The sequence below is a fragment of the Pseudomonas medicaginis genome (genome assembly GCF_965119365.1).
Taxonomy (GTDB): Bacteria; Pseudomonadota; Gammaproteobacteria; order Pseudomonadales; family Pseudomonadaceae; genus Aquipseudomonas.
This window is the reverse complement of sequence record NZ_OZ221631.1, coordinates 1-55,472: the sequence shown is the minus strand read 5'-3', so window position 1 is coordinate 55,472 and position 55,472 is coordinate 1. Positions and strand designations below refer to the sequence as shown.

Here is a 55,472-nt window from a genome sequence, read left to right as displayed (position 1 = left end):
GGCCGAGGCGGCCTGCGAAGGCGCGAGCCTGTGGTGGGGACAGGGATCGGAGCGCATTGCCCCGGGTTTGATGCGCTGCCAGGGATTGCCGGCAGCCGCTGATTTTGCGCAATTTTTGCTCGGCCAAGAAGGTGTGGTGTAGATGCGTCCAAGTGCCGGAAAAGCAATCAAGTCTGCAAGCAAAAGCCATGTCGGGATGGTCCGCCAGGTCAACGAAGACGCCTGCCTGGACCTGCCGGAAAACGGCCTGTGGGTAGTGGCCGACGGCATGGGCGGGCACGCGGCGGGCGACTATGTCAGCAGCCTGATCGTCGACAGCCTGCGCCGCATTGCCGTGGGGCGCTCGCTGGACGAATACGTCGCGGCGCTGCAAAGCGACCTGCTGCGGGTCAATGCCGCCGTGCGCGAGGAAACCGCCAACCGTGGCGTGACGATGATGGGCAGTACCGTGGTGGTGCTGGCCGCCCGTGACCTGCGCGGCATGTGCCTGTGGGCCGGAGACAGCCGTTTGTATCGCCTGCGCGACGGCGTGCTCGAAGGCATCTCCCGGGACCACAGCTATGTCCAGGACTTGCAGGACAGCGGCCTGCTCAGCGAAGCCGAGGCGCGGGTCCATCCCCGGGCCAACATCGTCACCCGGGCCATTGGCGTCGAGGCGCAGCTGAACCTGGCGTTGACCGAACTGCTGCTGGTGCCTGGCGACAGCTACCTGTTGTGCAGCGACGGGCTGACCAAGACCGTCGACGATGATGAGATCCGTGAAGTATTGAGCCACGACGAGCCCGGCGAAATCGCCAGCAGCCTGGTGTCCCTGGGCCTGATGCGCGGCGCGCCGGACAACATCACCGTGGTGGTCGTGAAGGTGCCGTCATGAGCTTGACCCTGAACATTGTCATCCCCGGCTACGACATCGAAGGGCCGATCGGCGAAGGTGCGATGGCCAGCGTGTACCTGGCGACCCAGCGTTCGCTGGAGCGCAAGGTGGCGTTGAAAGTCATGGCTGCCGCCCTGGCCGCCGACCCGACCTTCTGCGAGCGTTTCCTGCGCGAAGGCAAGACCCTGGCGCGCTTGTCGCACCCGCACACCGTTACCATCCATGACATCGGCAACGTCGGTGAGCTGTATTACATGGCGATGGAGTACCTGCCCAACGGTACGCTCAAGGAACGCATCGCCGCGGGCCTGACGCCGGAGCAGGGTCTGACCTACATCCGCCAGATCGCCTCGGCCCTGGGGTATGCCCACGGGCTGGGTCTGGTCCACCGTGACGTCAAGCCGGCCAACATCCTGTTCCGCGCCGATGGCACGGCGGTGCTCTCTGACTTCGGCATCGCCAAGTCCCTGGACGACCGCACCCAGTTCACCCAGGCCGGCTTTGCCGTCGGCACGCCCAGCTACATGAGCCCGGAACAGGCCCGTGGACAAGAGATCGACGGTCGCGCCGACCTGTACGCCCTGGGCGTGGTGCTCTACGAAATCCTCGTCGGCAAGCTGCCGTACACCGGTAACGACGCACTGTCCACGGCCCTGGCACACCTGACCGAACCGCTGCCGGAGTTGCCGGTGCACCACGGCCGTTACCAGGACGTGTTGCGCAAGCTGCTGGCGAAGGATCCGGCGGAGCGTTTCCCGGATGCGGCGGCGTTGCTGCGGGCGTTGGATAACCTGCCTGAGGAGTCGGAAGCGACGCTGATCCGGCCGTTGTCGTTGCAACTGCCGGAGACGCTGAAACCGGTGGACGACTTGGCGGGTTTGACGCCCATGTCCATCGACATTCCCAGCGGCCCGGCTTACTCACCACCGCCGCCACAATCGCAGCCCAAGCCAGTTCCTCCGCCGATAAAACCGACGGTCCAATCCTCGGTGTCGGAGCAACGCAAGGGGCCGGTGTTCGCCCTGGCCGCTGTGGCGGTCGCCGTGGCGCTGGCGTTGGGTGGCGCGGGTTATTGGTGGTTGTCCGGTGATGACGGCAAAGACGTGAAGACGCCAGTGGCCACGACCCCCTCGGTCAAGCCAGCGGAAGTGAAGCCACCGAAGCCCCCCGAAGTGCCAGCGGTCAAACCGCCCGCTGCCCCTCCTGCCCAGCCCCCTGTGGCGACCGAGGCCGACGGCGGCCAGCGTCCGCTGTTGATGGCTGGCAAGAAAACCCTGTTCCAGCGCGTGCTCAGCAAACCGGGGGCAAAACTCGCCGACGCGCCCGGCGCGGCACCGGGCAAGGCACTGCCGGCGTTTTCCGTGCTGTACGTGTATCAGCGCAAGGACGTCGAGGGCAGTGCGTGGGTGCGGGTCGGTGCGGCCACCGACGGGCGCAGCGACGGCTGGTTGCCCGCCGCCCAGGTCAGCGACTGGAAGCAGAGCCTGGTGCTCAAGTTCACCGAACGTTCCGGCCGTGCGCCAGTGATGTTCCTGCGTCAGCCAGGCGAAGTGGAAAAGCTCCTGGCTAACCCATCGGCCGCCAAGAACGTGTTGCTCAAGGCCCAGCAGAGCCCGCAGGACGACCAGCAAGTGCTGGCCTTGGAGCCGGCGGCCAGCGCCGTACCGCAGAGCCAGTTCTACTTGTTGCCGATCTTCGATTCCCGCGAGAGCCTCGATGAAAACGGCCAGCCGGTGCAGTTGCTGAATGTCGCGTCCATCGACCCTGGCAACACCCCCAAGGCTGTGGGCAACACGCCGATCACCACCGCCAACGCCGACGCGTTCCGCACCGCCGTGGTACTGGTGGTGGACACCACGGTGTCGATGCAGCCCTACATCGATCAGGTGCGCGATGTGGTCCATCAACTGCAAACCCGCATTGCCGAGCGCGGCGAGTTGGACAGCGTCAGCTTCGGCATGGTGGGTTTCCGCAGCAGCATCAAGAAAACCCCGGGCCTGGAATACGTCGCCAAGACCTTGATCACCCTGGAGCAGGGCCGCGACCCGCAACGTTTCATGGAACTGGCGCGGCAGGTCAAGGCATCGACGGTATCGAGCCATTCGTTCAACGAAGACGCTTTCGCCGGGGTCATGGAGGCCGTCGAAGGCATGGACTGGTCCGGCTACGGCGGGCGCTTGATCCTGCTGGTCACCGACGCCGGTGCCCTGCGCAAGAACGACCCGTTTGCCGCCACGCAAATGAACGAGGCCGAAGTCCGCCAGGCCGCGCTGGGCAAGCAGATCAAGATCTACGCCTTGCACCTGCTCAGCGACGCCGGCAAGAAAACCCACGCCGGCGCCCAGAGCCAGTACCGCACCCTGACCGCCGACGCCAACCCGCAGATCGGCGACCTGTACATTCCGGTGCCGGGCGCCGACGTGCGCAAGTTCGGCGAGCGGGTCGACGAGATCGGTTCGGTGTTCGCCGACCTGGTGCATCAGGTGCGCAGCAACAAGGCGCAGAGCGTGCCGCTGCTCAGCGCCGCGCCGAGCCTGGCCGACAAGTCGGCCGCGGTCGGCTACGCGATGCACATGGACTTTCTGGGACGCAAATCCGCCAGCCAGGCGCCGCAACTGGTCAGCGCCTGGACCGCCGACCGCGACCTGACCAACCCGGCGCTGCCGGCGTTCCAGGTCTGCGTGATGCTGACCAAGCTGCAACTCAACGACTTGCAACAATCGCTGAAGCTGATCGTCGACGCGGCCCGCAAGACCCAGAGTTCGCCCAAGGACTTCTTCCAGGAAATCGCCAGCGCCAGTGCCTACATGAGCCGCGACCCGTCGGCCCTGCGCAAGGGCGGCAACCTGGCCGACGGCGGCATTCTGGGCGAGTACCTCGAAGGGCTGCCGTACCGCAGCAAGTCGCTGAACATGACCCAGGACTTGTGGCTGTCCTTGAGCGTGGCCGAGCAGGAAGATTTCATCGACGAGCTGGATTCGAAAATCCGCCTCTACGAAACCTTCCACAACGACCTCGCCAACTGGGTGCGCTTCGGCGACGCCGAGCCGGGTGACGCCTTGTACCGCGTTCCGTTGTCGACGCTGCCGTGATGCTGACCCTGAACGCCGTGCACAAAAGCCGGGGCGCCGGCAGCCAGCGCTACAGCCTGGTGATTCCACGGCTGCATTTGCGCGGCGGTGAACAGCTGGCGGTAGTCGGCCCCAGCGGCTGCGGCAAGAGCACGTTGCTGGACTTGCTGGCGCTGGTGTTGGCGCCGGATCAAGCCGGGCAGTTCGACTTCACGCCCGCCGACACGCCGCTGGACGTCGCCAAACTGTGGCGTGCGTCGCAACAGGGCGCCTTGGCCGAGCTGCGCAGTCGTTACCTGGGTTATGTTCTGCAAACCGGCGGCTTGTTGGGCTTTCTGGATGTGCGCGGCAACATCGCGTTGTCGCGCAAACTGCTGGGCTTGAAGGATGATGCAAGCGTGACGCGCCTGGCTGGGCAGTTGGACATTGCCGATCAATTGGACAAAAAACCGGCGGACTTGTCCGTCGGCCAGCGCCAGCGGGTTAGCTGTGCCCGGGCGTTGGCCCATGGGCCGCGCCTGCTGCTGGCCGATGAACCGACAGCCGCCCTCGACCCGCTGAACGCTGAGCGCGTCATGCAGTTGCTGGTGGCCCAGGCCCGCGAACAGGGTGTGTGCTGTGTGGTCGCCACCCACGACGAGGCGCTGGCCCGCGCCAGCGGTCTGCAGGTGCGGCGCATCAGTTGCCGTCGCGATGTCGACGGCGGTGTCACCGCCACCCTCGGGGAGGCTTGCTGATGCGCGGCGCGCTGGTGGCCTCCCTGGCCTGGCAGGATTACCGCAACGATGCCTGGCTGTCGGCCTGCTCGGTGTTGGCGCTGGTGGCGGTGGTGGCGCCGTTGCTGGTGCTGTTCGGCCTGAAGTTCGGCCTGGTCAGCAGCCTGACCGAGCGCTTGCAGAACGACCCTGCCACCCGGGAAATCATTCCCTTGGGCGGCGGTCGCTTCAGCGCCGAGTTCGTCGAGCAATTGAGCCAGCGCAGCGACGTAGCCTTTGCTTTGCCGCGCACCCGGCAGATCGCCGCCACGGCGGATTTGAGCGGCGATGCTTCGACGGTCACGGTGGAGATGATCCCCACTGCGACCCACGATCCCTTGTTCGAACAATTGCCTGTGCCCCAAGGCCTGGATCAAGTGGTACTCAGCCAGACCGCCGCTGAAAAGCTCGGCGCCAAGGCCGGCGATTGGTTGCAGGCCAGTTTTGGCCGGCAGGTGGCCGGTCGCAGCGAGGCGCAGCGCACGCGGGTGCAGGTGCTGCACGTGCTGCCATTGGAAGCCTTCGCCCGCGACGGCCTGTTTGCCCCGCTGGCCTTGCTGGAGGCGGCAGAGGATTACCGCGACGGCCGTGCCGTGCCCGCGTTCGACTGGCCGGGCGAGGCGGGGAGTGTGGCCGGGCAGCGGGTCTATCCGGCCTTTCGCTTGTATGCCCGCAGCCTCGGCGATGTCGAGCCGCTGCGTCAGTATTTCGCTGGGCAGAACCTGTTGGTATCGACCCAGGCCCAGACCATCGCACAAGTGCAATCGCTGAGCCGCAATCTGTCGATCGTGTTCTGGATCATCGCCGGGTTGGCCTTGGCCGGCGCGTTCGCGGCGATCTTTGCCGGTGCCCTGGCGGCGGTCGAGCGTAAGCGCCGAGAGCTGTCGGTGTTGCGCCTGCTGGGGGTTTCCACCGCGGCGCTGATGCTGTTCGTGGTGTTGCAGGCGCTCTACAGCGCCACGTTTGCCGCGTTGTTGAGTGCAGGGTTGTATGGCCTGGCGCAGTCGGGCCTCAATTATTTATTTGCACAGATGCCCGGCGAATACGCCAGTCATCTGCTGCTGCGTCACTACCTTTTGGCCCTGGTGGCGGTGCTCGGCGTCAGTGCCGTCGCGGCGGTTGCCGGCGGCTGGCGGGTGGCGCGCATCCAGGCATGTGAAGGAATTCGCGATGTATAAGTTATTGGGCGCCGCCGTGGCGCTGAGCCTGGCCGGTTTGGTCTGGGCTGATGAAAGCACGGACAAGCTGGACAACCCCAAGCCGTTGCCCGGCGACGTCAGCCTGCCGTTGCCGTGTGAAGGCCAGATGGTGTTCCGCTACGTCTACATCCTCGCCCAGGGCACCCTGGACGACCGCGAGATCAGCCTCGGTTACCCGTTCAGCGAAGGCGAGGCGGGCTATCAACAGTCGTTCATTTCCGGCTACCGGCGTGACTTCATCAACGGCCAGTTCACCCTCAAGGACCTGCCCAAGGACTGGAACAAGACCATCACGCCGTTGATGCCCAAGACCGACGCCAAGACACCGCTCAAGCCGATGCTGTACTTCATCGGCAAGTACGAGGTCACGGCCCGGCAGTACGCCCAGGTCATGGCCCAGGCGCAATCCCTGGCCAGCGGCGAGCCGGCCCCGGCCTGCGAAGCCTTGCAAGCCGATTTGCCCCAAGGTGTGGCGGGGCGTCTGCCCAAGGTGAAACTGTCGAAGTTCGAGGCCGAACGCTTCTCGGCGATATACAGCGCCTGGTTGATGAAATACCACAAGGACCTGCTGCCGGTGAGCGGTCGCGGCACCTCCGCCGAAGACGGCGGGCTGGGTTTCGTGCGCTTGCCGACGGAAGTCGAGTGGGAGTTCGCCGCCCGTGGCGGGCAAGCCGTCAGCCGCCAGGACCTGGAGGGGCGCCTGTTTCCACGACGCCTGGAAGGCAGTGAAAGCGATGGGCCGCTGGCCGATTGGGCCGTGTTCAACCAGGTGGCCGGTGGCACCGGCCAGGCGGCGCGGTTGATGCCCATTGGCACCAAGCTGCCGAACCCCATCGGCCTGTTCGACGTGGTGGGCAACGCGGCCGAGATGGTCCAGGAATCCTTCCAATTGGTGCACGCCGGTCGCCGCCAGGGCGCCTATGGCGGCTTCGTGGTCAAGGGCGGCAACTACCTGGAAGGCGAAGGTACGCTGTTCACCGGCATGCGCCGCGAATACCCGTTGTTCGCCGCCGATGGCACCGAGCAAAGCAACGAGACCACGGGGTTTCGCGTGGCCGTCGGGGCATTGTTGGCGCCGCGCTCGCGCTACAAGGAATTGTTCGCCCAATGGCAGAAAGAAGGTCGGCTCGCGTCGCTGACCGACGCCATCGACGATGCCGAAGACCCGACCAAGCGCCTGGACAGCATCATCGCCGCCAGTGTCGACCCGCGCCTGCAAGCCGAATTGGGCCTAGTCAACGAAGAGCTCAAGCGCAACGTCTCGCTCATTGCCCAGCAACGCGAGGAAGCGGCGGGCAACCTGATCCAGTCCTCGGCCCTGGTGGCCGAGACCATCAACAACTACAACATTCGCCTGACCAATCTGCAGAACAGTCGGCAAGCCGCCTTGGACGCCAAGGACGAGGCCAGCGCCCAGCTGTTCGCCACGGCCATCGACAATGGCCGCAGCGCGCTGGATGGCGCGGTGGCGATCTACATCGACAACCTGGCGACCGGCACGCGCTACACCGATGCCGTGATCCAGGCGCAGTTCCAGCGCATCAAGGAAGAGTTGGAGCGCAAACCGGTACTGGGCAAGAGCCTGGTGGCGCGTGCAACGTTATTCGTTCGTCATGTCGGGGATTATCGTCAGCAAAAACGAGCCGACCCGGCGGCGATATTGAAGGAATTGCTCGCATCGAACGCTCAGCGGTCTTGAGTGTGCGTTGTCAGCGAGCTTGGAAGGGACTCAGGCGGCGATAGCGCCGTGCTGAGCTGGTCAACACTTAAAAGAGAACACAACTATGCTTTTCTCCCGTAAACCTTTGGCTTCGGTTTCCAAGCGTCACTTGCTGATGGTCGCTGTCGGCTTCAGCACCGTACTGACCGGTTGCGCCACGTCGCCGACGTCCAAGGTCGCGTCGAGCACCAAGGTCGAGTACTACCCGAACTGCTACGAGCCGGTGCAGCACTTGCGCGCCACCGAAGGCAACATGACCAAGTCGGTGATCACCGGTGCGGCCGTTGGCGCGGTCGGCGGTGCGCTGCTGGGCGCCCTGACCGCCGATAAGGAAGACCGTGGTCGTAATGCCGCCATCGGTGCCGCGGGCGGTGCCCTGGCCGGTGGCGCAACCGGTTACTACACCGAGCGCCAGAAGCAGATCGCCGATGACAACCAGCGCATCGCCTCCTACGCCGCTGACGTCAACAAGAGCGCTTCGGACATCGACCGCAGCACCGCGTACGCCAAGGCTTCGCAACAGTGCTACCAGAGCGCGTTCACCAAGCTGGTGGCCGACCGTAAGGCCAAGACCGTCAACGACACCGAAGGCCGCAAGCGCCTGGCGGAAATCGTCTCCGGCTTGAAAGAGTCGAACGACCTGATTGTCGCGGTCAACGGCAAAGCCGCCGAAGACTTGAACAACTACACCCAGGCCTATGAGAAAGACCTGCAGCAAGTGGGTGTGCAGCGTACTGATGTGGTGACCGTAGCGACCGCGGAAACCAAGCCGGTTGTCGCTTCGACCAAGACCAAAAAAGCTGTGAAACCGGCGAAAAAGCCGGTGCTGCCAACCGTGCCGAAAGAAGCGGTGACCACCGAGAAAACCCTGCAGACCGCCAAGGCCAAGCAGGATGAAAGCAAGCAGGTCGCCAGCGCTGGCACCTCCCAGGTCAACAGCATGTGTAAAAATCCGGACCTGGGTGATTGGGCACCGGTGCCTTGCCCGAATGTTTGATTGAGTGAGGGCTGCTGATCATTTGATCACTGCATAAACCCTGTGGGAGCGGGCTTGCCCGCGAAGGCGGCCTTATGGCTGGCCTGGATCTTGTTGACTGGGTACATATCCGTTGCTGCGGTAACGGCCACTTAGGGTTCCGCCCTTACGGCGGGTCACTTTTGGCAAACGCCCCAAAAGTAACCAAAAGGTCTTGCCGGTATGACTCACCCACATGGGTTACAAATCAGTTCACGCACATAGGTAACAGTTTTTAACTGGCATGGTCGATTTCGCGAGGATCTGACCATGTCCTGGAGAGAGCTGAAACCTATGGACCTCAAAGTGATGTTCATCGCTGAGTATCTATCCGAAAAGCACAGCTTTAGCAGGCTGTGCCAGGACTATCAGATCAGCCGAAAGACCGGCTACAAATGGGTCGAGCGCTATGAACTGGAGGGACCCAGTGGGCTTGACGAACGTAGCCGCCGACGGCACAACCAAACCTATGTAGTGCCGCTGGTTGTGAGGCAGGCCATTATTGAGCTTCGCTCTACTGGCGAAACGGTTCCGGGTCCTAAAAAGATCCAGAACGATTTGATGAAACGTTTCCCGGGGCAAGATCCGCCGTCGAAAACGACGATTTACAACATCCTCAAGGCCGTTGATTTGATCACGCCTCGGCCGTCGCGCCAGCGTGTCGCTGTCTATCCCAAGCCTTTGCGTAAGGCAGAAACGCCTAATCAGCTTTTCAGCGCAGATTACAAGGGCCAATTTCTGACTGGGGCGGGCGTTTGGTGTTATCCGCTGACGATCATGGATCATGCCAGTCGCTTCCTGCTTGCCTGCGAGAGCATGGCCAATACCAATCTCAAGGAGACCCAGCAAACTTTCGAGCGCGTTTTTCGTGAGTATGGGATGCCTGAGCGCATCCGCACCGATAACGGCGTGCCGTTTGCCAGTACGGGGCGTGCTGGGCTGTCGCAATTGTCGATCTGGTGGCTACGCCTTGGGATTATTCCTGAGCGAATTGAGCCTGGTCGGCCAGATCAAAATGGACGTCATGAGCGCATGCACCGGACGTTGAAAAGTACCTTTCCCCAACCGCCGGCAATTGCTTGGGAGGCTCAGCAAAAACATTTTAATCGATTTATGCAGCACTACAATTACGAGCGGGGACACGAGGCGCTCGGTCAGAAAACTCCGGCCTCCTGCTACACACCCTCAACTCGGGCTTACCCGGAGAAGTTACCGGAAATGGGGTATGCGAGCCATATTGAGTGTTACCTGGCAGATGGTAGCGGAATCATTAATCGAGCCGGTCTGCGGATATACGTAGGGAATCTGCTTAGGCATCAGAACATTGGAATGGAGATGATCAAGGACGGCGTATGGAATGTGATCTTCGGTCCGGTGATCCTAGGTCACGTCAATGCCAGGGACGCAAAGAACGGCTACGTTTCAATCAAAGTGTCACCTATGTGAATGCACTTTTTTGTAACCCATGTGGTTGTCCCGTACATTGCCCCACCACTCGGTGCCTCGCCTAGGCTCGGCATGCCCGAACGCAGGCATTGCTCCGTGGGCCGCCGCGAAGGGCCATCCATGGCCCAGCGCGGCTATCCCGGCATCCATGCCGGGATGCCCACTGCGCAATACCCGCGTTCGGCCAGCGTGGTCAACGGGGCCCCCAGATCAAAAGCCCGCCGAGGCGGCCTTATAGCCGGCCTGGTTCTCCCGGTCGTACACCTGTCCGATCTGTGGGAGCAAAGCTTGCTCGCGAGGCGGCCTTATAGCCGACCTGGCTCTTTGGCCGTCCCCCGATCCAATTGTGGAAGCAAAGCTTGCTCGCGAGGCGGCCTTATAGCCGACCTGGCTCTTTGGCCGTCCCCCGATCCAATTGTGGAAGCAAAGCTTGCTCGCGAGGCGGCCTTATAGCCGACCTGGCTCTTTGCCGTCCCCCCGATCCAATTGTGGGAGTGGGCTTGCCCGCGAAGGCGACCTGGTAGCCGGCCTATCCCTTGCGGTTGTACCCGATCCAATTGTGGGAGCGAGCTTGCTCGCGATGGCGTCGGCTCAGCCTGCATCAATGTGAGCGTTATCCCTTGGCATCTCGCGCCGCCATCTCCTTGTTTTCCAGATGATCCAGTGCCCGTTCCACCAACAACTGCACCCCATCGGCCATGCGGCTGATCGCCAGGGCGATGCAGCGACGTGAGTCATCCACGTCGTCAGCCAGGTCGGCGGCGATGGTGCTGATGGAGAGCAGGTCTTCGGAGGCGTTGGCGAGCAGGGTTTCGGTGTCGATGTGGGGAGAAACGATGAAGAGTTGGCTTTTGTCGGGTTCAGGCGGGGAGGGCTTGGGGTTGAGGTAGTAGTGGAGGGCGCGGGTGGCGGCGTCATCGAGCTTTTTTTTTTCCTGCGCTTGGACGCGGGATTTGTGGCCGTTTTGCGGCGGATTGGGAGTTACCTTGAACATAGATGTATTCCGATATGTATTTGAAGAAACTGCCACCGTTCGTTGCACCGAATTAAGGTGGCAGCCGTGCGTAGGTGTGCAAGACCGGGCATATCGGACCCCGGCAGACCTTGAGAGTCTCCCACGCACAGCCGCCATAGCAGTTGCGCGCCGATATGTACCGGACTTGCACGTCCGTGTCACCGTTTTTTGCGATGACGAACAAAGGTTAGCGGTGCAAAACCAGGGCGCCTAGTTCACGAACAGCCCGGCGTTTTGAAGGAAATCTCCGAGGCGCGTGAGGAAAATGACAGGCCAGGGAATTGGTCTGTCAGACGTGACTTAGCAGTCATCGTGCAGGAAAATCTATTCATCTCCCGTTAAAGCGATCAGATGATGGCGTTTAGCCGAAGAATCGCTAAACTGCGCCAGCTATTCATCTTTCTTTCGAGGCGCTGTCGATGAAATTTCGTTTCCTGCTGTGGATGCTGGGCTTGCTGATGGGCAAGGCCAGCCGGACCAACCCGGCGTTCCAGCAGCAGTTGGGCGACAAGGAATTGGTGTTTCAGCTGCAAACCCTGGACGGCAAGGTCGCCCGGCATTTCACCGTGAAGAACCAACGCATCACCAGCCAGTCCGGCGTTTACCCCACCCCGGCCTTCGCCATCGCCTTCAAGGACGCCGCCTATGGCTTCGCCACGATGCAGGCCAAGAACAAGCAACTGGCATTCATGACGGGGATCCAGGACAAGTCGATCCAGATCAAGGGCAACCCGGCGCTGGTGATCTGGTTTCAAGGGCTGATGAAGTATTTGAAGCCAAGAAAACCTAAAGCCTAGTGGATTACTGTGGCGAGGGGATTTATCCCCGCTGGGCTGCGAAGCAGCCCTAAAACCTGATTCCCCGGTTATGCAGGCTTACCGCAGTTAGTCTTGTTGGGCCTGCTTCGCAGTCCAGCGGGGATAAATCCCCTCGCCACAAAAGCTCAACTGCCTGTGTCAGCAATCAGTGGCTGAACTGCGAAGCCAGTTCCCGCAGCAGCACTTCTGCTTCAAGCACTTTGCTGACCACGTCATTGACCTTGTCCCGAGACAGCCCTACGCGCTCCAGCAGCGCATCGGGGATTTCTTCATCCGGGCCGGAGCCGATACCGCGTGAGCGCAGCAGGCGTACGGCCAGGCATACCAGGTTCGGGTACTCGGCGTATTCGCCGTCGTAGTGCGGATCGTGCTGGAAACGCAGGGCGGTGGCCAGTTCGTCGGGCATGTCCCAGTAGCGCATCAGCCAGGCGCCGATCTGTTCGCGACTGATGCCCAGCAGGTGCTGTTCCACGTAGCTGTGGCACAGGTGCGGGTTGACCTCCAGGTGCCGGCAGATCAGCGAGAAGTGCGGCGGGAACACATGGGCCAGCAGCAGGTAGCCGAAGTTGTGCAGCAGGCCGGACAGGTAGGTCAGGCCACCTTCGGGACGCTGGGCGCGCGGCATGGCGCGGGTCAGGCCCTCGATGACGGCGGCGGTGTAGATCGACTGGTGCCAGTAGGGCGTGGTGTGTTGCGGGTGGTCCTTGGGCAGGCTCAGGGTCTTGCCCAGGGCCAGGCCCAGCGCCAGGTTGATCACCAGGTCGAAGCCCAGCACCCGCACAATGGCGTCTTCCACTGAGCGAATCTTGCCCGGCGAAGCGTAGTACGGCGACGCGGCCCAGCTCACCACTTGTGCGGCCAGGGCCGGGTCGGTTTCGACGACGCCAGTGATGTCATCGATGGTGGCGTCAGGGTCGACCCGTAGCTTGATGATTTTTTGCGCGGTTTCGGCCAGCGGCGGGATCTCGATGGTTTCTTCCAGTCGTTGCTGGATACGCCGGGCGGTGAACGCCTGTACGGCCTGGGTGATTTCCTTGCGGTCGTCGTGCGGGCGGTCCAGGTTGGGGGTGATGTTGCTCACGGCTTCGCCGAACGTCGCGGCGCTGGCCTTGGTGAGCATGGTCTTGAACGCTTCGCTGGTCACTTCCAGCAGCAGCCCCGGCTCGCCGGAGTTGATCAGCAACTTCGGTTCGCGCAGCAGGCTTTCTTCGTACAGGCACGGTGAGCTGGTCAGCGCCGGCAGGCCGGGCAGCAGGCTCAGATTGTGTTTGCCGAGCATGCGCTCCAGGCGTTCGGTCGGCACCGCCGTGAGCTTGCGGCCCGTCAGTTCGGCCAGGCGGTTGAGGTCCAGCAGCTGGCTTTGCGGAAACAGCACCATGAGCGCGCCAACGGCATCGTGCAGCAACACCGCCTGCACTTTGCGGGCGGGGTTCAGGCCGGGTCGTTCGAGTACTTCGTCATAGCCGATGCCCAACTTCTCGAGCAACAGCCGAATAACAGACGGAGCGTGCGGGGGTTCGGGGGCGAGGGCAGCTTCTGTCATGGTCTGTATCCGTTTTCCTACAAGTTGGTCAGTATAACCAGCTTGTCCGGCACGCGGGTCCTGAAAACTGAGCGCGTGCTCACACTTGGCCGTATTGCTGCCCATGCCGCAGCCAACGATCCAGCAGCGGGCTGACGTGGTCGGGCCAGCGTTCCAGCAGCGCCTGGGCGGCGTCGCGTACGGCGGGGAGCAGATCGGCGTCGCGCATCAGGTCGGCTACCTTGAATTGAAGCAGACCGGTCTGGCGTGTGCCGAGCATTTCACCGGGACCGCGCAATTCCAGGTCTTTTTCGGCGATGACGAAGCCGTCGTTGGTTTCGCGCATGATCCCCAGCCGCTGGCGGCCGATCTGCGACAGTGGTGGGTGATAGAGCAAGACGCAATGGCTGGCGGCGCTGCCCCGGCCTACCCGGCCGCGTAGCTGGTGCAATTGCGCCAGGCCCAGGCGCTCGGGGTTCTCGATGATCATCAGGCTGGCATTGGGCACGTCGACGCCGACTTCGATCACCGTGGTGGCGACCAGCAGTTGCAGGGCGCCGGCCTTGAACTCAGCCATTACCGCGGCTTTTTCGGCAGGTTTCATGCGGCCGTGGATCAGCCCGACTTTCAATTCGCCAAGGGCGGCGGTGAGGTCCTCAAAGGTGGTTTCGGCCGCCTGGCAGGTCAGCTCTTCCGACTCTTCGATCAACGTGCACACCCAATAGGCCTGCCGCCCTTCGGCACAGGCACTGCGCACGCGTTCGATCACTTCCACCCGTCGGGTATCGGTGACCAGCACGGTATTGACCGGCGTGCGGCCGGGGGGCAGTTCGTCGAGGATCGAGGTGTCGAGGTCGGCGTAGGCGCTCATCGCCAGCGTCCGCGGGATCGGTGTGGCCGTCATGATCAGTTGATGAGGGCACATCCGCCCACCCACGCCTTTCTGTCGCAGGGCCAGGCGCTGCTGCACGCCGAAGCGGTGCTGTTCGTCGATGATCACCAGGGCCAGGTTCTTGAACTGCACTTCGTCCTGGAACAGCGCATGGGTGCCGACCACCATCGGCGCGCCTTCGGCGATCTGCGCCAGGGCGGCGGTGCGGTGCTTGCCCTTGAGCTTGCCGGCCAGCCAGGCGACTTCGATGCCCAACGGTTCGAGCCAGCGCTGGAAGGTGATGAAATGCTGTTCCGCCAGGATCTCGGTAGGGGCCATCAACGCCACTTGATAACCGGCCTCCAACGCCTGCAACGCGGCGAGGGCGGCGACCACGGTCTTGCCGGCGCCGACATCGCCCTGGATCAGCCGCAGCATCGGCTCGGGCTGGCTCAGGTCGTAGGCGATTTCGTTGCCGACCCGTTGCTGGGCGCCCGTGGGGGTGAAGCCGAGGTTGGCCAGGTAGCGGGCCGGCAGATCCTTGGCCTTGGGCATGGCCGGGGCGCGCAGGGAGCGCAGGCTTTCGCGCAGCCGTTGCTGGGACAGTTGATGGGTCAGCAGTTCTTCGAACGCCAGGCGATGCTGGGCCCAGTGATGGCCGAGGGCGAGTTCGTCCACGTCGGCGTCGGCGGGCGGATGGTGCAGGTAGCGGATCGCATCGGCCAGCGGCGCCAAGTGGTAATCCCGGGCCAGTTCCGTGGGCAGCCAGTCGGGCAGGCTGCTGGGGCCGAGCAACGTCAGGGTTTGCTGGCAGAGCTGGCGCAGGCGTTGTTGGGTCAGGCCTTCGGTGAGCGGGTAGACCGGGGTCAGGGTTTCATCCACGGGCGGCGGTTCGTCACCGGTAATGCTGCGGTATTCCGGATGGTAGATTTCCAGCCCCGACGCCCCGGGCCGCGCCTCGCCGTAGCAACGCACGCGGGTGCCGCGCTTGAGGCCTTCTTTCTGCGCATTGCTGAAGTGATAGAAGCGCAGGCTGAGCCCGCCGGTGCCGTCCTGCAGGCGCACCACCAGGCTACGCCGACGGCCCATGACCACATCGGCGCCGCTGACGATGCCTTCGATCACTGCATCCTGCCCCGGGCGCAGATGACCGATGGGCACCACGCGGGTGCGGTCCTGATAGCGCAAGGGCAGGTGGAACAGCACGTCCTGGAGGTTTTCCAGGCCGACCTTGGCCAGTTTCTCGGCCATGGCTTCACCGACACCCTTGAGTGTCGTGACCGGCACTTTCGACAGCTCAGTCATGGCTGCGGCTTACTTGCCGGCGGGCGGCTTGGCCACGGAGCACAGGCGGATCGAGTCGGCGAGGATTTCGATGGCCTTGGGCCGCGGGAAGCTGGCCCGCCAGGCGATGGCCACGGTGCGGAACGGCGCGGGCGGCGTCAGCGGGCGGACTTCGATCACACCGGGGGAGTAATGATGGCTGTCCACTGCCGACAGCGGCAGGATCGAAATGCCCAGGCCGGAAGCGACCATGTGGCGAATGGTTTCCAGGGAGCTGGATTCCACGGTGGTGTGCTTGGCCCCTTCGCTGCCCTTGGTCAGGGTCGGGCAGGCTTCGAGCACCTGGTCGCGGAAACAGTGGCCTTCGCCGAGCAGCAGCAGGCTCTTGTCGTTGAGCAGGGCGGCGTCGATGGTTTTTTTCTGGGTCCAGGGGTGCTCCGCCGGCATCAGGACGTAGAACGGTTCGTCGTAGAGCGGCAGGGTGAGGACGTCGGCTTCGTTGAAGGGCAGGGCGATGATGATCGCGTCCAGCTCACCGTTGCGCAGCTTGTCGCGCAGCACGTGGGTGAAGTTTTCTTCTATGTACAACGGCATCTGCGGGGCGACCCGGTGCAGTTGCGGGATCAGGTGCGGGAACAGATACGGCCCGACGGTGTAGATGGCGCCGACTTTCAACGGGGCGGTCAGTTGGTTCTTGCCGGCCTGGGCCAGTTCACGAATGCCCTGGGCCTGCTCCAGGACCTTCTGTGCCTGGGCGACGATGCCTTCGCCCACCGGGGTCAGGCGCACGGCGCTTTTGCTGCGCTCGAAAATCAGCACACCGAGTTCGTCTTCAAGTTTTTTCACGCCCACCGACAGCGTCGGCTGGCTGACGTGGCAACGCTCGGCCGCATGGCCGAAATGCTGCTCTTGGGCGAGGGTCACGATGTAGCGTAATTCTGTGAGGGTCATGGCGAGCGTCCGTGAAGTTGCGAGCCAAGCATACCGGCTGCAATCGATAGACGCACGTTATCAGACTGGGGGCGCGGTGCGACACTGTCCAATGCCTGTGGCGAGGGGATTTATCTGTGGCGAGGGGATTTATCCCCGTTGGGCTGCGCAGCAGCCCCAAAAACACGACTCTCGTCGGGAAGTCAGGAAGATGAGGTCATCTATTTTTAGGGGCGCTGCGCAGCCCAGCGGGGATAAATCCCCTCGCCACAGATAAAGCCCCCACCCGGATAAACCCCCACAAAAATAAAAAGCCCCTGTTACAGGGGCTTTCAAATGTGAGGTCAGCGCCGACGCTTGTCGATGGAATACACAAACGGTGCCGTCAGTTCGATGGTGCCGTTGGTCAGCAGCTCCGCTGGTGGCTTGGGCAGCGGTTGGGCGCGGCGGATCATTTCCAGGGTGGCCCGGTCCAGCATCTCTGTGCCGGAACTGCCCACCAATTCGAATGACAACACGTTGCCTTCGGCATCCACCACGAAACGCAGGCGGTTGGTGCCTTCCTTGTTCATCTGCTGGGCCCTGTGCGGGTACTTCTTGTACTTGCCCAAGTGTGCCAGCAGCGTGCCTTGCCAGTTGGCCTTGGCCGCCGTTTGCGCTGGCGACGGGCCAGGCGCCGGTTGCGCGGACTTCTCGGTCGGTGCCTGGGTCGGCGGGGTGTCGCTCGGTTTCTGCTCCGACGGTTGTTCCTTCGGCGGCTCCGGCTTTTTCTCGACCACGGGCTTGGGTTTGGGCGGTTGAGGCTTGGGCTTGGGCTTGACCGGCTTGGGCACGGCGATGTCCGGCTTCGGCGCTTCGGCAAGCTTGGGCAATGGCAGCTCTTCGACCGGCTCGGGCGGTTGCGGCGGTGTGACGACTTTCGGCGGTGCCGGTGGCGGCGGCGCTGGCACCGGCGCCAGCTCGACCATCATCGCCTGGGGAGGCAATTCGATGGGCGGGCGCGTGGTCCAGTTCAGCGCCAGGGCGATGGCGAGCGCATGCACGCCCAGCACCACCGCCAGGCTACCGCTGTAACGCGTCAGCTTTTGGCGCGTCGTGATCATTGCTTGGGCGCCGTCTCGAGTCCGACCAGGCCGACCTTCAGGTAGCCGGCGCTTCGCAGCGCGTCCATCACGCTCATCAGGTCGCCGTAGTCCACGCCTTTATCGGCCTGGAAGAAGATCGTCGTGTCTTTCTTGCCCTGGGTCCTGGCGTCGAGGGTCGCGCCGAGGGCTTCGGCCTTGACCTCGTCTTCGCCCAGGAACAGGCGTTGGTCGGCCTTGACGCTGAGGAACACCGGTTTTTCCGGCCGTGGCGAGGGCTTGGCCGTCGACGCCGGCAGGTCAACCTTGATGTCCACGGTGGCCAGCGGGGCCGCCACCATGAAGATGATCAACAGCACCAGCATCACGTCGATGAACGGCGTGACGTTGATTTCGTGGTTCTCGGCCAGATCGTCGTCTGCGCCTTCTTTCAAATGCAGGCCCATGGCCGATTACCCCACTTTCACCATGTGCGGTTGCGAGCTGCGCTCGGTCGGCAGGTGATCGAGGTCACGACTGACCAGCAGCAGGACTTCGGCCGAAGCGTCGGAGACCTGGGCCTTGTAGCCGGCAATGGAGCGGGCGAATACGTTATAGATGACCACGGCCGGGATCGCCGCGACCAGGCCCAGGGCCGTGGCCAGCAGGGCTTCGGCGATGCCGGGAGCCACGACGGCGAGGTTGGTGGTCTGGGTCTTGGCGATGCCGATGAAGCTGTTCATGATGCCCCAGACGGTGCCGAACAGGCCGACGAACGGCGCGGTGGAACCGATGGTGGCGAGTACGCCGGTGCCGCTGCTCATGTTACGACCGCAGGCAGCGACCAGGCGCTCCAGGCGGAAACTCACGCGTTCCTTGATGCCTTCCTTCTCGCGGCTGTTGGCCGACAGGCGCATCTCTTCGAGTGCGTCATGCACCAGCAGGTTGGCGAGGGTGCCTTCTTTCGCGGCGGTGGCGCTGGCCTCCTTGAGGGTGGCGGCTTTTTTCAGCGCGGCGATTTCACCGCGCAAGCGACGCTTGGCCCCCAACAGCTCGAAGCCTTTGGCGATCCAGATGGTCCAGGTGATGATCGAGGCGATGGCCAGGCCGATCATCACGGCTTTCACGATGACGTCGGCGTTCTGGTACATGCCCCATGGCGACAGGTCGTGGGCCATGCCCAGGGTATTGTCGGCTTCGAGCACCTCAGGGGCCTGGGCCTCGACGGCTGGGGCCGGATCGGTGGCGACCGGCGATGCAACGGGAGCGGCCGGGTCAACAGGCGCCTGGGCAGCGGCCGGTGCGGTGGCTGGGGTTGTGGCCGGTGTCTGTGCATCGGCGAACGCAGCGGCAGGTGCCAGCAGCAGGCTGAACAGCAAGGCGGCTACCGTGCCCCAGGCACGAGGTCGATTGGTTGGCGAAGCGGGGGATAGAGAGCGTTTCATGCTGGCCGGACCTGAGAAAAAAGAAGGTTGATGTTCTTCCAGGCCTCGTCGGGCCGAGAACAAAAGTGGCGAGCATTATTGCAAGTAATTCTTGTTAACAAAAGTAATACAGTAACTTTTTTTCTCACATGGCTAGCCGCTCGTCCCCCACGAAGGCTAGTCTGCGGCTTTGCCAGAGGAGTTCTTGATGTCCGCGCCTTCTGTTTTGATCGCCGGCTGCGGTGATATCGGCGGCCGCCTGGCCAGCCAGTTATTGGCCGAACATTGGCAAGTCCATGGCTTGCGGCGTACGGTTTCGCGCCTGCCGGCCGGCGTCATCGGGGTGGCGGGGGATTTGTTCAACGAGCAATGCCCCGCTGACTGGCCCACCGGGTCGCTGGATTACCTGGTCTACAGCGCCGCGGCCACCGACCATGACGAGGCGGGCTACCGCACGGCCTACGTCGAAGGGTTGCAGCATGTGTTGAGCTGGCTGAAGCAGCATGGGCAGCGGCCCAAGCGCCTGCTGTTCGTGTCCAGTAGCAGCGTCTATGGGCAGCAGCAGGGCGAATGGGTGGATGAAACTTCACCCACCGTGGCCGGCGGTTATTCCGGTCGGCTGATGCTTGAAGCCGAGCAAGTTGCCCTGGACAGCGGCATCCCGGCCAGCCGCGTGCGCCTGACCGGCATCTATGGGCCGGGTCGGGAGTGGCTGCTGAGCCAGGTGCGCCAGGGCTACAGCGTGGTGGAGGATCCGCCCCTGTATGCCAACCGCATCCACGCCGACGACGCGGCGGGCCTGCTGGCCTTTCTGCTGGAAACCGATCGCCAGGGCAAGCCCCTGGAAGACTGCTATATCGGCGTCGACGACACGCCTGCCGCGCTGGCCGACGTGGTGGGCTGGCTGCGCGACTACATGGGGGTCACCCAATGGGCCGAAAACGCCAGTGTCCGCCGCGCCGGTAGCAAACGTTGCAGCAACGCCCGGGCCAAGGCCCTGGGCTGGTCGCCGCGTTATCCGAGTTTTCGCGAGGGGTATGCGGCGATTCTGGAAGGGCGCTGCTGATTCGTCAGCCCCCAAAACAAACTGTGGGAGCGAGCTTGCTCGCGATGAGGCCCAAACAGTCAATATCAAGGTTGGCTGTTATACCGCTATCGCGAGCAAGCTCGCTCCCACAGGGATCGTGCTACTGCTTTTCGAGCACCCACTGTCGGTTGCCCGGCGTGAACGATGGCATTTCATCCGCCAGTGCTGCGTTCACGGTCTGGAAGATTTCCAGCGTCTTGCCATTGCGGGCAAAGATCCAGGTGTTGCCCTGGCCGTTCTGTTGCAACCAGATATTGTCGTTGCCGCCGCTCATGGAAGCGCAATCGCCTGCCAGGCACAGGGCGTAGCGGTCGGCGCCCGGAAGGCCGCTGACCTGGCCATCGGGCTGGAACTGTACGGTGGCGCCTTGGCCGGGGCCGCTGAGAATGTTCCAGGTGCCACCCAGGTAGGCGGCGTACAGGGTGCGTTCGAAACTGGCACCGAGAGGGGCGCCTTCCGGTACCTGCATGTGCGCGCGGTCGAAGACTTGTTCGGGCTCGTTCTCGGTGGCGGCCTGGTTCAGTTGGTCGCCGTCGCGCTTGAGTTCGCTGGCGGAGCTGCCGTAGAAGTCGACCTTCCAGGCGCCGTCTTCTTCACCCAGCAGCTTGCCTTCGACGTTTTCAAAACCATTGGTGTAGCGCGCCTGGCCGGCCCGGGTGTTGACGTCCCATTCCAGGTTCGGGCCGTAGGCCTGTAGCGCTTCGCGCAGCGGACCGCCCTTGGCGGCAGCGTCGATGGCGGCCTGGTTGATCCAGGTGCCGCTGATGTCACGGTCGGCAGGGTCGCTGGCGCAGCCGGCCAGGAGGAAGGCGAGCAGCGGGAGAGCAAGCGCTTTGCGCATGGTGGAGTCCTTTCAAAACGAAAACGGCGCAGCGGGAGACGCTGCGCCGGCCTTGTTACTCGATGACCAGGATGGCATCCATCTCGACCTGCGCGCCCTTGGGCAGCGCGGCTACGCCGATGGCGGCGCGGGCAGGGTAGGGCTGCTCGAAGTACTTGCCCATGATCTCGTTGACCTTGGCGAAGTGGCTCAGGTCGGTGAGGAAGATGTTGAGCTTGACGATGTCCTTGAACGAACCACCGGCCGCCTCGGCCACGGACTTCAGGTTTTCGAACACTTGCACGGTCTGGGCTTCGAAGCCTTCCACCAGCTCCATGGTTTTCGGGTCCAGTGGGATCTGGCCCGACATGTATACGGTGTTGCCGGCCTTGATCGCCTGGGAATAAGTGCCGATGGCGGCCGGGGCCTTGTCGCTGGTGATAACGGTCTTGGTCATGAGGACTCCTTGCTAAGGGTGGGCTACGCGCGCATCCGGGTGATACGGATAACGCCGGCCAGGGCGCGCAGTTTCTTGATCACGCGGGCCAGGTGCACACGGTCGTGCACGCTGACCACCAATTGGACGACGCTGATGCGGCCATCGCGCTCGTCCATGCTGATTTTTTCGATATTGCCGTCGGCAGCGTTGACGCTGCTGGCCAGCAGCGCGATCAGGCCGCGCTGGTGCTCCAGTTCGACCCGCAGCTCGACGTTGAATTCGCCGGTGACATCCTTGGCCCAGGAGAGCTGGATGCATTTTTCCGGGTTGTGGCGGATTTCGCTGATGTTGCGGCAGTTGTCCAGGTGCACGACCATCCCTTTGCCGGCGGACAAATGGCCGACAATCGGGTCGCCCGGGATCGGCGTGCAACACTTGGCATAACTGAGCACCAGGCCCTCGGTGCCGCGAATCGCCAGCGGGCCTTCGGGGCTTGGCAGTTGTTCGCCTTCGCCGAGCAGGCGACGGGCGACGACATAGGCCATGCGATTGCCCAGGCCGATGTCCTCGAGCAGGTCTTCGATCAATTCGAGACGGTATTCGTGGAGCATCACCTGCACGCGCTCGCCTGGAATCTTGTCCAGTGCGCTGTCGAAACCGTTCAGGACCTTGTTCAGCAGGCGTTCGCCGAGGCTGATGGATTCGGAGCGACGTTGCAGCTTCAGTGCGTGGCGGATGTGCGTCCGGGCCTTGCCGGTGACCACGAAGTTGAGCCACGCCGGGTTGGGCCGTGCGCCGGGGGCGCTGACGATCTCCACCGTGGAGCCGCTTTGCAGCGGCTCGGACAACGGTGCCAGGCGGCGGTTGATACGGCAGGCGATGCAGCTGTTGCCGACGTCGGTGTGTACGGCGTAGGCAAAGTCCACGGCCGTGGAGCCCTTGGGCAGCTCCATGATCCGGCCCTTGGGCGTGAAGACGTAGACCTCGTCCGGAAACAGGTCGATCTTCACGCTCTCGATGAATTCCAGGGAGTTGCCGGCGCGCTGCTGCATTTCCAGCACGCCCTTGACCCACTGTCGGGCGCGGGCGTGGGTGCTCTTGGGTTGTTCGTCACCGCTGGACTTGTAGAGCCAGTGGGCGGCGATGCCGTTGTTGGCCATCTCTTCCATTTCGCGGGTGCGGATCTGGATTTCGATCGGGACGCCGTGCATGCCGAACAAGGTGGTGTGCAACGACTGGTAGCCGTTGGCCTTGGGGATCGCGATGTAATCCTTGAAGCGCCCTGGCAACGGTTTGTACAAATTATGTACAGCGCCCAGCACGCGGTAGCAGGTGTCGACCTTGTCGACGATGATCCGGAACGCGTAGACGTCCATGATCTCGTTGAAGGCCCGACGCTTGCCGCGCATTTTCTTGTAGATGCCGTAGAGGTGTTTCTGTCGCCCGCTGACTTCGCCTTCGATGCCGTCGATGGCCAGGCAGTGGCTCAGGGACTCTTCGATCTTGTTGACGATTTCCTTGCGGTTGCCCCGGGCGCGCTTGACGGCCTGGTTGATCCGCGCCGAACGCATCGGGTGCATGGCCTTGAAGCCCAGGTCTTCGAACTCGATGCGGATCGCATGCATGCCCAGGCGATTGGCAATGGGGGCGTAGATTTCCAGGGTTTCCTTGGCGATGCGCCGGCGTTTTTCGCCGGACAGCACTTCCAGGGTGCGCATGTTGTGCAGGCGGTCGGCGAGCTTGACCAGGATCACGCGGATGTCGCGGGCCATGGCCATGGCCATTTTCTGGAAATTCTCGGCCTGGGCTTCGGCCTTGGTCTCGAAGTTCATCTGGGTCAGCTTGCTGACCCCGTCGACCAGTTCGGCCACGGTTTCGCCGAACTGCGCTTGCAGCGCTTCCTTGGCAATGCCGGTGTCTTCGATCACGTCATGCAGCATCGCGGCCATCAGGCTCTGATGGTCCATGTGCATGTCGGCAAGAATATTCGCCACCGCAAGGGGATGCGTGACGTACGCCTCGCCGCTGCGGCGGCGCTGGCCGTCGTGGGCTTGTTCGGCGTAGAAATAGGCTCGGCGGACCAGGTTGACCTGGTCCGTGCCGAGGTAGGCCGATAAGCGATCGGCGAGGGCGTCTATGCTCGGCATGATGATGACTCCTGCCGTTTGCTGTGACCCTGCGCCGTGCTACGTCGACCAGGCATAGGCTTAGACCGCCTCGTTGGACTCGTCCTCGAACGCTGCGAACAGCGGTTCGTCTTCGACGATTTCAGCGTTGGCGATGAACTCGTAGCTCATCAGGCCTTCGGCGATTTCACGCAGCGCTACCACGGTAGGCTTGTCGTTTTCCCACTGGACCAATGGCTCTTTGCCGCCGGTGGCCAGTTGACGGGCACGCTTGGTAGAGAGCATGACCAGCTCAAAGCGGTTTTCCACGTGTTCTAGGCAGTCTTCAACGGTTACGCGGGCCATGGTATTCCTCGGAGCGAATGCAATATGCGCGCTGCCCGGTTGGGCGAGCGGACTCGACAGTTTAAAAAAACACCAGCGTTTAGGGAAGCGCTGATTTTTTAACCAAACCCCTCGGCGCGCTGCGAGTACCAATGTAAAGCCGTCGCAGCGGTTTTGGGAAGGGCTGTTCAGCCCAACAGTTCGGCCAATAATTTACCGAAACGTTGTTGCTGGCGTTTCTGTTGCAGCTGGCTGGCGCGGAAAATCGCCTTCAGATCGTCCAGCGCGTGGGCAAAATCGTCGTTGATGATCAGGTAATCGTAGTCGACGTAGTGGCTCATTTCGCTGACCGCTTCACGCATCCGGCCTTCGATGATGTCGTCGCTGTCCTGGCCGCGGTTGGTCAGGCGCTGGCGCAAGGCCTGCTGGCTCGGCGGCAGGATGAAGATCGAACGGGCCTGGGGCATCAGTTTGCGCACCTGCTCGGCGCCTTGCCAGTCGATTTCCAGGATCAGGTCATGGCCCTCGTCCAGGGTCTGCTGCAGGTAGCTTTGCGAGGTGCCATAAAGGTTGCCGAAGACTTCGGCACGCTCCAGGAAGTCGCCGTGCTCGGCCATCTTCACGAACTCTTCGCGGTCGACGAAGTGATAGTTCACGCCGTTCACTTCGCCTGGGCGCATGGCACGGGTGGTGTGGGACACGGAGACGCGGATCTGCGGCTCGGCGTCGATCAGCGCCTTGACCAGGCTGGTCTTGCCGGCGCCCGAGGGCGCGGAAATGATGTAGAGAGTGCCGGTGCTGTGGGTCATGTGGTTAGCCTTACTCAATGTTCTGCACTTGTTCGCGCATTTGCTCGATCAACACCTTGAGGTTGACCGCCGCCTGGGTGCTGCGCGGGTCGAAGGCTTTGGAGCCCAGTGTATTGGCTTCGCGGTTGAGTTCCTGCATCAGGAAGTCCAGGCGGCGACCGGCCGCACCGCCGGACTTGAGCACCCGGCGAACTTCGATGATGTGGGTGCTCAGGCGATCCAGTTCTTCGGCCACGTCGCTCTTTTGCGCGAGCATGACCATTTCCTGTTCCAGCCGTTGTGGGTCCAGTTCGGCCTTCATGTCGGCGAAGCGGTCGAGGACCTTCTGGCGCTGGGTGGCGAGCATCTGCGGGACCAGCTCGCGCAGGGTGCTGACGTCTGCTTCGATGGAGGTCAGGCGCTCGTTGATCAGCCGGGCCAGCTCCGCGCCTTCACGCTCGCGACCGGCCTTGAGTTCCTTGAGCCCCTCATTGAACAGCGCCATCGCCTCGGCGTTCAACGCTTGCGGGTCGCTCGCATCACCCACCAGCACGCCGGGCCAGGCCAGGATTTCCAGTGGGTTCAGGGCGGCGGGGTGCTTGATCAGGCTGGCGACGGTTTCGGCGGCGGCGACCAATTGCGCGGCGCGCTCGCGGTCCACTTGCAGGGTTTTGCCCGTGCTTTCTTCGATGAAACGCAGGGTGCATTCCAGCTTGCCCCGGGACAGGCCCTGGCGCAGCGCTTCGCGCACGCCGCCTTCCAGGTCCCGGAAGGATTCGGGCAGGCGCAGGTGGGGCTCCAGGTAACGACTGTTGACCGAGCGCAGTTCCCAGCTCAGCGTACCTTGGGCCCCGGCTTTCTCGACGCGGGCGAAGGCGGTCATGCTGTGCACCATGGGAGTTCCTCGCAATGCAGGCCGGCCACAACCAAGGGGTGTGGGGGGCCGGGGATCTGTGGGTAGATGCTGAAGGGCAGCAAAGGCGCAGGATTGTAGCGCAGTGGGACGCAAGCGCCCAAACAGCTGCGGCAACAAAGCACAGCAGCCCGTCGGGCGGGCTTTTGAGCCGCTTCGCGCGCGCTGGCTTTTTAGAACTGCGCCACGTTTAACTGCCCTATCACGGTTCACGGCTCTATAATGCTCGGCAGTTTTCCGTCCCCTGTACAGGTATTCCCTATGAAACGTCCAAGTGGTCGCGCTGCCGATCAGCTTCGCTCGATCCGCATTACCCGCAACTACACCAAACACGCCGAGGGATCTGTACTGGTCGAATTCGGTGATACCAAGGTCATCTGCACCGTCAGCGTCGAAAACGGCGTGCCACGGTTCCTCAAAGGGCAGGGCCAGGGCTGGCTGACCGCCGAATACGGCATGCTGCCGCGCGCCACCGGTGAGCGGAACCAGCGTGAGGCCAGCCGTGGCAAGCAGGGCGGTCGGACCCTGGAAATCCAACGCCTGATCGGCCGTTCGCTGCGCGCCGCCCTGGACATGTCCAAGCTGGGCGACGTGACGTTGTACGTCGACTGCGACGTGATCCAGGCTGACGGCGGGACGCGTACGGCCTCCATCACCGGGGCCATGGTTGCGCTGGTCGATGCCTTGAAGGTGATCAAGAAGCGCGGCGGCCTCAAGGGCGGCGACCCGCTCAAGCAAATGATCGCCGCCGTGTCCGTGGGCATGTACCAGGGCGAGCCGGTGCTGGACCTGGATTATCTGGAAGACTCCGCCGCCGAGACCGACCTGAACGTGGTCATGACCAGCGCTGGCGGTTTCATCGAGGTCCAGGGTACCGCCGAGGGCGCGCCGTTCCAGCCGGAAGAATTGAACGCTATGCTGGAGTTGGCGAAGAAAGGCATGAACGAAATCTTCGAACTGCAAAAGGCCGCCTTGGCTGACTGATCGATTTCCGCTTCAAGACAAGGAGAGTGTCATGAGTGATGAACAAATCCTGCTGCCCCAGCCGAGCAAAGAGGCGCGTCAATGGGCGATGTTTTGTCACCTGTCCGCCTTGTTGGGGATCTGGATTCCGTTCGGTACGCTGATCGGGCCGCTGGTGCTCTGGCAACTCAAGCGTGAATCCGATCCGTTTATCGATGCCCAGGGCAAGGAAGCGCTGAATTTCCAGATCACGGTGGCGATTGCCTCGGCGATCAGCCTCCTGCTGATGATCGTGGTGATCGGCTTCTTCCTGTTTGGCCTGGTGGCCATCGGTGCGCTGGTGCTGACCATCATTGCCGGGGTCAAGGCCAATGAGGGGCAGCCGTATCGGTACCCGTTTACCTGGCGACTGGTTAAATAACGATCGGCAACCTGGCCTTTGTGGGAGCGAGCTTGCTCGCGATGGCGGCGGGCTAGTCAGCATTGATGCTGAACGTTAGGCCCTAATCGCGAGCAAGCTCGCTCCCACAGGGGAAAATGATCGCCCACAAAAAAACCGACATCGACTGTCGGTTTTTTTGTGGCTGCGAAACGACACTCAGATCGTCAGCGTCCAGTCGTAATCCACGATCAGCGGCGCATGCTGCGAGAACCGTGGCTGGCGCGGCAGGCGGGCGCTGCGTACGAAGCGGCGCAGCCCGGGCGTCAACAACTGGTAGTCGAAGCGCCAGCCGAGGTTGAGCATCTCGGCCTGTTCGTTGTCTGGCCACCAGCTGTATTGGTCGCCTTCGCGGCTGACTTCGCGCAGGGCATCGACATACCCCATGTTGCCAATGATCTCGTCCATCCAGGCCCGTTCCGGCGCCAGGAAGCCCGGAGATTGCTGGCTGTCGCGCCAGTTCTTGATATCCAGCTTCTGTTGCGCCACGTACAGCGAGCCACAATAGATGTACTCGCGACGTTTGCGCCGCTGTTTATCCAGGTAACGGGCGAAGTCGTCCATCAACTTGAATTTCTGATTCAAATCTTCATCGCCGTTCTGCCCCGAAGGGAGCAGTAAGGTCGCGATGCTGACCTTGTCGAAATCGGCTTGCAGGTAGCGCCCGTAGCGGTCCGCCGTCTCGAAACCGAGACCGTTGATGACAGCCTTCGGTTGCAGCCGCGAGTACAAAGCCACGCCACCCTGGGCGGGGACTTCGGCATCGCAGGCATAAAGGAAGTAACCATCCAGTTGGAAGGCTGCATCGTCCAGTTCAAAGGCGGAGGCGCGGGTGTCCTGCAGGCAGATGACGTCGGCATTCTGTGCTTGCAGCCAACTGAGCAAACCACGCTCGACTGCAGCCTGAATACCATTGACGTTCACACTGATGATCCGCATAAATGGCCCCAAAAATCACGTGCGTGTATGATACACGCCGTGTACCTATTTAGCTAAATCCGCGGTATTTGAGGCTTTTTTCATGCAGGCGTATCAGCGCGATTTCATTCGCTTTGCCATCGATCGCGGCGTTTTGCGCTTCGGTGAATTCACCCTCAAGTCCGGGCGCACCAGCCCGTACTTCTTCAATGCCGGGCTGTTCAACACCGGTTCCGCCCTGGCGCAGTTGGGTCGTTTCTATGCGGCGGCCATCGTCGAGAGCGGCATCCCGTTCGACGTGCTGTTCGGCCCGGCCTACAAAGGCATCCCATTGGCCGCCACCACCGCCGTCGCCCTGGCCGAACACCATGGCCGCGACCTGCCTTGGTGCTTCAACCGCAAGGAAGCCAAGGCCCACGGCGAAGGCGGCAGCCTGGTTGGCGCGCCGCTGACCGGCGATGTGCTGATCATCGACGACGTAATCACCGCCGGCACCGCCATTCGCGAAGTGATGCAGATCATCGGTTCCCAGGACGGCGCCAAGGCTGCTGGCGTGCTGATCGCCTTGAACCGCCAGGAGCGCGGCAACGGTGAACTGTCGGCGATCCAGGAAGTGGAACGCGATTTCGGCATCCCAGTGATCAGCATCGTGTCGCTGAACCAGGTGTTGGAATTTTTGGCCGACGATCCGCAACTCAAGCAGCATTTGCCGGCGGTCGAGGCTTATCGCGCGCAGTTTGGTGTCTAAAAGGCTTGCGCCAAGCCTTGTGGGAGCGAGCTTGCTCGCGATAGCGGCTTATCATTCAGCATTCTATTGACTGACCCACCGCTATCGCGAGCAAGCTCGCTCCCACAGTCGTCAGACAAAAAAAGACCCCGCTCAACCAGGTTGAGCGGGGTCTTTTTTTACCAGAATCGCTTAAGGACGCTTGCGATTGCTGATCAACGTACCCACGCCGGTGTCGGTGAAGATCTCCAGCAGGATCGCATTCGGTACGCGACCGTCGATGATCAGCGAGCTGCCAACGCCGCCTTGTACCGCTTCCAGCGCGCAGCGAATCTTCGGCAGCATGCCGCCGTAGATGGTGCCGTCGGCGATCAGGTCATCGACCTGTTGCGTCGACAACCCGGTCAGGACCTTGCCGGTCTTGTCCATCAGGCCGGCAATGTTGGTCAGCAGCATCAGCTTCTCGGCTTTCAGTGCCTCGGCCACCTTGCCCGCCACCAGGTCGGCATTGATGTTGTACGACTCGCCGTTGGCGCCCACGCCGATGGGCGCGATCACCGGGATGAAGTCGCCCTTGACCAGCAGGTTCAGCAGATCGGTATTGATACCGACCACTTCGCCCACGTGACCGATGTCGATGATTTCCGGCTGGGTCATCTCCGGTGTCTGGCGGGTGACGGTGAGTTTCTTCGCCCGGATCAGCTCGGCGTCCTTGCCCGTCAGGCCAATGGCGCTACCGCCATGACGGTTGATCAGGTTGACGATGTCCTTGTTGACCTGGCCGCCAAGGACCATTTCCACCACATCCATGGTCTGCGCGTCGGTCACGCGCATGCCGTCGATGAAGTGGCTCTCGATCGACAGGCGCTTGAGCAGGTCACCGATTTGCGGGCCGCCACCGTGGACCACCACCGGGTTGATGCCCACGGCCTTCATCAGCACGATGTCGCGGGCGAAGCCGGTCTTGAGCTCCTCGCTTTCCATCGCGTTGCCGCCGTATTTGATCACCAGGGTCTTGCCGACGTAGCGTCGGATATAAGGCAACGCTTCGGACAGGACCTTGGCGGTGTTGGCGGCGGCTTCGCGTTCGAGGGTCATTCAGGGCTCCGGTAGTGCTTCAAAAAATCAAAACGGTAGTTGGAGATCAGGTGCAACACGTTTGAGTTGGGTGTGGAACACATCCTTGATGCGCTGCAGTTCAGCCTCGTTGTCGGCCTCGAAACGCAGCACCAGCACCGGTGTGGTGTTGGAGGCGCGAACCAGGCCCCAGCCTTGTGGGTAGTCGACCCGTACACCGTCGATGGTGGTCAGTTCGGCGCCTTCGCCCCACTGGGCGTCGTGCAGTGCATCAATGATGCTGAATTTGCTCTCTTCGGTCACATGGATATTGATTTCTGGCGTAGAAATATCGTTCGGGAAGGTCGCGAACAGCGCTTCGGCGCTGGATTTTTCCTTGCTGAGGATTTCCAGCAGGCGCGCGGCGCTGTAGATGCCGTCGTCAAAACCGAACCAGCGTTCCTTGAAGAAGATGTGGCCGCTCATTTCGCCGGCCAGCAGGGCGCCGCTTTGTTTCATTTTCTTCTTGATCAACGAGTGACCGGTTTTCCACATCAGTGGACGGCCGCCATATTCCTTGATCAGCGGCACCAGGCGACGGGTGCATTTGACGTCGAAAATGATCTCGGCATCCGGGTTGCGCGCCACCACGTCCTTGGCGAACAGCATCAGCAGGCGGTCCGGGAACACGACGCTGCCGGTATTGGTCACCACGCCCACGCGGTCGCCGTCGCCGTCGAAAGCCAGGCCCAGGTCGGCGTTGGTTTCCTTGACCTTGGCGATCAGGTCTTGCAGGTTTTCCAGCTTGCCCGGGTCCGGATGGTGGTTGGGGAAGTTGCCGTCGACCTCGCAGAACAGTGGGATGACCTCGCAGTTCAGGGCTTCGATCAGTTGCGGGGCGATCACGCCGGCCGCGCCGTTGCCGCAATCGACCACCACTTTCAGGCGCCGGGCGAGCTTCACGTCCTTGACGATCTCGTCGTTGTAGCGCTCAAGAATGTCGACCTTGGTCACGCTGCCCTGGCCGCTGCTCAGGTCGTTGGTCTTGAGACGGGTGTGCAGGGCCTGGATCTGCTCGTTGGCAAGGGTGTCGCCGGCGATGACGATCTTGAACCCGTTGTAGTTCGACGGGTTGTGGCTGCCGGTGAGCATGACCCCGGATTTGCCGGCCAGCACGTTGGCGGCGTAGTACAGCGCCGGTGTCGGCACCAGGCCCACGTCGCTGACATGGCAGCCGCTGTCGGCAATGCCTTTGATCAATTGTTCGACCAGCTCGGGGCCCGACAAGCGGCCGTCACGGCCGACGCATACGTTCGGTTCGCCTTGGGCCAGGCTCTGGGAGCCAATGGCGCGACCGATCCAGTAGGCGGTTTCGGCGGTGAGGGTTTCCGGTACCACGCCACGGATGTCGTAGGCGCGGAAAATGCTCTCGGGGAAGATCGGGGCAATTGCGGCTGGGGTGTTCATGGGCGGGGCGCTCTATCAGGAAAGTGACTGGACAGGCCGACACTGGGTGTCGGCAGGCTCAAGCTGAAGGGTATGACGGCGTTTTCGACAGAGAGTTCGTGGTGGGAAATTGCCATGAGACAGCGTTACCCCGGCCTGGCTCGCCTAATACATTGATTCCGGATGGGAAACCTAGCAGAAAGCCATTGCGCATTTTTTGCCCTGAAACAGAAGCTTAACAAACGGGCCGGGCAGGATGCCCGGCCCGGATCGCGGGCTCATTGGCTGCCGGAATGCCCGAAACCGCCGACGCCGCGCTGGCTCTCGTCGAACGCCTCGACCAGCTCGAAGTGAGCCTGGACCACCGGCACCAACACCAGCTGCGCGATGCGTTCGCCCACGGCAATGTTGAAGGCCGTTTGGCCGCGGTTCCAGCACGACACCATCAGTTCGCCTTGGTAGTCGGAATCGATCAGGCCCACCAGGTTGCCCAGCACGATGCCATGCTTGTGGCCCAGGCCCGAGCGGGGCAGGATCAGCGCGGCCAGGCCCGGATCGCCGATGTACACCGACAGGCCGGTCGGGATCAGCAGGGTCTGGCCAGGTTCCAGGATCGTGTCCTGCTTGAGCATCGCCCGCAGGTCGAGGCCGGCGGAGCCCGGTGTGGCGTATTGCGGCAGCGGGAATTCGCTGCCGATGCGTGGGTCGAGGATCTTGGCTTGTAGGGCGTGCATGACATTAAACCTGGTTCAGACGTTCGGCGATGAAAGTGATCAGCTGGCGGGCAATCTTGCTCTTGCTGGTCTGGGCGAAAAGCGTGGCGTGCAACTGGCGGTCGATCACGCTGCAGGCGTTTTCTTCGCTGTTGAAGCCGATGCTCGGGTTGGCGACGTCGTTGGCGACGATCAAGTCGAGGTTCTTGTCCTTGAGCTTGCGGGCGGCGTAATCGAGCAGGTGTTCGGTCTCGGCGGCGAAGCCGACACTGAACGGACGGTCGGGGCGAGTGGCGATGCTGGCCAGGATGTCCGGGTTGCGCACCATTTGTAGTAGCAGGCCGTCGCCGCTTGTAGGGTCTTTCTTCAATTTTTGCGGGGCAACGACTTCGGGGCGATAGTCCGCTACCGCTGCCGAGGCGATGAACAGGTCACAGGGGATGGCCGCTTCGCAGGCCGCGAGCATGTCCCGGGCACTGACCACGTCGATGCGCGTGACCCGGTCCGGCGTCGGCAAGTGCACCGGGCCGGTGATCAGCGTCACCCGGGCGCCGGCTTCCACGGCGGCTTCGGCCAGGGCGAAGCCCATTTTCCCGGAGCTGTGGTTGGTGATGTAGCGCACCGGGTCGATGTTTTCCTGGGTCGGTCCGGCGGTGATCAGTACGTGCTTGCCAGTCAGGGCCTGGCGCTGGAAGCAGTCGGCGGCGCACTGGGCCAGGTCCGTGGCTTCGAGCATGCGGCCCATGCCGACATCGCCGCAGGCCTGGCTGCCGGAGGCCGGGCCGAAGACTTTCAGGGCGCGGCTTTCCAGCAATTGCAGGTTGGCCTGGGTGGCCGGGTCGCGCCACATGGCCTGGTTCATGGCCGGTGCAACAGCCACCACGGCGTCGGTGGCGAGCACCAGGGTGGTCAGCAGGTCGTCCGCGATGCCTTGGGCCAGGCGGGCGATCAGGTCGGCCGTGGCTGGCGCGATCAGCACCAGGTCGGCCCATTTGGCCAGTTCGATATGGCCCATGGCGGCTTCGGCCGCCGGGTCGAGCAAGTCCAGGTGGACCGGGTGCCCGGACAGGGCTTGCAGGGTCAGTGGGGTAATGAACTCGCTGCCGCCACGGGTCATCACGACCCGTACTTCCGCGCCCTGGTCGATAAGCCTGCGAACCAGCTCGGCACTCTTGTAGGCGGCAATGCCGCCGCCGACGCCCAGAACGATGCGTTTCCGATACAGCCGCTGCATAGGCCTGCCTTTCGATTTTCAGTGGTCAGTGCAAGGCGATCCCCTTGGCAGCAGCCTGCCCGGGTACACATCGCCTGCAAAAAAGATGGGCTACGATATCACAGCGACCGCTACGGAACAGCGGCGCCCACAATCAGGGAGATGCCATGAGTATTCGCGATTGGCCCGCGTCCGAGCGGCCGCGGGAGAGGTTATTGGCGCTGGGGGCGGGGAGTCTTTCGGACGCCGAGCTGCTGGCGATTTTTTTACGCACCGGCGTGTCCGGTAAAAGCGCGGTGGACCTGGCGCGACAACTGTTGATTCAATTTGGCAGTCTGCGGGCGTTGCTGGAAGCGGATCAGATCACGTTCAGCAATCACATGGGGCTGGGGCCGGCGAAGTTTGCCCAACTGCAAGCGGCCCAGGAAATGAGCCGTCGGCATTTGGCTGAGCGGACACGGGAAAAGACCCCGCTGGAAAGCCCGCTCGCGGTTCGTGAGTACCTGAAGTCCATGCTGCGCCACGAACCCCATGAGGTGTTCGGTTGCCTGTTTCTCAATTCCAAGCATCAGGTGCTGACCTTCGAGGCGCTGTTCCGCGGCTCTATCGACAGCGCCAGTGTCCATCCCCGGCAAGTGGTCAAGCGCGCCCTGGCCCACAACGCCGCCGCATTGATCCTGTGCCACAACCACCCCTCCGGCAACACCGAGCCCAGCCAGGCCGACCGGGTGCTCACCGAGCGGCTCCAGGAGGCCCTGGAGTTGATCGATGTGCGGGTGCTCGACCATTTCATCGTCGGCGATGGGGAGCCGCTGTCGATGGCGGAGTGTGGGTGGATGTAGGCGCGATCTGACGATACGAAACCTTTTTTGTGGGAGCGAGCTTGCTCGCGATGGCGACAGGTCTGTCACATCGACTTTGACTGACACACCGCTATCGCGAGCAAGCTCGCTCCCACCGGAGGGCGCTGTGGGCTGGGGTTACTTGAGGCTCACCTTGGCGTAATCCTGGCGCCCGAACGGGCTCACCGCATAACCCTGCACATCCTTGCGGGTGAGGGCGAAGGCGGTCGGATGCGCCAGGGGCAGCCACAGGGCCTGCTGCTGGATCTGGGCCTGGGCCTGCTCGTAGAGCTTGGCGCGCACGCCTTGTTCGCCGGTGGTCTTGCCGGCACTGATCAGTTTGTCCAGGTCGGGGTTGCAGTAACGGGCGAAGTTAGTGCCGGACTTCACCGCCGCGCAGGAAAACTGCGGCGTGAGGAAGTTGTCCGGGTCGCCGTTGTCGCCGGCCCAGCCCATGAACAGCAGGTCATGTTCGCCGGCCTTGGCGCGGCGGATCAGTTCGCCCCATTCGATCACGCGGATTTCCGCCTGGATGCCGATCTCCGCCAGGTCCGACTGCAGCAGTTGCGCGCCCAGGCTCGGGTTGGGATTGAGCAGGCTGCCGGAGGGGCGGGTCCAGAGGGTGGTCTTGAAGCCTTCCTTCAAACCGGCCTTGGCCAGCAACTCACGAGCCTTGGCCGGGTCATGGGCGTAGCCCGGCAAGTGCTTGGCGTAACTCCAGGTGTTCGGTGGATAAGGACCGCTGGCGGCTTCGGCGGTGCCTTCGAAGACGGTCTTGAGGTAGCTGGCCTTGTCGAAGGCCAGGTTGATGGCCTGGCGCACCTCAGGCTTGTCCAGTGGCGGATGCTGGCTGTTGATCGCCACGAACGCGGTCATGAAGGCGTCGGTCTGGGCCACGTTCAGGGTCGGCTCCTGCCGGGCGGCCTGCACGTCCAGTGGCTTGGGTGACAGGGCGATCTGGCATTCGTTGCGGCGTAGCTTCTGCAAGCGTACGTTGGCATCCGGCGTGATGGCGAAGATCAGCGGGTCTACTTGAGGCTTGCCGTCGAAATAGGCGTCGTTGGCCTTGTAGCGGATCGACGCGTCCTTCTGGAACCGGTTGAAAATGAACGGGCCGGTGCCGATCGGCTGGTTGTTGAGTTTTTCCGGCGTGCCGGCCTGCATCAACTGATTGGCGTACTCGGCCGAATAAATGGAGGCAAAGCCCATGCTCAACGTCGCCAGGAAGGTCGAATCGGCATGGTCGAGGGTGAAACGCACGGTCAGCGGGTCCAGGGCGTCGATTTTCTTGATCAGCGCCGGCAATTGCATGGACTGGGCATGGGGGAAGCCGCTTTGCGCAACCTTGTGCCACGGGTTGGCCGGGTCGAGCATGCGTTCGAAGCTGAACTTCACGTCCTCGGCGGTCAGGTCGCGGCGTGGCGTGAAGTAATCGGTGCGGTGGAACTTGACCTGTGGCCGCAGCTTGAACACGTAGGTCAGGCCGTCGGTGGAGACTTCCCATCGCTCGGCCAGGCTGGGGACCACTTTGCCGCTGGCGGTGTCGAAATCCACCAGGCGATTCATCAGCACGTCGGCGGAGGCGTTGGTGGTGGTCAGGGAATTGTACTGGACGACATCGAACCCTTCCGGGCTGGCTTCGGTGCAGACGCTCAGGGCGGCGGCCAAGGCCTGCGGGGTGATCAGCAGAGGGGCGAGCAACAAAGGTAGGGCAGCGAGGCGCATGGTCGGTTTCCTGTGCAAGTCGAAGGCCCATCTGCAAGCGCAGTCTGGAAAAGGCCTACCCTAGTGGGCTCGCTGCCAAATGACTATCCCCTTTTTGCATTTTCCGGCACGCTGCGACGACGTATGGGTGGCCTTGACCTGTCGCAAGTGAAAAAAACCTGCGTGCAGCGACGAGCGGTAAAGGGCCATGCCAGCCTCTGCCCCAGCCGTCCGGGGCGGCTGGACGATGATTTTCCAGGAAGACAAATCACATCGGCTGTTGTTGCACTGTGGTCTTTCTGGTATAAAGCAGCGCTCTTTTCTAGGGGCCCGGTTCCTTCACTGTAGGTGTAGCCGGTAAGACCCTTAAAGAAACGCGGCGCCTGGCGCCAAATGACTGAGAGATTAAGCGGCCAACCCATGCCGGGTTGGGCATGTGGTTTTAGAGGGCTGAGGCATGTCGAGAGTCTGTCAAGTTACCGGTAAGGGTCCGGTGACTGGGAATAACATTTCCCACGCAAACAACAAAACCCGTCGTCGTTTCCTGCCGAACCTGCAGCATCACCGCTTCTGGGTTGAAGAAGAGAAACGTTTTGTGCGTCTGCGCGTATCTGCCAAAGGCATGCGCATCATCGACAAGCGTGGCATCAGTGTCGTGCTGGCCGAACTTCGTCGCGATGGCAAGGTTTAAGGGAGCTAATCATGCGTGAATTGATTCGTTTGATCTCGAGCGCCGGTACTGGTCACTTCTACACTACCGACAAGAACAAGCGTACTACCCCGGACAAAATCGAGATCAAGAAATATGATCCGGTTGTTCGCAAGCACGTGATCTACAAGGAAGGCAAAATCAAGTAATTGATTTTTCCCTCTTACGAAAAAGGCCCGTATCGCGAGATACGGGCCTTTTTTGTTGCGTCTGTTTCAGGCTGAAACGTCAGCGCTGACTTGGGTCAGCCGCAGTTTATGCTGACGATGATCCTGTCGGCATTGGTGTGCAGGTTGATGCGTCGCGGACGCAGATCCCAGCTCGTCGGATACGTCGGGCCTGTGGCGCGAACGGGAGCCCCATTGGCCAGGGCGCGAACCTCTTCGAGCAACTCGGGGGTGCACTTTTGGCCGATGGTGTATTGGGCGATGGCCAGATCGCATTGTTCGGGTAAGACGGGCATGTTGCCTCCTTGCAAACATTCATAGGGTCTGGGCGCTCACCTGCCGGGTTGGCCGCACGTCCTGTGCGTTGCCGTTGCGACGATAAAATGCGTGACGCCCGGGGCAGTTTTATCTGCCCTGGCGGTCATCGACCAGTGAAAGAGTGTCAGCTGCTTTTTCAACAGGGCTCAAGCCTTCTGCTCGAACACCACATAGATCTTGCGGCACGGCTCCAGCACTTCCCAGGTCCCCTTGAACCCGGCCGGGATCACGAAGCGGTCACCGGCCCGTAGGGTCTTGGCGTTGCCCTCGTTGTCCCGCAGCACGGAAACACCCTGAACGATCTCGCAGTATTCGTGCTCGGTGTAATTGACCGTCCACTGGCCGACCGCGCCTTCCCATACGCCCGCGTTCATTTGCCCACAAGGGCTGCTGTAGTGGTTGAACACGGCCTGTTCGGGATCGCCCTTGAACACCTTGGCCGGGTCAGGGCGATAACGTTCGGCAGTGGTATTGGCCTGGCTGAAGTCGACGATGTCCTGAATGCTCATGCGGGTGATCCCCAGTGATCGCTTGGAAGGCCTCGAGTCTATGTTTATTAAAACGAACATCGCAAGGCTGTTTGCCGCGGTTGTGTCAAATATATTGAAACTTGACCGGCCCCTGGTTTAGGGTGACGGGTGCCCCGTACCCATTACAGCGCCGAACGGCGCCGAAAGCAGGCTGGCCGGGCAGAATTCTTTTGAGCGCTGCGCATTGCGCGGCGTTCGTACTCAATAAGAGGAGGACACACGCATGACCACCCTGACTCGTACCGATTGGGAACAACGCGCCCGCGACCTGAAGATCGAAGGCCGCGCCTTCATCAACGGTGAGTACACCGATGCGGTGTCCGGCGAAACCTTCGATTGCCTCAGCCCGGTCGATGGCCGTGTGCTGGGCAAGGTCGCCAGCTGCGACGTGGCCGACGCCCAGCGGGCCGTCGAAAATGCCCGCGCCACCTTCAACTCCGGCGTCTGGTCGCGCCTGGCACCCAGCAAGCGCAAGACCACCATGATCCGTTTCGCCGGCCTGCTCAAGCAGCATGCCGAAGAACTGGCCCTGCTTGAAACCCTGGACATGGGCAAGCCGATCAGCGACTCCCTGAACATCGACGTGCCTGGCGCGGCCCAAGCGTTGAGCTGGAGCGGTGAAGCCATCGACAAGCTCTACGATGAGGTGGCGGCCACCCCGCACGACCAACTGGGGTTGGTGACCCGCGAGCCGGTGGGTGTCGTGGGCGCTATCGTCCCGTGGAACTTCCCGTTGATGATGGCCTGTTGGAAGCTCGGCCCGGCGCTGTCCACCGGTAACTCGGTGGTGCTCAAACCGTCGGAAAAATCCCCGTTGACCGCCATCCGCATCGCCGCGCTGGCGATCGAGGCCGGCATTCCGAAAGGCGTGCTGAACGTGCTGCCAGGCTACGGCCACACGGTCGGCAAGGCCCTGGCCCTGCATATGGACGTCGATACGCTGGTGTTTACCGGCTCCACCAAGATCGCCAAGCAACTGATGATCTATTCCGGCGAATCCAACATGAAGCGCATCTGGCTGGAGGCGGGCGGCAAGAGCCCTAACATCGTGTTCGCCGATGCCCCGGACCTGCAAGCCGCCGCAGAATCCGCCGCCAGCGCCATCGCCTTCAACCAGGGCGAAGTCTGCACCGCCGGCTCGCGACTGTTGGTGGAGCGCTCCATCAAGGACACGTTCCTGCCGTTGGTGATCGAAGCCCTCAAGGGCTGGAAGCCGGGCAACCCCCTGGACCCGGCCACCAATGTCGGTGCCCTGGTCGATACCCAGCAGATGAACAACGTGTTGTCCTACATCGAAGCCGGCCACAGCGACGGCGCCAAACTGGTGGCCGGTGGCAAGCGTATCCTTGAAGAAACCGGCGGCACGTATGTCGAACCGACGATTTTCGACGGTGTGAGCAACGCCATGAAAATCGCCCAGGAGGAGATTTTCGGCCCGGTGTTGTCGGTCATCGCTTTCGACACCGCCGAGCAGGCCATCGAGATCGCCAACGACACGCCCTATGGGCTGGCCGCAGCGGTATGGACCAAGGACATCTCCAAGGCGCACTTGACCGCCAAGGCCCTGCGTGCCGGCAGTGTATGGGTCAATCAGTACGACGGCGGCGACATGACCGCGCCGTTTGGTGGCTTCAAGCAATCGGGTAACGGTCGCGACAAGTCGCTGCATGCGTTCGACAAGTACACCGAGCTGAAGTCGACCTGGATCAAGCTCTGATCCTTTGTGGGAGCGGGCTTGCTCGCGAAGGCGGTTAACATCAACGGCTAAGTTGACTGACACCCCGCTTTCGCGAGCGAGCCCGCTCCCACACTGGTCGAGGATGAGCGCAAGATTTGCGGTAGACACACATCCCCTGTGGGAGCGGGCTTGCTCGCGAAGCGGTTTAACATTCAACAGCTAGTTGATTGACACTCCGCCTTCGCGAGCAAGCCCGCTCCCACAATATTTTGAGTGATACCTGCACCGATAACCCTCCACAGGAGCGTGGAAATGCGTTGGGCAACCTATTTCGCTGTGTTGGCGTCTGTCCTGAGCGTCGGCTTGGCCTTGGGCGTGAGCATGCCGCTGGTGTCGCTGCGCCTGGAGGGCTGGGGTTATGGCTCGTTCGCCATTGGTGTGATGGCTGCCATGCCGGCCGTGGGGGTGTTGCTCGGGGCCAAGGTGTCGAGCCGGCTGGCGGCGCGGTTCGGTACGGCGGCGCTGATGCGTCTGTGCCTGTGGGGCGGCGCGGTGTCCATCGGGCTGCTGGCGTTGCTGCCCAGTTATCCGGTCTGGTTGCTGCTGCGCCTGATGATTGGTGTGGTCCTGACCGTGGTGTTCATTCTGGGTGAGAGCTGGATCAATCAACTGGTCATTGAAAAATGGCGTGGGCGGCTGGTGGCCCTGTACGGCAGCAGCTACGCCCTGAGCCAGTTGTCCGGCCCGTTGCTGTTGGGCGCGCTGGGGACCGATCATGACTACGGGTTCTGGGTGGGCGTCGGCCTGCTGTTGCTCGCTCCCTTGTTGTTGCTGGGCCGTAGCGGTGCGCCGAGCAGCGAGGCCGGCAGCGTCACGTTTGGTGATTTGTGGACGTTTTGCCGCGGCTTGCCAGCGATTGCCTGGGCGGTCTCGTTGTTCGCTGCGTTCGAGGCGATGATCCTTACGTTGTTGCCGGTGTATTGCCTGCGCCAGGGCTTCACGGCCGACATTGCGTTGGCGATGGTCAGCACTGTGGTGGTCGGAGATGCCTTGCTGCAGTTGCCCATCGGCGCACTGGCCGATCGCGTGTCTCGCCGTGCCCTGTTGACGGGGTGCGCGGTGGCGTTGATGTTATCGAGCCTGGCGGTTCCGCTGCTGATCGACACGTTGCTGATCTGGCCATTGTGGGTGCTGTTCGGCGCCAGCGCGGGCGGTTTGTTCACGTTGTCGCTGATCCTGATCGGCGAGCGTTACCGTGACGATGCGCTGGTGCGGGCCAACGCCCATATCGCGCAGCTATGGGGGCTCGGTTGCCTGATTGGCCCGCTGGTGGCGGGGGCGGGTAGCCAATGGGTCAGCGGACATGCGTTGCCTCTGTTCATGGCGGCCGGGGCGTTCGGGCTGGTGATCCTGCTGTTGCGCCAAGGGGCGTTCGGGGCCACCCAAACGGCCTGAGCCCCCTGTCTGTTTAACCGGGGACATGAATGACCTGTGGCGAGGGGGGGATCTCCACAGGTTTGTGCAGGCCTATAGCATCCGCTCCAACCCGATCATCGTGGCGAACCAGGCATTGAAGCGGCGCCACCAACTGCCCGGTTCGCGGCCAAGGTCGTGGGTCTGGCCGTTGTCTTCGGTGGTCCACACAAGCGTTCCATCTTCCAGCCTGGCCTGATAACTCAGGGCGGGTGCCATGCCTTGCAAGGCCAGCTCACGGACTTGGCTGGCCAGCTCGGGGCTGTCCACCAGCACGCCGACTTCGGTGTTCCATAGCACTGAACGCGGGTCGAAATTGAACGAGCCGATGAAGGATTTCTGCTGGTCGAAGATGATCGCCTTGCTGTGCAGGCTGGAGTCCGATTCGCCGTAGGACTTGCTGTAGAACAGGTGCGGGCTGCTGCCGGTGTCGCCCGGTTGTCGGCGCAACTCGAACAGGCGCACGCCATGTTGCAGCAAGGCCTTGCGGTACGGCGCATAGCCGCCGTGCACGGCGGGTACGTCGGTGGCCTCCAGGGAGTTGGTCAGCAGGCTCACCGACACGCCGGCATCGGCGCGACTGGTCAGGTACACCAGGCCAGGCTGGCCGGGAACGAAGTAGGCCGAAATCATGATCAATTCTTTGCTGACGCCCGTCAGTTCGGGAGCCAGTTGGGTGGTCAGCAGCAGTTGCGGGTCCGGTTCGTCCTTGGCCAGCACTTTGCTGGGTGCGTCCCACAGCGCCTGGTTCCAGGCCCAGATCAACTGGTCGCGCCAAGTGTCCAGGCGTGGTTGGGTCTTGTAGGCGGTCAATTGCTGGTAGAGCGCGTGGTTTTCCTTGTGGGTCTGTTCCAGGGACTCTTGCAAGCGCAGGCGGCTGTTGGCCAGGTCCTTGGACGTGGGTCGGTGGGACAGGAACTGTTCGATGGGCTTGCTCAAGGCGCTGTTCCAGTACTGGTCGAAACTGTGCCCCAGTTGTTCGGCCACCGGCCCGACGCCGAGCAGGTCGATGTCGGTGAAGTTCAGGTTGGGTTCGGCGTCGAAATACTCATCGCCCAGGTTGCGCCCGCCGACGATGGCCATGCTGTTGTCGGCCAGCCACAACTTGTTGTGCATCCGCCGGTGTTGCAGCGACAAGTTGAACAGGCGCCCGAGGCTGCGGGTCACGCCAGTGGCGCGGCCCAGGTGCAGTGGGTTGAACAGGCGAACCTGGATCTGCGGGTGTGCGGCGAGGGTGGCGATAATCTGGTCCTGGCCATCGCTGGTGGTGTCATCCAGCAGGATCCGTACACGCACGCCGCGGTCGGCCGCCTTGAGCAATTCATCCACCAGCATTCGCGTGCTGATGCCGTCATGGACAATGTAGTACTGCAAATCCAGGCTGGCTTGGGCGTGGCGAATCAGCTCGGCCCGGGCGGTGAAAGCCTCGGTGCTGTCCGACAGCAGTCGAAACCCCGAGCGCCCTTCATGGGGGGCGGCCTGGGCCTGGACCGAGCGGCCAAACGAGGACTCGGTGGCAGGCAAGGCCTGGGAAGGCTCGCGGGTGACATCAAGACCGGCGCAACCGCTCAACAACGAGGCGACTAACAGCAGCGTAGGCAGGATCGGTCTGGATCTCACGTAGGATCGTTCCGCTTGTTCACATTGATCGGCTGTTGGGTGCTGCTTCCCTGAGTAAAGTTCAGACGGCGTGGTGCAGGGTTTCGTTCAACAGCACGGTGGCGGCCGCTCCGACTTTGCGTACAGCCTCTTCGATCTGGGCGGTTGGCTTGGCAGCGTAGTTCATCCGCAGGCAGTTGCGGTACTTGCCCGATGCCGAAAAAATGCTGCCGACGGCGACCTGTACGCCTTGCTCCAGCAGGACCCGATTGAGTTTGAGCGTGTCGAACCCGTCGGGTAATTCGATCCACAGCATGAAACTGCCTCGCGGGCGACTGGCGCGGGTGCCCGATGGAAAATAGCGGCTGACCCAGTCGATCATCACGTCGCGATTGCGTTGGTATTGCGTGCGCATGCGCCGCAAGTGAGGTTCGAAATGCCCGCCCTTGAGAAACTCGGCAATGGCGATCTGCGGCTGTGGCGCGGTGGAGCCGGTGCTGATGTATTTCATGTGCAGCACCCGCTCCAGGTACCGGCCTGGCGCGACCCAGCCAATGCGCAGGCCGGGCGCCAGGGTCTTGGAGAATGAACTGCAGAGCAGGACGCGGCCGTCTTCATCGAAGGATTTGATGGTGCGTGGGCGGGGGTACGTGTAAGCCAATTCCCCATACACATCATCTTCGATAATCGCCACGTCAAAGCGCTGTGCCAGGTTCAGCAGCGCGCGTTTATTGGCGTCAGGCATGATGTAGCCCAGCGGGTTATTGCAACTGGGGGTCAACTGTATGGCCTTGATGGGCCATTGCTCCAGGGCCAGTTCCAGTGCATCCAGGCTGATGCCGGTAAGTGGGTCGGTGGGGATTTCCAGTGCCTTCATGCCCAGGCCCTTGAGGGTCTGCATGGCCCCGTGAAAGCTGGGTGAGTCCACCGCGACGATGTCGCCTTGTTCGCAGGTGGCGCGGATGCTGACCGACAGGGCTTCGTGACAGCCAGTGGTGACGATCAAGTCGTTGGCCCCCAGTTGGCAGCCAGAGTCCAGCGACAGCCGGGCGATCTGTTCACGCAGCGCGAGGTTGCCGTAGATGTTGTCGTAATACAGGCCTGGCATGTCTTGCCGGCGGCTGATCTGCGCCAGGCTGCGCAGCAGTGGTTTCATGGTTGGCGAGTGGATATCCGGCATGCCGCGTCCCAGCTGCACCACCTCCGGGCGTGGTACGGCGCGTATCAGCTCCAGCACCTGGTCCCACTGGGAAATATCCACGGGACGCTGGGCCGGACGGCCTACCACCGGCAGGTCCGGCAATTCGCGGCCCACGGGTACGAAGTAGCCGGACTTGGGGCGCGGCATCGCCAGTCCACTGTCCTCCAGCACACGATAAGCCTGCTGCACCGTACTCAAGCTGACCCCATGTTCCGTGCTCAATGCCCGCACTGACGGCAGCCGGTCGCCGGGGCGATAGAAGCCCTGTTCGATGCGGGTGCCGAGCAATTCGGCGAGGTTCACGTAGAGGGTCATGGTGCGCTCCGATGAGATGGACAACTGCGACCAATACAGTTGGGGTTGAAAATGACGATTCAGTAGGGGAATCAGCGAATCTGTATGCTTATAAAAGAAATAAGTTGAATCTGTATTGCAATGGGCCGTCCGCGCATCATGAAACCTCTGGCTACCCAAGTAAACAGGAGCGATCAAAATGAACGGCTTGAGCGATGTGCGGCTGACGTTACACAGTCAGGAACTGGCGGCAGGGCAGGAGAAGGGGCTGCGCAGCGCGACATTGCGCAACGCGCCGTCCGGCCTGAGCCGCTGGGCCCTGTTCTGGCATCGTCTGCATACACGCAAGGCCTTGTTGGAACTTACACCCGAACAGTTGCGTGACATCGGGCTGAGTCGGGAGCAGGCACGGGAGGAAGGGCTCAAGCCGTTCTGGCGGCTTTGAAGCGATAAGGAACCTGTGGCGAGGGAGCAAGCTCCCTCGCCACAGTCTTTGGGTTTAAACCAACTCTTTCAACCGATGCCACAACATCCCCAGCGCCAACAGCGGCGAGCGCAGGTGCTTGCCGCCAGGGAAGGTCATGTGCGGGACCTGGGCGAACAGATCGAAACCGCTGCTGTGCTGCCCGCTGATGGCTTCGGCCAACAATTTGCCAGCCAGGTGCGTGGCATTCACCCCATGGCCGGAGTAGGCCTGGGCGTAATACACATTGGGCTGGTCCTTGAGCCGACCGATCTGTGGCAAACGGTTGGCGCCGATGCCAATCATCCCACCCCATTGATAATCGATTTTCACATCCGCCAATTGCGGGAAGACCTTGAGCATCTTCGGCCGCATGTACGCGCCGATGTCCTGCGGGTCGCGGCCGGAATAGTGACAGGCCCCGCCGAACAGCAAGCGGCGATCCGCCGAAAGCCGGTAGTAATCCAGGGCCACCCGCTGATCGCAGACGGCCATGTTCTGCGGCAACAGCGCCTGTGCCTGGGCCTGGCTCAAGGGCTCGGTGGCGATGATGTAGCTGCCGGCCGGCAGGACTTTGCCGCCGAGTTGCGGATTGAGTCCATTGAGGTAGGCGTTGCAACCCAGTACCAGCGTCTTGGCGCGGACCGAGCCCTGTTGGGTGTGCACCTTCACTTCAGGGCCATAGTCGATGCGCGTGACCGCCGATTGCTCGAACAGTCGGACCCCCAGTTGCTGCGCGGCGGCGGCTTCGCCCAACGCCAGGTTCAACGGGTGCAGATGGCCCGAGCCCATGTCGATCAGCCCGCCGACGTAGCGATCCGAACCCACGACGCTGTGCATTTCGTTGGCTTGCAGCAGTCGGGTCGGGTGACGGTAACCCAGGCTGCGCAGTTCTTCGGCGTCTTCGGCGAAGCCTTCCAGGTCGCTGGGTTTGTTGGCGAGGTCGCAGTAGCCCCAGGTGAGGTCGCACGGGATCTGGAAACGTTCGACACGCTGCCGGACGATTTCCACGGCCTCGAGGCCCATGAGTTTGATCTGGCGCACGCCGTCGTTGCCGATGATCGGCGCGAACTGGTCGAGGCCATGGCCGACGCCACGGATCAATTGGCCGCCGTTGCGCCCGCTGGCGCCCCAGCCGATGCGGTGCGCCTCCAGCAGCACCACGCTCATGCCGCGTTCGGCCAGTTCGATCGCCGTGTTCAACCCGGAAAACCCGCCGCCGACCACGCAGACATCCGCCAGCAGTTCACCCTGCAGCAGCGGATGGTCCGGTTGCGGCAGGCTGCTGGCGGCGTAATAGGAGGCGGCGTGCGCGTGGTTCGGGACAGGTTGCTGAACAGGGGCGTTCATGTGCGTAATCCTGACTATTGTGTTTGAGAAATTTTACGGAGCATAAGCCGAGGATTCCTCCCTGGGCAACACCGGTCGGTTGGCGCTGTCTGGCCCGCAGCATTTAAGGCAGAATTCCGGATTGTCCCTTCTCGGTAACCGCCTCGATGAGCTGCAACAGTCAAAAAATCCGCACGCTGCGCCAGCAGATCCCCTCGTTCGAGTGCGTACCGGGCTGCCATGACTGCTGCGGTCCCGTCACCACCTCACCCGAGGAAATGGCCCGTTTGCCCCGCAAGACCCGCGCCGAACAGGACGCGGCCATGGAAGCGCTCGACTGCGTGCACCTGGGGCCCAACGGATGCACCGTCTACGACGAGCGACCGCTGATCTGCCGGCTGTTCGGCACCACGGCGACCTTGCCGTGCCCCAATGGCCGGCGGCCGGTGGAGCTGATTCATCCGCGGGTCGAGAAGCAGATTCATGAATACATGGCCAGCACTCGCCAGGTGTTGGTCTAGCAGGCAGGGATACCGAATCGCGGCCTTCGCGAGCAGGCTCGCGCCCACAATGGATCTATATCGTTCGCAAGAAGGTATTCACCACCCACCTGTGTGGGAGCGAGCTTGCTCGCGAAAGCGGTCTGGAGCCAGGTTCAATCCGGAATCGGCAGGTTCAAGCTCTCCTTCACTTCTTCCATCACGATGTAGCTCTTGGATTCTCGCACATGGGGCAGTTTGAGCAGGATGTCGCCCAGCAGCTTGCGATACGACGCCATCTCGGAAATCCGCGCTTTTACCAGATAGTCGAAATCCCCTGACACCAGGTGACATTCCAGCACGTGGGGCAATTTCAGCACGGCGCGTCGGAATTCTTCGAAGGTGTCGCCGGATTTGTAGTCGAGGCTGATCTCGACAAACACCAGCAGGCTGCCCTTCAAGTGTTGCGGATTGAGCCGGGCGTTGTAGCCCATGATGATGCCCTCACGCTCCAGACGCCGCACCCGCTCGGTACAGGGCGTGGTGGAGAGGCCGACCTTTTCCCCCAGCTCGGTGAAGGAGATCCGTCCGTCTGCCTGGAGGATTCGCAGGATGTTGCGGTCGATCTTGTCCAGCTCGCGTTTGGTCTGGGTATTGGTACGCACAGGTGATGCGCCTCCATAAAAAGGGATTTTGCCGAGAATTCTCGCCAAATATAGGTGTTTATATAGTGAAAAGCACTGGCTGATCTTTTTTACACTGCGTCCATCGAAGCTGTGTACAACAAACGTCAGCGGTTCATCCGCGATGAGGGCATCAACATGCGCGTTCTGGTCTTGGGTAGCGGCGTCATCGGTACCGTCAGTGCTTATTATCTGGCCCGTGCCGGGTTTGAAGTGGTGGTGGTCGACCGTCAGCCGGCGCCTGCCATGGAAACCAGTTTCGCCAACGCCGGCCAGGTGTCGCCGGGTTATGCCTCGCCGTGGGCCGCGCCGGGCGTGCCGCTCAAGGCCATCAAATGGCTGCTGCAGCGGCATGCGCCATTGGCGATCAAGGCCACCGCCGACATCGACCAATACCTGTGGATGGCACAAATGCTGCGCAACTGCACCGCCAGCCGCTATGCCGTCAACAAGGAGCGCATGGTGCGCCTGTCCGAGTACAGCCGTGACTGCCTTGACGAATTGCGTGCTGAAACCGGTATAGCCTATGAAGGCCGTAGCCTGGGGACTACGCAGTTGTTCCGCACCCAGGCCCAGCTCGATGGCGCGGCAAAAGACATCGCCGTACTGAAAGAGTCTGGCGTCCCCTTTGAAGTGCTCGACCGTGCCGGTATCGCCCGGGTCGAGCCGGCCCTGGCCAATGTCACCGACATCCTGGCCGGTGCCTTGCGCCTGCCCAACGACCAGACCGGCGACTGCCAGATGTTTACCACGCGCCTGGCGGAAATGGCGGTGAAGCTGGGTGTGCAATTCCGTTTCGGCCAGGATATCCAGCGCCTGGACTTTGCCGGTGACCGCATCAACGGTGTCTGGATCGACGGCAAGCTGGAAACCGCCGACCGCTATGTGCTCGCCCTGGGCAGTTACTCGCCGCAATTGCTCAAGCCCCTCGGGATCCGGGCACCGGTGTATCCGCTCAAGGGTTACTCCTTGACGGTGCCGATCACCAACCCGGCGATGGCACCGACCTCGACCATTCTCGACGAAACCTACAAGGTCGCGATCACCCGGTTCGACAACCGCATTCGGGTGGGCGGCATGGCGGAAATCGCCGGTTTTGACCTGTCTCTCAACCCACGTCGACGCGAAACCCTGGAGATGATCGTCAACGACCTTTATCCTCAGGGCGGCGACCTGGCCCAGGCCAGTTTCTGGACCGGCTTGCGCCCGACCACCCCGGACGGCACGCCAATCGTGGGCGCCACGCCCTTCAAGAATCTGTTCCTGAACACCGGCCATGGCACCCTCGGATGGACCATGGCTTGTGGTTCCGGCCGCCTGCTGGCCGACCTGATGGCGAAGAAAAAGCCGCAGATCAGCGCCGAAGGCCTCGATATTTCCCGTTATGGCAGCAAACACCAGGAGTCTGCAAAACATGTCAATCCAGCGCCAGCTCACCAATGACCGCATGAGCCAGGTTGTCGTGCACAACGGCACCGTTTACCTGGCCGGACAGGTCGGCGACGACATGAACGCCGGTATTGAACAGCAGACCCGCGAAAGCCTGGCCAATATCGAACGCTTGCTGGACCTGGCCGGAACCGACAAGAATCGTTTGCTATCGGTGACGATCTACTTGAAGGACATCGAGGCCCATTTCGAAGGCATGAACGCCGTCTGGGACCAATGGCTTCCCAAAGGCGTCGCCCCGGCCCGTGCCACGGTGGAAGCCAAGCTGTGCGAACCAGAGATACTGGTGGAGCTGTCCGTCGTGGCCGCGTTGCCTTAATACCGGCCCAAACGATCCCTCCCCGGTGCTGTTGGTGGTTCATCCTGCCAGCCCGCGCCGGTTTTTTATTCATGACCGCCTAGAAGCCTGCCGCCATGCGTCCTGCCCGTGCCCTGATCGACCTTAACGCCCTGCGTCACAACTACCAATTGGCCCGCGAAGTCACGGGGGCCAAGGCCCTGGCGGTGATCAAGGCCGATGCCTACGGGCACGGTGCGGTGCGGTGCGCCGAGGCGCTGCAGGACACGGCGGACGGGTTCGCCGTGGCCTGTATCGAGGAAGCCCTGGAACTGCGGGCCGGTGGGATCCGCGGACCGATCCTGCTGCTGGAGGGTTTTTTCGAGGCCAGTGAGCTGCCGTTGATCGTCGAGCACGATTTCTGGTGCGTGGTGCATTCGTTGTGGCAGCTCGACGCGATTGAAAAAGCCGCGTTGAGCCAGCCAATCACGGTCTGGCTCAAGCTCGATTCCGGCATGCACCGTGTCGGCCTGCATCCGGCGGATTACCAGGCGGCCTACCGTCGCCTGCTCGCCAGCGGCAAAGTGGCGAAGATTGTCCTGATGAGCCACTTCGCTCGTGCCGATGAACTGCACGATCCCAGCAGCACCGAGCAACTGGCGGTATTCGACAAGGCCCGCCAGGGCCTGGTGGCGCAGATCAGCCTGCGCAACTCACCGGCGGTGCTGGGCTGGCCGCAGATACCCAGCGACTGGGTGCGCCCGGGCATCATGCTCTACGGCGCGACGCCCTTCGACGAGCCCAACGCCGTCGCCTCGCGCCTGCAACCGGTGATGACGCTGGAGTCGAAGATCATCTGCGTGCGCGAATTGCCCGCCGGCGAACCGGTGGGCTATGGCGCCCGATTCGTAACCACGCAACCGACCCGGGTCGGCGTGGTTGCCATGGGCTATGCCGACGGCTACCCACGCCAGGCCCCCACCGGTACACCGGTGCTGGTGGAGGGGCAGCGCAGCCAGCTGGTCGGGCGGGTATCGATGGACATGCTGTGTGTCGACCTGACCCATGTCCCCCAGGCCGGGCTCGGCTCGACGGTGGAGTTGTGGGGCAAGCACATCCTGGCCAGTGATGTTGCCAAGGCTGCCGACACGATTCCTTATCAGATTTTTTGCAATCTTCGGCGGGTCCCACGGCTCTATTCCGGGGGCTGACGACGAAGCGCGACCTACCGAAAGTCGCTTCACCGCACAGGATTCGGGTCAAAGTGTTGTAAATACTGAACGCTGTCGCCATGATAACGCTCACTTTCCTCACAACCTGATTCCCTGGAGGCTCCAGCATTGGACGTCGGTGAACGACTGCAATCCATTCGTAAACTCAAAGGCCTTTCCCAGCGTGAACTCGCCAAGCGCGCGGGCGTCACCAACAGCACTATTTCGATGATCGAGAAGAACAGCGTCAGCCCCTCGATCAGCTCGCTGCGTAAGGTCCTTGGCGGGATTCCCATGTCCATGGTCGAGTTTTTTTCCGAAGAGATCCTTCAGGAGAAACCGACCCAGATCGTCTACAAAGCCAACGAACTGATCGACATCTCCGACGGTGCCGTGACCATGAAGCTGGTGGGCCGGGCGCACCCGAGCCGGGCGATTGCCTTCCTCAACGAAATCTATCCACCGGGTGCCGATACCGGTGAAGAGATGCTCACCCATGAGGGCGAGGAAACCGGGATCCTGGTGGAGGGGCGGCTGGAGTTGGTGGTCGGTGTCGAAACCTTCGTGCTTGAAGCCGGTGACAGCTACTATTTCGAAAGCACCAAGCCGCACCGTTTCCGTAATCCGTTCGACGTGCCGGCGCGACTGATCAGCGCAGCCACACCGGCCAATTTCTAGACCAAGAGGCGCCAGGCCCGCGTGGCAAAGGCGCCCGCTTGTTGGGCTGTCATGACAAACAAGACCCTTGCGACTTTGGGGTTGTTTCAGAGTGACAGGCTTACCGCTATACTTGCGCCCGCCTGCAAACCGTGGCCGCAGGCGTGACTAGCCACCATTGAGGGTGTACGCGTGAACCTAATTATGAAAATGCTGGCTGCACCAGCAACCGTATTGGCCCTATGGGCTGCGACCGCTCAAGCGGCGCCGAACGACGACATCGCCAAGCGCCTTGAACCCGTCGGCCAGGTCTGCGTCCAGGGCAAGGAATGCAAGGGTATGGAAGTCGTGGCTTCGGCTGGCGGCGCTGGTGGTGCCAAGGCGCCAAAAGATATCATTGCCAAACATTGCAATGCTTGCCACGGCACCGGCCTGCTGGGCGCACCGAAAATCGGTGACAAGGCTGCCTGGAAAGAGCGCGCCGACCACCAGGGCGGCCTCGACGGCATCCTGGCCAAGGCCATTACCGGCATCAACGCCATGCCGCCAAAAGGCACCTGCGCCGATTGCTCGGATGATGAGCTCAAAGGCGCTATCAAAGAGATGTCCGGGCTGTAACACGCCGACGCTCTTCATAAAAAGCCGCTTACGAGCGGCTTTTTTTCGCCTGTTTTTTTTCGGGGCTGTTCATCGCAACCAAGACCCGGCAAGCTCGGTCCAACCCACATTCATGGAGTGTCCAGGAGGGTCCGATGGTGCAGTTGTGTTCAATCGAACAGGCGGTGGATGACGTGCTCGAGCGCCTGCCGGCGCACATTCATCTCGGTATGCCCCTGGGGCTGGGCAAACCCAACCTGTTCGCCAACGCGTTGTACCGGCGCATTGCACAACTGCCCGAGCGACAGTTGACCATCTACACGGCCCTGAGCCTGGGCCGACCGAAACTGGGCGATGGTCTGCAGAAGCGCTTTCTCGAGCCCTTTGTCGAACGGGTCTTCGGCGACTATCCCGAACTGGATTACCTGGCCGACCTGCATCAGGACAGCCTGCCACCCAACATACGGGTCGAGCAGTTCTTCCTGCAGCCCGGCAGCCTGTTGCACAGTGCGTCGGCCCAGCAGGACTATGTCAGCAGCAACTACAGCCATGCGGCCCGGGACATCAACGCCGCCGGCTTGAACCTGGTGGCGCAACTGGTGGCGAGCGCCCCGGAGCATCCCGATCGCCTGAGCCTGAGCTGCAACCCGGACATCACCCTTGACCTGCTGCCGATGATCGCCAAGCGTCGGGCGGCCGGGGAGACCATCCTGATGGTGGGCCAGGTGCACAGCGATTTGCCCTACATGCCGGGGGACGCGGACGTCGGCATCGACACTTTCGACCTGTTGATCGATGAGAAAGACAGCCACACGCTGTTTTCCACGCCGAACATGCCGGTGGGCTTCCAGGACCATCTGATTGGCTTGCACGCAAGCGCCTTGGTGCGTGACGGCGGGACCCTGCAGATCGGCATCGGCTCCATGGGGGATGCCTTGACGGCGGCGCTGCTGGCGCGCCAGGCCGATAACGCCGGGTACCAGGCGTTGCTGGCGGACTTGAACCTCAGCCAGTGGGCGCAACTGATCGAGCGCGAGGGTGGGGTCGAGCCGTTTGCCAAAGGGCTGTACGGTTGCAGTGAGATGTTCGTCAACGGTTTGCTGGTGCTGGCCGAGGCCGGGATCATCCGGCGCAAGGTCTACCCCGACGAGCCGACCCAGGAACGGGCCAACGCCGGGACCCTCGACGAGGCGGCGCAACCCGACGGCATCTGCATCCATGGCGGATTCTTCCTCGGGCCGCGCAGTTTTTATGAGCGCCTGCGCGAGTTGCCGCAAAGCCGCCTGCTCGAATTCAACATGACGCGCATCAGTTACATCAACGAGTTGTACGGCCAGGAACAACTCAAGCGCTTGCAGCGACTCGATGCCCGCTTCATCAACACGGTCTTCACCATGACGCTGTTGGGGGCTGGCGTGGCCGATCAGTTGGAAGACGGACGGGTGCTCAGCGGCGTGGGCGGGCAGTACAACTTCGTTGCCCAGGGCCACGCGCTGGAAGGCGGGCGCTCGATCCTGCTGCTGCGCAGTTGGCGTGAGGCCGGGGGCGAGATCAGCTCGAATATCGTCTGGGAATACGGCCACTGCACGATCCCCCGGCACCTGCGCGACATCGTGGTGACCGAGTACGGCATCGCCGACCTGCGAGGCAAGACCGACGCCGCGGTGATCGAGGCGCTGCTGAACATCAGCGACTCACGCTTCCAGCCCGGGCTGATCGAGCAGGCGCAAAATGCCGGCAAGCTGCCGAAGGATTTCCGTCTCGATCCACGGTTTGCCGACAACACCCCGGAGCGTTTGCAGGCGATCCAGGCACGGCATCCGAATCTGTTTCCCGAATACCCGCTGGGGTGTGATTTCGATGAGGTCGAGCGGGACCTGTTGCGGGCGCTGAACTGGCTCAAGAGCAAGTTCAAGCTCAGCGAGATGCTGGAGCTGGGCAAGGCCGCGCTGGATGCCCCGGAGCCCTCTTTGTACCCCGAGCATCTGGAGCGGATGCAGCTGGCGAACACTGAGGGGCTGAAGGAGGATCTGTTCCAGCGGTTGTTGCTGGCGGGCCTCAAGGCCACTGCGCCTTAGCGACCCACCTGAAGCCCTTGTGGGAGCGAGCTTGCTCGCGATAGCGGTGTATCTGTTACACAAAATGTGTCTGACAGGCCGCTATCGCGAGCAAGCTCGCTCCCACAGGAGGCACAGGGTTATTCGATGAAGGTCACAACCCCACCGGCCAACGACTTCACCCGCGCCAACGATTCAACCCGATAGCCCTGGGCATCCAGTTCCGCGCGGCCGCCCTGGAAGGATTTCTCGATCACGATCCCCAGCCCGGCCACCGTGGCCCCGGCCTGCTTGATGATCGAGATCAAAGCCTGGGACGCTTTGCCGTTGGCCAGGAAGTCATCGATGATCAGCACCCGATCACTGCTGGTCAGGTGACGCGGGCTGATGGCGACGGTGCTTTCGGTTTTCTTGGTGAACGAATACACGGTGGCCGACAGCAGGTTCTCCGTCAGGGTCAGGGACTGTTGCTTGCGGGCGAAGATCACCGGTACGCCCAGGTTCAGCCCGGTCATGATCGCCGGGGCAATGCCCGAGGCTTCGATGGTGACGATCTTGGTGATGCCCGAATCCTTGAACAGCGCGGCGAACTCGTCGCCAATCAGCTTCATCAACTGCGGGTCGATCTGGTGGTTCAGGAAAGCGTCGACTTTCAGGACCTGATCGGAAAGCACGATGCCTTGTTCACGAATTTTCTGGTGCAGGGCTTCCATGAAGCCTCCTCTGAGGGCGCGTCAGCGCCTGAAGTCGGTAAAAAAGTAGTCGATTCTAGCGCTTTAACATCGCGCGTATATCCGCCAGGGCACTGTTGCCGCGAACGACTTTGACTTCCGTCGGTGTGTCGTCGTTGCCTTCCCAGGCCAGGTCGTCCGGTGGCAACTCATCGAGAAAGCGGCTGGGGGCGCAGTCGATCACTTCGCCGTATTGCTTGCGTTTGGCGGCAAAGGTGAACGCCAGCGTCTGGCGTGCCCGGGTAATGCCGACGTAGGCCAGGCGCCGCTCCTCTTCGATGGTGTCGGCCTCGATGCTGGAGCGGTGCGGCAGGATTTCCTCCTCCATGCCCATGATGAACACGTAGGGAAATTCCAGGCCCTTGGAGGCGTGCAGCGTCATCATCTGTACGCCCTCGGCGCCTTCTTCCTCTTCCTGCTGGCGCTCTAGCATGTCCCGCAGCACGAGTTTGCCGATGGCGTCCTCGACCGTCATGTCGCCGTCTTCATCTTTTTCCAGGGTGTTTTTCAACGCCTCGATCAGGAACCAGACGTTGCTCATGCGGTAGTCGGCAGCCTTGTCGCTGGAGCTGTTGGTGCGCAGCCAGTTCTCGTAGTCGATGTCCATGACCATGCTGCGCAGCGCCGAAATCGGGTCTTCTCCGGCGCACTGTTCGCGGACCTTGTCCATGAAGCGCTTGAAGCGCGCCAGGCGGTCGGTGAAGCGGCTGTCCAGATGTTCGCCCAGGCCGATTTCGTCCGTGGCGGCGTACATCGAGATCTTGCGCTCGGTGGCGTAGTTGCCGAGTTTCTCCAGGGTCGTCGAACCGATTTCCCGGCGCGGCACGTTGATCACCCGCAGGAAGGCGTTGTCGTCGTCCGGGTTCACGATCAAGCGGAAGTAGGCCATCAGGTCCTTCACTTCCTGGCGTCCGAAAAAGCTGTTGCCCCCCGACAGGCGATAGGGGATCTGGTGGTGCTGCAATTTCAGTTCGATCAGCTTGGCCTGGTAGTTGCCGCGGTACAGGATTGCAAAGTCGCTGTATGGCCGGTCGGTGCGCAGGTGCAGGCTGAGGATTTCCATGGCCACGCGCTCGGCTTCGGCGTCCTCGTTGCGGCAACGGATCACCCGGATTTCGTCACCGTGGCCCATCTCGCTCCACAGTTGCTTTTCGAACTCGTGGGGGTTATTGGAGATCAGCACGTTGGCGCAGCGCAGGATGCGGCTGGTGGAGCGGTAGTTCTGCTCCAGCATCACCACTTTGAGCGATGGATAATCTTCCTTGAGCAACATCAGGTTTTCCGGCCGCGCGCCCCGCCAGGCATAGATCGACTGGTCATCGTCGCCCACCACGGTGAACTGGTTGCGCTTGCCGATCAGCAGCTTCACCAGCAAATACTGGCTGGCGTTGGTGTCCTGGTATTCGTCCACCAGCAGGTAGCGGACCTTGTTCTGCCATTTTTCGAGAATGTCGGCGTGGTCCTGGAACAGCTTGACCGGCAACAGGATCAGGTCGTCGAAGTCCACCGCGTTGAACGCCTTGAGGGTGCGCTGGTAGTGGGTGTAAACGATGGCGGCAGTCTGTTCCTTGGGGTTGCGAGCGTTTTCCAGGGCCTCGGGCGGCAGGATCAGGTCGTTTTTCCAGGCGCCGATCATGTTCTTGATCTCATCCACGCCGTCGTCGCCCGAGTATTCCTTTTGCATGATGTCGGTCATCAGGGCCTTGACGTCGGTCTCGTCGAAAATCGAGAAGCCCGGTTTGTAGCCCAGCCGCGCGTGCTCCTTGCGGATGATGTTCAGGCCCAGGTTGTGGAAGGTACACACCGTCAGGCCGCGACCTTCGCCGGCGCGCAGCAGGCCGCCGACCCGCTCTTTCATTTCCCGGGCGGCCTTGTTGGTGAAGGTCATGGCGACGATGTACTGGGCGCGGATGCCGCAATTCTGGATCAGGTGCGCGATCTTGCGGGTGATTACGCTGGTCTTGCCGGAGCCTGCGCCGGCGAGCACCAAAAGAGGGCCGCCGACATAGTTCACGGCTTCTTGCTGCCGGGGATTGAGTCGGGACAT

The 55,472-nt window shown here is 62.2% G+C and carries 52 protein-coding genes and 1 pseudogene (1 of these 53 running past the window's edge); 26 read left to right on the top strand and 27 right to left on the bottom strand.

The genetic code is table 11. The features are described 5' to 3' along the window. The 8 genes from tagF to ACMTA2_RS00230 form a co-directional block, all read left to right on the top strand. A protein-coding gene (gene tagF / locus ACMTA2_RS00265; protein WP_413793227.1) for a type VI secretion system-associated protein TagF crosses the window boundary here: on the top strand, positions 1–142 show its 3' portion. The gene continues 512 nt to the left of window position 1, outside the view; 142 of the gene's 654 nt are visible here — the last part of the coding sequence; the start codon falls outside the window, past its left edge; its stop codon occupies positions 140–142. Next, on the top strand, positions 143–874 hold the full coding sequence (locus ACMTA2_RS00260) for a PP2C family protein-serine/threonine phosphatase (protein WP_413793226.1): 732 nt from the start codon (positions 143–145) through the stop codon (positions 872–874). Next, positions 871–3,966, top strand: a complete 3,096-nt coding sequence (locus tag ACMTA2_RS00255) for a serine/threonine-protein kinase (RefSeq protein WP_413793225.1) — start codon at positions 871–873, stop codon at positions 3,964–3,966. Before ACMTA2_RS00260 ends, ACMTA2_RS00255 begins: the two co-directional genes overlap by 4 nt. Beyond that, complete coding sequence (locus ACMTA2_RS00250) at positions 3,966–4,682, top strand: ABC transporter ATP-binding protein (RefSeq protein WP_413795757.1); 717 nt, start codon at positions 3,966–3,968, stop codon at positions 4,680–4,682. The genes ACMTA2_RS00255 and ACMTA2_RS00250 overlap by 1 nt, the downstream gene beginning before the upstream one ends. Then, positions 4,682–5,878 (top strand): FtsX-like permease family protein, encoded by a 1,197-nt coding sequence (locus tag ACMTA2_RS00245; RefSeq protein WP_413793224.1) that lies wholly within the window; start codon positions 4,682–4,684, stop codon positions 5,876–5,878. Before ACMTA2_RS00250 ends, ACMTA2_RS00245 begins: the two co-directional genes overlap by 1 nt. Then, positions 5,871–7,598: a formylglycine-generating enzyme family protein gene (locus ACMTA2_RS00240; RefSeq protein WP_413793223.1), complete on the top strand. Its 1,728-nt coding sequence runs from the start codon at positions 5,871–5,873 to the stop codon at positions 7,596–7,598. Before ACMTA2_RS00245 ends, ACMTA2_RS00240 begins: the two co-directional genes overlap by 8 nt. Positions 7,599–7,683: 85 nt before the next feature. Continuing rightward, positions 7,684–8,616 (top strand): type VI secretion system-associated lipoprotein TagQ, encoded by a 933-nt coding sequence (gene tagQ, locus ACMTA2_RS00235; protein WP_413793222.1) that lies wholly within the window; start codon positions 7,684–7,686, stop codon positions 8,614–8,616. A gap of 288 nt (positions 8,617–8,904) precedes the next feature. Next, positions 8,905–10,080: an integrase core domain-containing protein gene (locus ACMTA2_RS00230; RefSeq protein ID WP_413790701.1), complete on the top strand. Its 1,176-nt coding sequence runs from the start codon at positions 8,905–8,907 to the stop codon at positions 10,078–10,080. 613 nt (positions 10,081–10,693) lie between these two features. Here the strand turns inward: ACMTA2_RS00230 and ACMTA2_RS00225 are convergent. Then, on the bottom strand, positions 10,694–11,074 hold the full coding sequence (locus ACMTA2_RS00225) for a DUF6124 family protein (protein WP_413793221.1): 381 nt from the start codon (positions 11,072–11,074) through the stop codon (positions 10,694–10,696). 440 nt (positions 11,075–11,514) lie between these two features. Between ACMTA2_RS00225 and ACMTA2_RS00220 the strand changes: the two genes are divergently transcribed. Further along, positions 11,515–11,892, top strand: coding sequence for a helicase (locus ACMTA2_RS00220; RefSeq protein ID WP_413793220.1), 378 nt, complete (start codon positions 11,515–11,517; stop codon positions 11,890–11,892). A 166-nt stretch (positions 11,893–12,058) separates the two neighbouring features. Here ACMTA2_RS00220 and ACMTA2_RS00215 read toward each other — a convergent pair whose 3' ends face one another. The 6 genes from ACMTA2_RS00215 to exbB form a co-directional block, all read right to left on the bottom strand. Then, positions 12,059–13,456, bottom strand: a complete 1,398-nt coding sequence (locus ACMTA2_RS00215; protein WP_413793219.1) for an aminoacyl-tRNA deacylase and HDOD domain-containing protein — start codon at positions 13,454–13,456, stop codon at positions 12,059–12,061. Positions 13,457–13,535: 79 nt separating this feature from the next. Beyond that, positions 13,536–15,611, bottom strand: coding sequence for an ATP-dependent DNA helicase RecG (recG, locus tag ACMTA2_RS00210; protein WP_413793218.1), 2,076 nt, complete (start codon positions 15,609–15,611; stop codon positions 13,536–13,538). Positions 15,612–15,620: 9 nt separating this feature from the next. Continuing rightward, the gene (locus ACMTA2_RS00205; protein WP_413793217.1) at positions 15,621–16,541 is read right to left on the bottom strand and encodes a hydrogen peroxide-inducible genes activator; all 921 of its coding nucleotides are present in this window, start codon (positions 16,539–16,541) and stop codon (positions 15,621–15,623) included. 323 nt (positions 16,542–16,864) lie between these two features. Next, positions 16,865–17,623 (bottom strand): energy transducer TonB, encoded by a 759-nt coding sequence (locus tag ACMTA2_RS00200; RefSeq protein ID WP_413793216.1) that lies wholly within the window; start codon positions 17,621–17,623, stop codon positions 16,865–16,867. Beyond that, positions 17,620–18,048 (bottom strand): TonB system transport protein ExbD, encoded by a 429-nt coding sequence (gene exbD / locus ACMTA2_RS00195; protein WP_413793215.1) that lies wholly within the window; start codon positions 18,046–18,048, stop codon positions 17,620–17,622. Before exbD ends, ACMTA2_RS00200 begins: the two co-directional genes overlap by 4 nt. A 6-nt stretch (positions 18,049–18,054) precedes the next feature. After that, on the bottom strand, positions 18,055–19,026 hold the full coding sequence (exbB, locus tag ACMTA2_RS00190; protein ID WP_413793214.1) for a tonB-system energizer ExbB: 972 nt from the start codon (positions 19,024–19,026) through the stop codon (positions 18,055–18,057). Between the two features lie 187 nt (positions 19,027–19,213). On the opposite strand from exbB, the gene ACMTA2_RS00185 reads away from it, so the two are divergent. Next, positions 19,214–20,071 carry an SDR family oxidoreductase gene (locus ACMTA2_RS00185; RefSeq protein WP_413793213.1) on the top strand — a complete coding sequence of 286 codons (858 nt, stop codon included), beginning with the start codon at positions 19,214–19,216 and terminating at the stop codon, positions 20,069–20,071. Between the two features lie 121 nt (positions 20,072–20,192). Here ACMTA2_RS00185 and ACMTA2_RS00180 read toward each other — a convergent pair whose 3' ends face one another. The 6 genes from ACMTA2_RS00180 to ACMTA2_RS00155 all read right to left on the bottom strand — a co-directional run bounded on the left by ACMTA2_RS00180 (position 20,193) and on the right by ACMTA2_RS00155 (position 25,484). Next, entirely contained in the window at positions 20,193–20,933 is a 741-nt protein-coding gene (locus ACMTA2_RS00180) for a hypothetical protein (RefSeq protein ID WP_413793212.1), read from the bottom strand. Positions 20,934–20,988: 55 nt separating this feature from the next. Next, a complete protein-coding gene (locus ACMTA2_RS00175; protein ID WP_003176922.1) occupies positions 20,989–21,369 on the bottom strand; it encodes a RidA family protein in 381 nt (126 codons plus the stop codon). Between the two features lie 23 nt (positions 21,370–21,392). After that, positions 21,393–23,498, bottom strand: coding sequence for a bifunctional GTP diphosphokinase/guanosine-3',5'-bis pyrophosphate 3'-pyrophosphohydrolase (spoT, locus tag ACMTA2_RS00170; RefSeq protein WP_413793211.1), 2,106 nt, complete (start codon positions 23,496–23,498; stop codon positions 21,393–21,395). Positions 23,499–23,558: 60 nt separating this feature from the next. Then, positions 23,559–23,822 carry a DNA-directed RNA polymerase subunit omega gene (gene rpoZ, locus ACMTA2_RS00165; protein ID WP_003177259.1) on the bottom strand — a complete coding sequence of 88 codons (264 nt, stop codon included), beginning with the start codon at positions 23,820–23,822 and terminating at the stop codon, positions 23,559–23,561. Between the two features lie 167 nt (positions 23,823–23,989). After that, positions 23,990–24,610, bottom strand: a complete 621-nt coding sequence (gmk, locus tag ACMTA2_RS00160; protein ID WP_003206877.1) for a guanylate kinase — start codon at positions 24,608–24,610, stop codon at positions 23,990–23,992. A gap of 10 nt (positions 24,611–24,620) precedes the next feature. Continuing rightward, positions 24,621–25,484, bottom strand: coding sequence for a YicC/YloC family endoribonuclease (locus tag ACMTA2_RS00155; RefSeq protein WP_413793210.1), 864 nt, complete (start codon positions 25,482–25,484; stop codon positions 24,621–24,623). 279 nt (positions 25,485–25,763) lie between these two features. Here ACMTA2_RS00155 and rph point away from each other — a divergent pair, with 279 nt between their 5' ends. Beyond that, on the top strand, positions 25,764–26,486 hold the full coding sequence (gene rph, locus ACMTA2_RS00150; protein WP_003177262.1) for a ribonuclease PH: 723 nt from the start codon (positions 25,764–25,766) through the stop codon (positions 26,484–26,486). A 31-nt stretch (positions 26,487–26,517) separates the two neighbouring features. After that, positions 26,518–26,886 carry a DUF4870 domain-containing protein gene (locus ACMTA2_RS00145; protein ID WP_413793209.1) on the top strand — a complete coding sequence of 123 codons (369 nt, stop codon included), beginning with the start codon at positions 26,518–26,520 and terminating at the stop codon, positions 26,884–26,886. Between the two features lie 177 nt (positions 26,887–27,063). Here ACMTA2_RS00145 and crc read toward each other — a convergent pair whose 3' ends face one another. Beyond that, entirely contained in the window at positions 27,064–27,843 is a 780-nt protein-coding gene (crc, locus tag ACMTA2_RS00140) for a catabolite repression control protein Crc (protein WP_013694557.1), read from the bottom strand. 82 nt (positions 27,844–27,925) lie between these two features. Between crc and pyrE the strand changes: the two genes are divergently transcribed. After that, complete coding sequence (gene pyrE, locus ACMTA2_RS00135) at positions 27,926–28,570, top strand: orotate phosphoribosyltransferase (protein ID WP_413793208.1); 645 nt, start codon at positions 27,926–27,928, stop codon at positions 28,568–28,570. Between the two features lie 171 nt (positions 28,571–28,741). On the opposite strand, the gene argB is transcribed toward pyrE, so the two are convergent. The 4 genes and pseudogenes from argB to coaBC all read right to left on the bottom strand — a co-directional run bounded on the left by argB (position 28,742) and on the right by coaBC (position 32,998). Further along, positions 28,742–29,647: an acetylglutamate kinase gene (gene argB, locus ACMTA2_RS00130; RefSeq protein ID WP_025216133.1), complete on the bottom strand. Its 906-nt coding sequence runs from the start codon at positions 29,645–29,647 to the stop codon at positions 28,742–28,744. A 27-nt stretch (positions 29,648–29,674) separates the two neighbouring features. After that, positions 29,675–31,078: pseudogene (locus ACMTA2_RS00125) on the bottom strand (phosphomannomutase/phosphoglucomutase); the annotation flags it as partial. A gap of 251 nt (positions 31,079–31,329) precedes the next feature. Further along, a complete protein-coding gene (gene dut / locus ACMTA2_RS00120) occupies positions 31,330–31,785 on the bottom strand; it encodes a dUTP diphosphatase (protein WP_413793207.1) in 456 nt (151 codons plus the stop codon). Between the two features lie 4 nt (positions 31,786–31,789). Then, a complete protein-coding gene (gene coaBC / locus ACMTA2_RS00115; RefSeq protein WP_411385953.1) occupies positions 31,790–32,998 on the bottom strand; it encodes a bifunctional phosphopantothenoylcysteine decarboxylase/phosphopantothenate--cysteine ligase CoaBC in 1,209 nt (402 codons plus the stop codon). A gap of 146 nt (positions 32,999–33,144) precedes the next feature. Between coaBC and radC the strand changes: the two genes are divergently transcribed. Next, positions 33,145–33,819: a RadC family protein gene (gene radC / locus ACMTA2_RS00110; protein WP_413793206.1), complete on the top strand. Its 675-nt coding sequence runs from the start codon at positions 33,145–33,147 to the stop codon at positions 33,817–33,819. Between the two features lie 138 nt (positions 33,820–33,957). On the opposite strand, the gene ACMTA2_RS00105 is transcribed toward radC, so the two are convergent. Beyond that, a complete protein-coding gene (locus ACMTA2_RS00105; RefSeq protein ID WP_413793205.1) occupies positions 33,958–35,544 on the bottom strand; it encodes an ABC transporter substrate-binding protein in 1,587 nt (528 codons plus the stop codon). Positions 35,545–35,980: 436 nt separating this feature from the next. On the opposite strand from ACMTA2_RS00105, the gene rpmB reads away from it, so the two are divergent. Beyond that, positions 35,981–36,214 (top strand): 50S ribosomal protein L28, encoded by a 234-nt coding sequence (gene rpmB, locus ACMTA2_RS00100; protein WP_003177273.1) that lies wholly within the window; start codon positions 35,981–35,983, stop codon positions 36,212–36,214. An 11-nt stretch (positions 36,215–36,225) separates the two neighbouring features. Continuing rightward, on the top strand, positions 36,226–36,381 hold the full coding sequence (rpmG, locus tag ACMTA2_RS00095) for a 50S ribosomal protein L33 (RefSeq protein ID WP_003177274.1): 156 nt from the start codon (positions 36,226–36,228) through the stop codon (positions 36,379–36,381). A gap of 95 nt (positions 36,382–36,476) precedes the next feature. On the opposite strand, the gene ACMTA2_RS00090 is transcribed toward rpmG, so the two are convergent. Together ACMTA2_RS00090 and ACMTA2_RS00085 are read right to left on the bottom strand one after the other, a co-directional pair. After that, the gene (locus tag ACMTA2_RS00090; protein WP_413793204.1) at positions 36,477–36,695 is read right to left on the bottom strand and encodes a peptidase inhibitor; all 219 of its coding nucleotides are present in this window, start codon (positions 36,693–36,695) and stop codon (positions 36,477–36,479) included. Positions 36,696–36,863: 168 nt separating this feature from the next. Beyond that, positions 36,864–37,226 (bottom strand): cupin domain-containing protein, encoded by a 363-nt coding sequence (locus ACMTA2_RS00085; protein WP_413793203.1) that lies wholly within the window; start codon positions 37,224–37,226, stop codon positions 36,864–36,866. 244 nt (positions 37,227–37,470) lie between these two features. Here ACMTA2_RS00085 and ACMTA2_RS00080 point away from each other — a divergent pair, with 244 nt between their 5' ends. Further along, the gene (locus ACMTA2_RS00080; RefSeq protein ID WP_413793202.1) at positions 37,471–38,964 is read left to right on the top strand and encodes an aldehyde dehydrogenase; all 1,494 of its coding nucleotides are present in this window, start codon (positions 37,471–37,473) and stop codon (positions 38,962–38,964) included. A gap of 273 nt (positions 38,965–39,237) precedes the next feature. After that, a complete protein-coding gene (locus tag ACMTA2_RS00075; RefSeq protein WP_413793201.1) occupies positions 39,238–40,380 on the top strand; it encodes an MFS transporter in 1,143 nt (380 codons plus the stop codon). A gap of 72 nt (positions 40,381–40,452) precedes the next feature. Here ACMTA2_RS00075 and ACMTA2_RS00070 read toward each other — a convergent pair whose 3' ends face one another. Both ACMTA2_RS00070 and ACMTA2_RS00065 read right to left on the bottom strand, forming a co-directional pair. Beyond that, positions 40,453–42,018, bottom strand: coding sequence for a phospholipase D family protein (locus ACMTA2_RS00070; protein WP_413793200.1), 1,566 nt, complete (start codon positions 42,016–42,018; stop codon positions 40,453–40,455). A 61-nt stretch (positions 42,019–42,079) separates the two neighbouring features. After that, positions 42,080–43,513 (bottom strand): aminotransferase-like domain-containing protein, encoded by a 1,434-nt coding sequence (locus ACMTA2_RS00065; RefSeq protein ID WP_413793199.1) that lies wholly within the window; start codon positions 43,511–43,513, stop codon positions 42,080–42,082. A gap of 178 nt (positions 43,514–43,691) precedes the next feature. Between ACMTA2_RS00065 and ACMTA2_RS00060 the strand changes: the two genes are divergently transcribed. Then, on the top strand, positions 43,692–43,937 hold the full coding sequence (locus tag ACMTA2_RS00060) for a DUF1127 domain-containing protein (protein ID WP_413793198.1): 246 nt from the start codon (positions 43,692–43,694) through the stop codon (positions 43,935–43,937). Between the two features lie 54 nt (positions 43,938–43,991). Here the strand turns inward: ACMTA2_RS00060 and ACMTA2_RS00055 are convergent, their stop codons facing one another. Then, positions 43,992–45,305, bottom strand: a complete 1,314-nt coding sequence (locus tag ACMTA2_RS00055; RefSeq protein ID WP_413793197.1) for an NAD(P)/FAD-dependent oxidoreductase — start codon at positions 45,303–45,305, stop codon at positions 43,992–43,994. A 146-nt stretch (positions 45,306–45,451) separates the two neighbouring features. Between ACMTA2_RS00055 and ACMTA2_RS00050 the strand changes: the two genes are divergently transcribed. Next, positions 45,452–45,805, top strand: a complete 354-nt coding sequence (locus ACMTA2_RS00050) for a YkgJ family cysteine cluster protein (RefSeq protein WP_003206850.1) — start codon at positions 45,452–45,454, stop codon at positions 45,803–45,805. Positions 45,806–45,939: 134 nt separating this feature from the next. Here the strand turns inward: ACMTA2_RS00050 and ACMTA2_RS00045 are convergent, their stop codons facing one another. Continuing rightward, positions 45,940–46,428 carry an Lrp/AsnC ligand binding domain-containing protein gene (locus tag ACMTA2_RS00045; RefSeq protein WP_003206849.1) on the bottom strand — a complete coding sequence of 163 codons (489 nt, stop codon included), beginning with the start codon at positions 46,426–46,428 and terminating at the stop codon, positions 45,940–45,942. 156 nt (positions 46,429–46,584) lie between these two features. Between ACMTA2_RS00045 and dadA the strand changes: the two genes are divergently transcribed. The 6 genes from dadA to ACMTA2_RS00015 all read left to right on the top strand — a co-directional run bounded on the left by dadA (position 46,585) and on the right by ACMTA2_RS00015 (position 52,715). Beyond that, on the top strand, positions 46,585–47,889 hold the full coding sequence (gene dadA / locus ACMTA2_RS00040; protein ID WP_413793196.1) for a D-amino acid dehydrogenase: 1,305 nt from the start codon (positions 46,585–46,587) through the stop codon (positions 47,887–47,889). Continuing rightward, on the top strand, positions 47,861–48,214 hold the full coding sequence (locus tag ACMTA2_RS00035) for a RidA family protein (protein WP_413793195.1): 354 nt from the start codon (positions 47,861–47,863) through the stop codon (positions 48,212–48,214). The genes dadA and ACMTA2_RS00035 overlap by 29 nt, the downstream gene beginning before the upstream one ends. Positions 48,215–48,309: 95 nt before the next feature. Beyond that, positions 48,310–49,383 (top strand): alanine racemase, encoded by a 1,074-nt coding sequence (gene alr, locus ACMTA2_RS00030; protein ID WP_413793194.1) that lies wholly within the window; start codon positions 48,310–48,312, stop codon positions 49,381–49,383. A 129-nt stretch (positions 49,384–49,512) separates the two neighbouring features. Further along, complete coding sequence (locus tag ACMTA2_RS00025; protein WP_003206841.1) at positions 49,513–50,061, top strand: cupin domain-containing protein; 549 nt, start codon at positions 49,513–49,515, stop codon at positions 50,059–50,061. A 183-nt stretch (positions 50,062–50,244) separates the two neighbouring features. Then, on the top strand, positions 50,245–50,658 hold the full coding sequence (locus ACMTA2_RS00020; protein WP_413795756.1) for a c-type cytochrome: 414 nt from the start codon (positions 50,245–50,247) through the stop codon (positions 50,656–50,658). Between the two features lie 134 nt (positions 50,659–50,792). Continuing rightward, positions 50,793–52,715, top strand: coding sequence for an acetyl-CoA hydrolase/transferase C-terminal domain-containing protein (locus ACMTA2_RS00015; RefSeq protein ID WP_413793193.1), 1,923 nt, complete (start codon positions 50,793–50,795; stop codon positions 52,713–52,715). Positions 52,716–52,834: 119 nt separating this feature from the next. Here the strand turns inward: ACMTA2_RS00015 and ACMTA2_RS00010 are convergent, their stop codons facing one another. Then, positions 52,835–53,407 carry a xanthine phosphoribosyltransferase gene (locus ACMTA2_RS00010; RefSeq protein ID WP_018602593.1) on the bottom strand — a complete coding sequence of 191 codons (573 nt, stop codon included), beginning with the start codon at positions 53,405–53,407 and terminating at the stop codon, positions 52,835–52,837. A gap of 55 nt (positions 53,408–53,462) precedes the next feature. Beyond that, positions 53,463–55,472, bottom strand: coding sequence for a DNA helicase Rep (gene rep / locus ACMTA2_RS00005; RefSeq protein ID WP_413793192.1), 2,010 nt, complete (start codon positions 55,470–55,472; stop codon positions 53,463–53,465).

What these genes read in the sequence shown, in the direction of transcription:
- ACMTA2_RS00260 (WP_413793226.1), top strand. Translation starts at nt 143, where the DNA reads ATGCGTCCAAGTGCCGGAAAAGCAATCAAGTCTGCAAGCAAAAGCCAT.
- ACMTA2_RS00255 (WP_413793225.1), top strand. Translation starts at nt 871, where the DNA reads ATGAGCTTGACCCTGAACATTGTCATCCCCGGCTACGACATCGAAGGG.
- ACMTA2_RS00250 (WP_413795757.1), top strand. Translation starts at nt 3,966, where the DNA reads ATGCTGACCCTGAACGCCGTGCACAAAAGCCGGGGCGCCGGCAGCCAG.
- ACMTA2_RS00245 (WP_413793224.1), top strand. Translation starts at nt 4,682, where the DNA reads ATGCGCGGCGCGCTGGTGGCCTCCCTGGCCTGGCAGGATTACCGCAAC.
- ACMTA2_RS00240 (WP_413793223.1), top strand. Translation starts at nt 5,871, where the DNA reads ATGTATAAGTTATTGGGCGCCGCCGTGGCGCTGAGCCTGGCCGGTTTG.
- tagQ (WP_413793222.1), top strand. Translation starts at nt 7,684, where the DNA reads ATGCTTTTCTCCCGTAAACCTTTGGCTTCGGTTTCCAAGCGTCACTTG.
- ACMTA2_RS00230 (WP_413790701.1), top strand. Translation starts at nt 8,905, where the DNA reads ATGTCCTGGAGAGAGCTGAAACCTATGGACCTCAAAGTGATGTTCATC.
- ACMTA2_RS00225 (WP_413793221.1), bottom strand. Translation starts at nt 11,074, where the DNA reads ATGTTCAAGGTAACTCCCAATCCGCCGCAAAACGGCCACAAATCCCGC.
- ACMTA2_RS00220 (WP_413793220.1), top strand. Translation starts at nt 11,515, where the DNA reads ATGAAATTTCGTTTCCTGCTGTGGATGCTGGGCTTGCTGATGGGCAAG.
- ACMTA2_RS00215 (WP_413793219.1), bottom strand. Translation starts at nt 13,456, where the DNA reads ATGACAGAAGCTGCCCTCGCCCCCGAACCCCCGCACGCTCCGTCTGTT.
- recG (WP_413793218.1), bottom strand. Translation starts at nt 15,611, where the DNA reads ATGACTGAGCTGTCGAAAGTGCCGGTCACGACACTCAAGGGTGTCGGT.
- ACMTA2_RS00205 (WP_413793217.1), bottom strand. Translation starts at nt 16,541, where the DNA reads ATGACCCTCACAGAATTACGCTACATCGTGACCCTCGCCCAAGAGCAG.
- ACMTA2_RS00200 (WP_413793216.1), bottom strand. Translation starts at nt 17,623, where the DNA reads ATGATCACGACGCGCCAAAAGCTGACGCGTTACAGCGGTAGCCTGGCG.
- exbD (WP_413793215.1), bottom strand. Translation starts at nt 18,048, where the DNA reads ATGGGCCTGCATTTGAAAGAAGGCGCAGACGACGATCTGGCCGAGAAC.
- exbB (WP_413793214.1), bottom strand. Translation starts at nt 19,026, where the DNA reads ATGAAACGCTCTCTATCCCCCGCTTCGCCAACCAATCGACCTCGTGCC.
- ACMTA2_RS00185 (WP_413793213.1), top strand. Translation starts at nt 19,214, where the DNA reads ATGTCCGCGCCTTCTGTTTTGATCGCCGGCTGCGGTGATATCGGCGGC.
- ACMTA2_RS00180 (WP_413793212.1), bottom strand. Translation starts at nt 20,933, where the DNA reads ATGCGCAAAGCGCTTGCTCTCCCGCTGCTCGCCTTCCTCCTGGCCGGC.
- ACMTA2_RS00175 (WP_003176922.1), bottom strand. Translation starts at nt 21,369, where the DNA reads ATGACCAAGACCGTTATCACCAGCGACAAGGCCCCGGCCGCCATCGGC.
- spoT (WP_413793211.1), bottom strand. Translation starts at nt 23,498, where the DNA reads ATGCCGAGCATAGACGCCCTCGCCGATCGCTTATCGGCCTACCTCGGC.
- rpoZ (WP_003177259.1), bottom strand. Translation starts at nt 23,822, where the DNA reads ATGGCCCGCGTAACCGTTGAAGACTGCCTAGAACACGTGGAAAACCGC.
- gmk (WP_003206877.1), bottom strand. Translation starts at nt 24,610, where the DNA reads ATGACCCACAGCACCGGCACTCTCTACATCATTTCCGCGCCCTCGGGC.
- ACMTA2_RS00155 (WP_413793210.1), bottom strand. Translation starts at nt 25,484, where the DNA reads ATGGTGCACAGCATGACCGCCTTCGCCCGCGTCGAGAAAGCCGGGGCC.
- rph (WP_003177262.1), top strand. Translation starts at nt 25,764, where the DNA reads ATGAAACGTCCAAGTGGTCGCGCTGCCGATCAGCTTCGCTCGATCCGC.
- ACMTA2_RS00145 (WP_413793209.1), top strand. Translation starts at nt 26,518, where the DNA reads ATGAGTGATGAACAAATCCTGCTGCCCCAGCCGAGCAAAGAGGCGCGT.
- crc (WP_013694557.1), bottom strand. Translation starts at nt 27,843, where the DNA reads ATGCGGATCATCAGTGTGAACGTCAATGGTATTCAGGCTGCAGTCGAG.
- pyrE (WP_413793208.1), top strand. Translation starts at nt 27,926, where the DNA reads ATGCAGGCGTATCAGCGCGATTTCATTCGCTTTGCCATCGATCGCGGC.
- argB (WP_025216133.1), bottom strand. Translation starts at nt 29,647, where the DNA reads ATGACCCTCGAACGCGAAGCCGCCGCCAACACCGCCAAGGTCCTGTCC.
- dut (WP_413793207.1), bottom strand. Translation starts at nt 31,785, where the DNA reads ATGCACGCCCTACAAGCCAAGATCCTCGACCCACGCATCGGCAGCGAA.
- coaBC (WP_411385953.1), bottom strand. Translation starts at nt 32,998, where the DNA reads ATGCAGCGGCTGTATCGGAAACGCATCGTTCTGGGCGTCGGCGGCGGC.
- radC (WP_413793206.1), top strand. Translation starts at nt 33,145, where the DNA reads ATGAGTATTCGCGATTGGCCCGCGTCCGAGCGGCCGCGGGAGAGGTTA.
- ACMTA2_RS00105 (WP_413793205.1), bottom strand. Translation starts at nt 35,544, where the DNA reads ATGCGCCTCGCTGCCCTACCTTTGTTGCTCGCCCCTCTGCTGATCACC.
- rpmB (WP_003177273.1), top strand. Translation starts at nt 35,981, where the DNA reads ATGTCGAGAGTCTGTCAAGTTACCGGTAAGGGTCCGGTGACTGGGAAT.
- rpmG (WP_003177274.1), top strand. Translation starts at nt 36,226, where the DNA reads ATGCGTGAATTGATTCGTTTGATCTCGAGCGCCGGTACTGGTCACTTC.
- ACMTA2_RS00090 (WP_413793204.1), bottom strand. Translation starts at nt 36,695, where the DNA reads ATGCCCGTCTTACCCGAACAATGCGATCTGGCCATCGCCCAATACACC.
- ACMTA2_RS00085 (WP_413793203.1), bottom strand. Translation starts at nt 37,226, where the DNA reads ATGAGCATTCAGGACATCGTCGACTTCAGCCAGGCCAATACCACTGCC.
- ACMTA2_RS00080 (WP_413793202.1), top strand. Translation starts at nt 37,471, where the DNA reads ATGACCACCCTGACTCGTACCGATTGGGAACAACGCGCCCGCGACCTG.
- ACMTA2_RS00075 (WP_413793201.1), top strand. Translation starts at nt 39,238, where the DNA reads ATGCGTTGGGCAACCTATTTCGCTGTGTTGGCGTCTGTCCTGAGCGTC.
- ACMTA2_RS00065 (WP_413793199.1), bottom strand. Translation starts at nt 43,513, where the DNA reads ATGACCCTCTACGTGAACCTCGCCGAATTGCTCGGCACCCGCATCGAA.
- ACMTA2_RS00060 (WP_413793198.1), top strand. Translation starts at nt 43,692, where the DNA reads ATGAACGGCTTGAGCGATGTGCGGCTGACGTTACACAGTCAGGAACTG.
- ACMTA2_RS00055 (WP_413793197.1), bottom strand. Translation starts at nt 45,305, where the DNA reads ATGAACGCCCCTGTTCAGCAACCTGTCCCGAACCACGCGCACGCCGCC.
- ACMTA2_RS00050 (WP_003206850.1), top strand. Translation starts at nt 45,452, where the DNA reads ATGAGCTGCAACAGTCAAAAAATCCGCACGCTGCGCCAGCAGATCCCC.
- dadA (WP_413793196.1), top strand. Translation starts at nt 46,585, where the DNA reads ATGCGCGTTCTGGTCTTGGGTAGCGGCGTCATCGGTACCGTCAGTGCT.
- ACMTA2_RS00035 (WP_413793195.1), top strand. Translation starts at nt 47,861, where the DNA reads ATGTCAATCCAGCGCCAGCTCACCAATGACCGCATGAGCCAGGTTGTC.
- alr (WP_413793194.1), top strand. Translation starts at nt 48,310, where the DNA reads ATGCGTCCTGCCCGTGCCCTGATCGACCTTAACGCCCTGCGTCACAAC.
- ACMTA2_RS00020 (WP_413795756.1), top strand. Translation starts at nt 50,245, where the DNA reads ATGAAAATGCTGGCTGCACCAGCAACCGTATTGGCCCTATGGGCTGCG.
- ACMTA2_RS00015 (WP_413793193.1), top strand. Translation starts at nt 50,793, where the DNA reads ATGGTGCAGTTGTGTTCAATCGAACAGGCGGTGGATGACGTGCTCGAG.
- ACMTA2_RS00010 (WP_018602593.1), bottom strand. Translation starts at nt 53,407, where the DNA reads ATGGAAGCCCTGCACCAGAAAATTCGTGAACAAGGCATCGTGCTTTCC.
- rep (WP_413793192.1), bottom strand. Translation starts at nt 55,472, where the DNA reads ATGTCCCGACTCAATCCCCGGCAGCAAGAAGCCGTGAACTATGTCGGC.